Consider the following 56,648-nt stretch of genomic DNA (forward strand, 5'->3'; position numbering starts at 1 on the left):
GATCCTCTCGTCGGTAGTGCTGATCTCAATGGATTCACGTCGCCGCGCCAGAGCGGTTTAACGCCAACCGGCGCGGCAACGGGTTAATTACCAGCCCGGAACCGCGCCGCCGTTAAAGATAGTTTCCGCCGCCTTTGCCACTTCAGGTGACTGATAGGATTGCAGGAATTCTTTTACGTTCTCAGCATCTTTGTTGTCTTCCCGCGCCACCAGAATATTCACATACGGCGAGTTTTTATCTTCGATAAATACGCTGTCATGTACCGGAGAAAGCCCTGTCTGTTGAATATAGGTGGTACTGATGATCGCCACGTCCACTTTCTGATCGTCCAGTACGCGTGGTAGCTGCGCGCCTTCCAGTTCCATAATCGTCAGATGCCGTGGATTATCAGTGATATCCAGCGCCGTCGGCAGCAGACCTGTCCCCGCTTTCAGCGTGATTAACTTTTCTTTTTGCAGCAACAACAACGCCCGCCCAAGATTGGTTGGATCGTTAGGTATTGCAATCGTTGCGCCGTCTTTCAGTTCCGCTACGGTTTTGATTTTCTTCGAATAACCGGCCATCGGAAAAACAAAGGTATTGCCCACCGCCACCAGCTTATAGTTATGCGCTTTATTATCCTGTTCAAGGAACGGACGATGCTGGAAGACGTTGGCATCCAGCTCACCATGATTAGTTGCATCATTGGGCAGTAACGAACCACTAAACCCCACCAGCTCAACATCGAGTCCGTACTTCTCTTTGGCCACCTTCTTCGCAACCTCTGCCACATCCTGCTCTGCGCCGTTAATCACGCCGACTTTAATGTGTTTTGCGTCACCGCTTTGCTGGTCGCAACCTGCCAGCAATAATCCCGCCAGTAATACCACCGCCCCGGCCCCGAAATATGGTCTCTTCCGCTTCACGTTTTTATCCTTTTTAATTAACCACCCATAGAGTAATAAATTGACTATAGCGGGAAGGCCGCTGCGGTTTAAAAAACGAAAAAGCATCAGCAAGAAGAAAAAGGCATAACGGAAATAAAAGAGATTAGTCGAAGTGTTCCATAAGCTCATCAATGGATAGCCCGGTAATCAGTAGCACCAGGTCGCGATCAATACCCTTTTCAAGCATGGCATGTGCAATCCGCAACGCTTCGTCCAGCTTTCCTTCCATCTTTCCTTCTTTTCTCCCCGACTCACGTAAGCATTCAGCAATAGTCATTAATCTCTCCTTGTGTAGGGGAACGCGCCCGGCCAGCTTGCGAATAAACGCCTCAAATCGGGTCGCACTGCCAGACTGTAGCAAGTAATTAAACAGCGTTTCTATTTGGCTGTCATTAGCGTGTTCCTTAACAAGCAGGACCGCCAGTTTATCGACCAATAGCATCAAATCACGCTCGCGGATGTGCTTCTGAACAAGCTCTAGCAAAGCCATCCGCCGATGCTGCATAATCTCATCATCGGACACCACCGTGATGTCTACCAGCGGGAAAGTCGCGCCATAAAGCCGCCGCGCAGTTTCTGGATCGTCAAACTCATCCAGCCAACACAGTGAAAAAGGGTACGGGCTGGCAACGCCATGGTAAAAAAGTATCGGCACCACCAGGGGTAACGTTTTATGCCCGGCGTCGAGATGACGCTGCATTGCGGCAATGGCATAGCGCATCAGCCGAAATGCCATATGGGCATCCGGCGAACTTTGATGTTCAATCAGCGCATAGATATAGCCCCTACCCTTCGTTGTTTGCAGTGACCACAGTACATCGGAATAACTGGCCCGCAGGTCTTCCTCCACAAAACTACCGGATTCAAGCTTCAGTGTGTTCAGGTTGCAAAGGGCGCGTAGGGATTCCGGAAGCCAGATATCCAGGAAATCCCGCGCCGTTGCCGGATGGCCTAAAAACCGTTTAAACACCGCATCATGCGGCGTAGAGGTCGTGTTTTTTTTCATGGCGCTCCATCACCTGCAGTACAAGATGACGGGACCTTACTCACCTATCGCATTATCCGCATCAGGCAACTTTTAAGCCTGCGAGGCGCTTTGTAGGATAAAAACTCTCAACTGCAATGCATACATTTTCAGGGAAAAATGTTCGCAAAAATGCCCGGTGGCGATAACGCTTACCGGGCCTGTATGTCGGGGGTTACATGAAGGTGGAACGATCACACCAGACCTTTTACGATCTCCATTAATCTGCGGACATCTTCCGGTCGGGTATTGCCGGTTTGCGGGTCGATTATTGAGCTGTAAACATGAGGCATCACGCGCGGTACGCCTGCTTCCAGGCAGGTTTGCAATATGATGCCGAAATTATCAAGATCGATTCCGCCGGTGGGTTCAATCAGCGTCATCCCGTTGCGCGCGGCGGTCGTCGCCAGCACGTACAGCTCCGGTAACGACGTCTCGCCGCCCATCGGGAAAAACTTCGCCGCATGCGCCCCTGAATCCTGCATCATGCGAACTGCCGCATCACAGGAAACCCGAGCAGGTGTCCCTTTGCTGCTGCTAACCCCGGTGGAAATAAGCACCTCACCCGGCGTACCTGTCGGGCTAACCAACGCGTTAATGTGCGTCTGCTCTCCCCCCGTAGCCGCCAACGCACCCGCCGCAAAACCACAGCCAGTAAAGGTCTGGTTGACGTGCGCCGGATGAACCGCTGACGCAATCATCGCCGCTTTGTAATACTGCGCCGGATCTCCGGCTCCCAACCCTACGGAGATAGATGGCACCTCCGCCATCCAGCGTTTCACTTCCTGAACGCCTTCTTCCACTGAGGCAAACTGCGAAGAAAGCACGCCGATCGCCGCATGACCCTCGGCGGCGTCGTAGATTTCCCGCGCATTGGCGATATCCTTCGCCAGCACGTTAATCGCCACACGTTGACGATAAAAATTAATCTGCTGCATGGTCTGCAATCTCCTTCAGTCGTGCCACGATCAGCGCCATTTCCCCTTCCGCGACCGTACGCGGGTCAAGGCTAAAGACGCCCTGATGAAGATTGTAACGGCGAGCGTAAATAGCGATATCACCACCACGTAGTTGGGATTCGACTTCACGGGCGTCAATGCCTAAAGCCTGCGCGTTCACCTGCACGCGAATACGCCAGATGGCGCGTCCGGCTTCATCCTGCTCAATATCCGCGCTCAACCCACGAATCGTTGAAATCGCATCCGCTACTGGCTGCAGTTGTTCGGCAGTGACCACAGCCTGTTCCTGATGATAATTTTCCAGCGCGTACACCAGCCCGACCATGTTCTCCTTGCCGATTTTCATCGCCCTGGCAATACCGTGGTGCTGCGCTTTACAGGCGGCGATCCACGATTTCTTGCCGGTGATAAACCCGGAGGTTGGCGCGTTGAACGCTTTTGCCCCGCTGTAAATCACCATGTCGGCGCTGCTCGCAACCCAAGCGTGCAAATCCTCCTCGGCGGCGGCATCAACAATCAGCGGCAGGTTGTGAACCTGCGCAACCTGCACAAAATCCGCAATGCTCAGCATGCCTTTCTGCACGCAGTGGTGTGATTTCACATACAGTAGCGCGGCGGTGTTGTCGGTAATCGCGCTCTCCAGTTGCCAGCGGGCCGACAGATTACTTGAGCCGACTTCCACCACGCACCCGCCGCCTAAGCGAATGGCGCTGGTGATTGGCGCACCGTAATCTACGTTATGCCCGCGCAGCATGACCACTTCGTTGGCCATACCGGCGCTGTCCGGCATCAGCGTAACCCTGGCCTGGTCGCCGCGGGTAATGGCAGCTGCCACGGCAATGGCGATGCCCGCCGAGGCGCAGGAAGTGACATAGCTGTCCTCAGCGCCGGTAAAGCGGGAAACCAGTTCGCCGGTACGATCCACCAGTCGGTCAATTTCAACAAAGGCTGAGGCCGCTCGCGCCGTAGCCTGCATCACTTCCGGCGCCACGCTGGAGACACCCAGAATCGTCATTTTGCCACAGGCGTTAATGACCTGTTTTAGCCCCAGTTGTTGATAGATATTTTGCGTCATGGCTTACAGTACTCCCAACAGCGAACAGACCACGCTCAGCGCCACAATCGACAGCAGAATGGTGGTGTAACGCGGCCCTTTCTTCACCAGATAGAAGTAAATGGCGAACACCGCCGCCAGCGGCAACAGGCCGGGGGCAATAGAGTCGAGGATTTGCTGCACCACCACTTCCGAGCCTTTCAGCGCGCTAAGCTTTAACGGGGTGGTGATCTTGACGTAGCTTGCGGACAGCGCCCCCATCATGATCAGGCCCAACACGTTAGCACCGTAGATAAGCTCCTTTATTCGCCCTCCCTGCAGCAGACCAATTATCGAGTCACGCCCCAGCGTGTAGCCTTTGTGAACCATGCCGTAGCTTATCGCCAGCGTAATAGCGGGATAGAGAATTAAGGGGACAATGCCGCCCATCGCGCTGCCATTGGCGGCGAATGGGATGAAGATAGCGATTAACAGCGGCATTACGGCGGCCCAGATGATGGAATCCCCCATCCCGGCCAGCGGCCCCATCAAACCTGTTTTAATCCCGGTAATGGAGGCGTCGCTGATCGGCTCACCGCGCGTTTTTTGCTCCTCCATCGCAATGGAGATCCCCTGAATCACCGCCCCAAACGTCTGTTCCGAGTTGAAGAAGTTCAGATGGCGTTTTAGCGCTTCCACCTGTTCCTCTTTTTGCGGGTAGAGCTTTTTGATGATCGGCGTCATTGAGGCGCAGTAAATCAGACTTTGCAAACGTTCATAGGAGCTGGATACTTCCGCACCCAGCCAGTAAATAAACCAGGCTTTAGTGATGTCGGCTTTGGTCAGCGTGCCGCTTTCACGCGCGCGCTCCACCAGTTCATGCTGCATTACGTCGCTGCTCATTATGCTGCTCCTTCATTTTTCGCCAGACCTTTAATCAGGAAGGCCACGCAGGTACCAAAGATTGCCATCGCCATGATGTCCACCTTCAGGTACAGCACCGCAAAGAATCCACCGATAAACCACGGCAGCAGGCTCTTTTTACCGATCACCATAATGGTGATGGCGAAGCCCAGCGCCGGCAAAATGCCACCCATAATTTCAAAAGAGTGGGTCAGCCAGTGAGGCATCAGCTTGAGGAAGCTTTCCACCACGTCCTGACCAAAATAGTTGGCGGCGAAGACAACCGGGAAGCGCAGTACCAGGCCGAGTAACGCCGGATAAAGAAACGCGCAGCGCATAATGCCTGCCATATTCGCCGTTTCCGCATGCTTATCCGCCATATGCACCCACGCCGCGTTCAGCGTACGGCGCAACTGGTCGAGGAACACGCCGATCACGCCAAACGGGATCGCCAGCGCGATAGCCAGATTTGGGTCCATTCCCGCCTTCACGGCGATAGGAATCGAGATACAGGCGGCCAGCGCGGGGTCTGACGGTACGTTACCGCCCGGCGTGGAGGTGACACCGAGATAAACCAACTGCATGCCGGCGCCAATGATCATCGCCGTTTCCATGTTGCCTAACAGCAGGCCAACAAATACGGCAATAACAACGGGCTGAAGCAGCATGGCGGAGAAGGTGTAGCCTAAACGTAAACGGGCAAACCAGTAATACAACCCCATCAGGCTTGCAAAGACTAAAGTGTCCATAGTGTTATTATCCTATTATCAAAGAGTTAGAATTTTTTCAGGATATCGTCCAGCGACTGCGGCTTATCTTCCGGGATAGTCTGGAAGAACACCTGAATCCCGCGATTTTTCAGGTCGCTCAGAATGCCAACGTCTTTTTCGTCCAGCGTAATGTTCTGGAATACTGCTTTGCGGTTTGGCCCGCCGCCCAACCCGCCCACCTGAATGGTAGTCACGTCAAAGCCCAACTGGACCGCCTCCTGAATCGCCGTCAGGGAAGGAAACAGCACCAGGACTTTGCCGTCACCAAGCTGGTTTTCTTTCCATGCGGCCGCAAAACTTTGGTTACCGTAGCAATCCACTTTGATGTTCGGCGGAGCTGCCATCAGGTAGATATTTTTCATAAACGGATCGGCGTCCAGTTCATCACTGACTACCGCAATACGGTTTGCCTGCGATTGTCCAACCCACTTGGTGACGACCTGCCCATGGATTAGACGGCTATCGATACGACATAACACGATGTTTGCCATGATGTTTTCTTCCCTATTTTGATTGTTGTAATTGACGAACGTGGGCAACAACGTCCAGACAACTGCTGCGCCCGGCATCAACCAGTTCAGCCACGCAGGTGGTCAGCAGACCATGCTCACGCCTGTCCAGCGCCTCCAGTAGCAAAGAGGCATTCAGCCCGGAAATGACTGCCACCGGGTAATCGGCGCTCAGCCGCGCCGCCACGTTAGAAGTGGTGCCGCCAATAAAATCCGTCAGGATAAGTGAGCCTTCCGGCATGGTTTTCACCACGGCTTCGACGCGCTGATAAAACTCACCGAGCGTATCGACAGGCATCAGCGCGATTTCGGTCACGCCTTTGATTTCACCCGTCACCATGCGCAGGCTGTTGCAAAGCTGTTGCCCCCAGCCGCCATGGGTCAGCAGCAGGATTTGGGGTAAGGATTCAGTGGTAGTCAAAATGGCCTCCTGGCTCGATTACATAGACACAGGTAACCAGAGCAAGGGATGTGCCAGAATTTGTGTCACGCGGAGGCGAAGAAAGGACTGGCGGGACGTAAAGCCCCGCCAGGTAAGGGATCAGCTATATAACAGTTCGTAGATATAAAAATATTCCGCGTCCGATAAGCGAATGGCATAGGCCTCTTCGATCGGCAGGAAAGCGGATTTAATGACACTAAACGCGTGGGCGTCCAGCTCCGGCTTGTTTTCAAGCGCCATCTGTAACGGTTTGCGGTTAATCACGATACGCTCGACCATACAACAGCAGTGGATCAGGAAGCGCAGTGTCACCTGACGGCTCGGTTTTAGCGAAAGTGCGGAGGTCAGATGATTCAGCACACCTTCCATTTCTTTCAGAATACGCTGAGGATTGAGCACCGAAATATGGTTGATGATGCTCTCCATAGTCAGCGCACTGATAAAGCGCATGGCGCTGCGTTCCATCTCCAGACGACGTTCGCTGCTGGAGAGATCGGGCGTCAGCAGGCTCAGCACCAGTTCTGGCCCCTGCTCGGAGAACAATTCTTCCAGCGAGATAAACGGAATGTCCGGCAGTCCCGGCTGGAAAGTACCGACGATCCCCGCCAGACGTTCACTGGCGTTAATCGCCTGCTGAACGCGCTCCAGGCTGCGGACTTCGTTGTAATCGAGGATCACCATCCGCGTATCCTGCGACATTAGTTCGCCGAAGCTCTCCTCCAGCACCTTTTTAATTTTTTCCGCCGTGCCCATCCCAGTGATGCAGGAGATGACCAGCACTTTGCCGTTATTTTCCTGCTGTGGCGTACAGAGCTGACAGGGGATATCTTTACTCTGCATTAACGCCGCCAGCTGCGTTAAGTCACTGGTTTCATAGCTTAAGTCCAGACCCAATTCCAGCAAACTGGTCAGGGTGATATTCGGCATCAGTAGGACATCTATCTGGAATAACTTGCTGATCGTACTACCAAAATGAATCAGTGAGCCGATATCCACCATCAATATCAGCCGCTGCCAGCGTCGGGCCTGGATCATCTGGATTAACGTTTCTAGGGTGTCATGCACCGATTGCTCAAACGGCATATCGATAGCGCTGAACAATTCGCGCTCCAGAACACGGTTCACGTACTGCGCCTGACTCGTGGCGGTGGTGGCTCCGTGGGCAATTAAAACCACGCCACAGTCCGGGCTGGCATCAATGCGCTGTCGGTAATGGCGACACTCTTTCAGGAACAAACACAGCCAGACAACTTCCGTCGCCGGGCACTGAATATGCAGCAGTTCATTGATTTTTCGACACAACAGCGTGGCGTTTTCGTATTCATCTTTGCAACGGTCTAGGATCAGGCTGGAAGAGTAAAGCTGTGGGATCAGTCCGCGCTGCACATAGCCAATCAGCGCCAGAAGGTGCTTGCGCAGTGGGTTCACTAAATTTTCCGGCAGCGTAAAACCCAGCACCTGTTCCACACAGCCGATGAGTAACGTCACCCGTTCTTCAATCTGGTCACCATAGCGCGGGGGATGCGCCACGTTGTCGCGACTGTAAAGACCGTAATCAAATATCGAGCTGAGCTTATTCTTGAGTATTGCCAGCGTTTCGGCGGGCGGCACGTTGCTGTTACGCAGATTGACGTATTCACGGGTCAGGAAGCTGTAAAAGAGATCGCTGTCTTCAATTTCCGTCCCGGTTGCCAGCGAGTTTTTTAATGCCGGGAGCGTGCGCGCATCCACGCTCAGCCGTGCGTTGCCGCCAAACAGTGCATCAACCAACTGACGCTGTTCCGCCGTGGCGTTAAACGGCATCTCTGCGAGCCGTTTGTCCAGCTGTAGCATGTCGCTTTGCTCCGCCATCCCTGATGCCCACGCCTGGGCGCACAGAAACTGAATATCGCTCTTGAGCTGGCCAATATTGCCTTCCAGCGGTTTGTTCAGCAGCCAGAGCAGCAGCGTTTTGTCGATGCTTACCGTGCGTTCAATTTTACGGCTCTCACGCTGTAAGAAACCAACAATTAATTCAACCTGCTCTTCGATTGAACGCTGGCGAATACCGGGCAAATCGATACAGACCTGAATACGCCGCTGGAAGGTGCGTAGCAGCGCCGAACTGACGGGTTCAGTCGTCGCACAGATCAGGCGAACCGAAATTGAGCGCGCCGCAGCGCTCGAACCCAGAGGCCGGTATTCACCCTTATCGAGAATGGAGAACAGCTTTTCCTGCCCCTCATACGGCAGTCGATGGACCTCGTCGAGTAACAGATAACCACCGTCAGCCTGTTCAACCAGACCGGGTTTATTCTCGTTTGCTCCGGTAAATGCCCCCTGGCGATGACCAAACAGATGTGAGGAAAGCAGTTCCGGGTTATGCGCGTATTCTGCACAGTTAAAATAAACCAGCGGTGGCGGCGCTCCCGTCGCACGTTCGCAGGCGAAACGGTGCATCAGTTCGGCAAAAAAGGTTTTACCAACGCCGGAGGGACCGGTCAGCAGAACATGCAGCCCGTGGGGATACAGCACCGCCGCGCGGCCTTTTTCCACCGCATCATGCAGGCTGCGATCGTAGCCGATAAGTCCGATAAAGGGATCGTCAGAGACCAGGCTCTCCTGATGGGCAATGAGATCGGCAACCGAACGCACTTCGCGTTCGGACGCATCCAGCGTGCGATCCAGCAACATTTCAATTGCCTGACGATGCAGGAAGAACACCGGACGGCCACGGCTTTTAATCGCCAGACCATCATTCCATAACTGATTGAGGTCTTTACTGACAGAATTACGCGCCAGTCCAAGGTTAAAGCCTATAGCCTCCGCGGTGAATGCCGTTTCCTGCGCCAAACTGGCAAGATTTAGCCCACGCGTCAGCCGTTCCAGCTCCCCCAGTATTACCTCAATCCGCCTCATCTCTTTACCGCTTAAGAAATTAATGATTGTTCAGAACATACACTATTCTGCTGCGCAAGAAAGTGAGGGATGGGAAGAATCGGTCTACAACTTACAGCTGAAACCGGTTTTCTGACTCATGCAGAACGCTTAGAGAGCCATATGCTGTCTATACTTATCTTTAAATCTGGCATACCTGATGGCGCTATGCTTATCAGGTATGGAAGAGGATATAAGCCGGATCGGGCAACAATTCACTCTGGAGAATGATAAATGAAACGAACAGCGTTGCTGCTCTTTGCCGTCCTTTTCACGCTGCCGGGTCTGGCGCAGGCCGACTCGGCTTACGGTTCTCTACAGGCAGTTCACGAAAAAAATACCGTATTGAAGGACTTACGCAAAATTTGTACCCCGCAGGGGTCGCCATCAGATGAAGTATGGGAAAAAACAATTATGTCTGATACGCGTAATCAGCAGCATATTCGCGAGGCTATTTTGGCAATTCAAAGGAGTAATCAAAATAACTATTGGGATGCGCTGGGCAAAGTCGAATGCCCGGATATCTAGGCGCGAAACGTATTGTTCGCGCCTGATTAATACGGTTAACGCTGAGGAATAATAAGGTCGCCGCGCAGCACGTATGAGCCCAGCACGTTCTGGGTTTTCTCGTTCAGCCAACTGACGATACGCGCCGCCATGGCGTCCATTGAATACTCAATGGCCGGGATAGTGGGAATGCCCGGCAGATGCAGCGACCCGGCCAGGCTAAACACCATAATGTCTCCCGGCACCGATTTATTAAACGCCTGCAGCTGCGGGATCACCCGCTGGGCCTGCTGTTCGTCCGCCACCAGCAGCGCGTTAAAATTGAGCGTTGACGCGTTATTGAGCAGCTCCTGCAATGCCACGGAGGACGACGTTGCCTCCATAAACACCAGATTGCGGTTAAACGGCAGGAAGTTTTTTTCCAGCGCATGCTTGTAGCCCAACAGCACCTGATCCGAGAACCCCATACCGTCCGGGTGGATCAACGCAATCTGGCGTCGATTCTGGCTTATCAGGTAGTTACAGGCCGTTTCGGTAGCAAACGCGTGATCAAACTGAATGCTGTTGACGTCATCGCCGGAATCCAGGCAATCCACCAGAATGACATTCTCCTGGCTAATGCTCAGCGGGAACCGCGCGCCAATAATCAATACGTCATCACACAACCCACAGCTTAATTCATCCAGGGCGTTCATCACTTCCGCTTTGCTATTGGCAAAACGCAGCAACAGATGCTTTTGATGCTGGCTAAGGTGTTTTTCCAACGCATAGAGATAGCCGGTAGTCTGGTTAATGTTATCCTGCGCGCAAATGACCCCAATACAGCCGGTAGACTGACTCAGCAGCGACTGTGCAATCACGTTCGGGCGATAGTTCAGTTCATCCACCGCTTTCAGCACGGCAAGACGGCTGGCCTCTTTGACACCACGTGAACCGCTCAACACGCGTGACACCGTGGCCTTTGACACCCCGGCCAGACGCGATACATCGTTGATAGTAGACATCATTCTCCCCTGACAGGACCCGCCTGGCCCTTCCTTCCTGTATTTAACATTGGCTTAAATAATCGCCACTCGCAGTATATCTGTTTCCGTTTTTCATGGAAACCGATTTTCCATTTGGACTCAAAAAGAGATCAAACCGCCAAATTTCGTGAGCCAGATTCAAATAATTAGCCTTATAACAATAAGATCTTGATGGCGGTCACAGTTCTGTTTGCGACGAATGGAAACCGGTTTCCGTATGATATCAAATCAGACTCGCAATATGTTTTTACATTTAAAGGATGGTTCACCATGTTCAGGATTATGTTGTGTTGCTCTGCAGGGATGTCCACCAGCATGCTGGTTCGCAAAATGGTTGAAGAAGCGGAATCACGCGGGCTGCCCGTGAAGATTGATGCGTACGGTGTTGCCGAATTTGACACACAGTTTCCAAATTACCAGGTGGTGCTGCTCGGCCCCCAGGTAAAGTACATGCTTACTACGCTCTCAGAAAAGGCTGCCACCCAGGGTGTACCCGTAAAAGCCATAGATATGATGGATTACGGTATGCAACGCGGTGACAAAGTGCTGGATTATGCCCTGTCGCTGATTGAAGCGGCACACTAGAAAGGTATCAATATGAGTTCGTTATATCAGTCAATGGTTGCCGTCATTGAACAATCCATTACCCCGCTCGCCGGAAAGCTGGGGCAGCAAAAGTATGTGATTGCGATTCGTGACGGTTTTACGGCGGCGCTGCCGTTTATGATCATCGGCTCGTTCATGCTGGTGTTTATTTTCCCTCCATTCTCTGCCGAAACCACCAATAGCTTTGCCCGTGGCTGGCTCGATTTTTCTGCCACCTACCGTGAACAGTTGATGCTGCCGTTTAACCTCAGCATGGGTGTTATGACGTTCTTCATCTCCGTTGGTATTGGCGCCAGCCTTGGCCGCCAGTTTAATCTCGACCCGATCATGTCCGGGCTGCTGGCTTTTATGGCGTTTTTGCTGGTTGCAGCGCCTTATGCCGACGGAAAAATCTCGACCCAGTATCTTTCCGGTCAGGGGATCTTTACCGCCCTGATTACCGCTATTTACTCCACCCGCGTGTATGCCTGGCTGAAGCAGAATAACGTGACAATCCGCCTGCCGAAAGAAGTGCCGACCGGCGTCGCACGTTCATTTGAGATCCTGATTCCGGTGCTGGTCGTGATTGCCACTCTGCATCCACTGAACCTGTTTATCGAAGCACAAACCGGGATGATCATTCCGCAGGCGATTATGCACCTGCTGGAACCGCTGGTTTCTGCCTCTGATTCGCTGCCGGCGATTCTGCTTTCCGTCCTGCTGTGCCAGATTTTCTGGTTTGCGGGGATCCACGGTGCGCTGATTGTCACCGGCATCATGAACCCATTCTGGATGGCAAACCTGTCCGCTAACCAGGCCGCACTGGCGGCAGGCGCGGCGCTGCCGCACGTTTATCTGCAAGGTTTTTGGGATCACTATCTGCTGATCGGCGGCGTGGGATCAACCTTACCGCTGGCGTTCCTGCTGTTGCGCAGCCGCGTCGCCCACCTGCGCACCATCGGCAAAATGGGAATTGTGCCTAGTTTCTTTAATATTAATGAGCCTATTCTGTTTGGTGCGCCGATCATCATGAACCCAATGCTGTTCATCCCATTTGTTTGCGTTCCGATGATCAACGCCGTGCTGGCCTATAGCGCCACCAAGCTTGGCTGGATAGCCCAGGTGGTGTCGTTAACTCCGTGGACCACACCAGCGCCAATTGGAGCGTCCTGGGCCGCGAACTGGGCATTAAGTCCGGTGGTGATGTGCTTTATCTGCATGGCAATGTCGGCGCTGATGTACCTGCCTTTCCTGCGTGCCTACGAACGTTCTTTGATGAAATCTGAAGAGCAAAAAGCCCAGGATGCCGTCTCCGTGGCGAACGCTGCCCGTAGCAACTCATAATGAATCAAGGAGTCAGAACAATGAGATACCGTTTTCCTGAAAACTTCTGGTGGGGCAGTGCCTGCTCAGCGCTGCAAACCGAAGGGGATAGCCTGAACGGCGGTAAAAGCCAGACCACATGGGACGTGTGGTTCGACCGTCAGCCAGGTCGTTTCCATCAGGGGGTTGGCCCGGCAGACACCTCCGGTTTTTATCAACACTGGAAACAGGACATCGCACTGCTGAAACAGCTGCAGCACAACAGCTTTCGTACGTCTCTAAGCTGGTCGCGCCTGATCCCGGACGGCACCGGCGAGGTCAATCCCGAAGCGGTCGATTTCTATAACAACGTCATCGACGAGCTGCTGGCGCAGGGCATCACGCCCTTTATCACCCTGTTCCACTTCGATATGCCGATGGTGATGCAGGAGAAAGGCGGCTGGGAAAATCGTGACGTCGTGGAAGCCTTTGGTCACTACGCCCGGACGTGTTTTACCTTGTTCGGCAATCGGGTGAAGCACTGGTTCACCTTCAACGAGCCGATTGTCCCGGTAGAAGGCGGCTATCTGTATGACTTCCACTACCCGAACGTGGTGGATTTCAAACGGGCGGCAACCGTGGCCTACCACACCGTACTGGCGCATTCGACGGCGGTTCGTGCGTATCGCGCTGGCAACTATGACGGTGAAATCGGCGTGGTGCTGAACTTAACGCCGTCTTATCCGCGATCGCAAAATCCGGCGGATGTGAAAGCCGCGCACCATGCGGATCTGCTGTTTAACCGCAGCTTCCTCGATCCGGTATTAAAAGGCGAATATCCGGCGGACCTGGTGGAACTGTTAAAACAGTACGATCAGCTACCGGCCTGCCAGCCTGGCGACAGCCAGCTCATCGCCGAGGGTAAAATCGACCTGTTGGGCATTAACTACTACCAACCGCGCCGGGTGAAATGCCGCGATAGCGCCGTCAATCCTGACGCGCCGTTTATGCCAGAATCGCTGTTTGAATATTACGAAATGCCGGGACGTAAAATGAACCCGTACCGTGGCTGGGAAATCTATGAGCCGGGCATTTACGATATTATTACGAATCTGCGAGATAATTATGGCAACCCGCGCTGTTTTATTTCTGAAAACGGCATGGGTGTAGAAAACGAACAGCGTTTTATTCAGGACGATCAGATTAACGACAATTACCGTATTGAGTTTGTCTCAGAACATCTTAAATGGCTGCATAAAGGCATTAGCGAGGGTTGTCATTGTCTTGGTTACCATATGTGGACCTTTATTGATAACTGGTCATGGCTCAACGGATATAAAAACCGCTACGGTTTTGTCCAGTTAGATTTAGCCACGCAAAAACGTACTGTGAAAAAGAGCGGCGAGTGGTTTGCGAAAACTGCCGCCAATAATGGATTCGATTAAAAAGAGAGCATCATGATTGCATTAGAAGAAGCAGTAATGGAAATCATCGTCAATGCCGGGCAGTCACGCAGCCTGTGCTTCGAAGCGCTGCACGCCGCGCGCGCCGGGAACATTGACGAAGCGAAAAGCCTGCTTCGTGAGGCTGACGGCTATGCCCGTCAGGCTCACCACATGCAAACCAAATTGATCGAACAGGACGCCGGGGAAGCCCGGCAACCAATGACATTAATTATGGTGCATGCGCAGGACCACTTAATGACGTCGCTATTAGCCCGCGAACTGTCAGAAGAAATTATTCATTTGTATCAACGCTAGTTTCTCAATAACACTTTCTGAACGGAGTATTTATTACGATTAAATAAATTAATTCTGTACCTGTTAATAAAATAAATAAATCAACTTGTTTTGGTGATAGCAAATTCAACCGAGACGGGATGGTTATTATCTTAAAATAAATGAATACACACGCTTATTCAGAATGCCAATGGCAACCTGAAGGGTTAAGTGTCAAATGAGATAACCATGAACATAAAAAAACTTCCATTAGCCATGGCGGTCGTGGCCGCGCTGTGCCCAATTTCCGTGCTCGCACAGGAATTTACGCAGGAACAAATCGACGCCATCGTCGCCAAAGCCGTCGATAAAGCGCTGGCGGAACGCCAGGCGAAAATGGACGCTGCCGTGGCGAAGAAAACCGATGTGATTAACGAACCGCAAAGCGCGGCGCAGTCGCCGGATATGGCGATACCGTTCGGCGTGAAGTTCAGCGGCTACGCCCGTTACGGCGCGCACTTCCAGAGTGGCGATCAGAAATACGTTGGCGTTGACGGGTCCTATAACGGTGCATCCGCGATTGGTCGTCTGGGTAACGAAGGCAACGGTGGCGAATTCCAGCTCTCCAAAGCGTTCAAAAGCGACAACGGCGCAATCTGGGATATCAACGTGATGATTGACCACTGGGGCGACGAAGTTAACCTCAAAAAAGCCTACGCGGGCGTGACCAACGTGCTGGAGTCCAATCCGAACGCCTACATCTGGGCCGGCCGCGACTTCCATCAGCGCCCACAACAGGGCATTAACGACTACTTCTGGATGAACCACGACGGCCAGGGCGCCGGGGTGAAGAACTTCGACATTGGCGGCGTACAGTTTGATGTTGCCACCGTCGCCGCCGTCGAATCGTGTAGTCCGGAAGTCATGGAAGACGAAGCCAACCCTTCACGCATTACCTGTACCGGCGGCTCCGGCACTGGCGATAAAGGTAACTATGCGGTGACATCAAAAATCCACAATATGAAGGTCGGCCCGCTGGACCTGGAGATCTACGCCAACTATGGCTTTGACTCCAAGGCCGTCGAGAGCGATGACCGCCTGAAAGCCTGGCAGGGCGCCTTTGTGCTGAGCCACACCAACGACAGCGGCGTGAACAAGGTGATCGCCCGTTATTCGGATAACTCAGACAACAGCGTCTACAACAAAACCGACGACCTGACCACGGTTTACGCCAGCTTCGAGGGGAGCCATAAGTTTACCCGCCAGGCGCAGGTGGAATACCTGCTGGCGTTCCATGACTACGACAACAGCGCAGACAAAAGCGACAACCGTAAGAACTACGGCGCGATTGTGCGCCCGATGTACTTCTGGAACGACGTTCACTCCACCTGGCTGGAAGCGGGCTATCAGCGCGTAGACTACGACAACGGAGGCGATAACAGCGGCTGGAAGCTGACGCTGTCGCAGAACATGTCGATCGCCATGGGACCCGAATTCCGCCCGATGCTGCGTTTCTATATGACAGGCGGCAAGGTGGACAACGACCGTACCGCGCGCGTCAACGGCACGAAAGACGAAACCCTGGACGACTTCAACCTCGGCGCGATGTGGGAAGCGTGGTTCTGATAAAAAATCATCGGGGGTGTACCCGCCCCCGAGATTGTCACGCAAAAAACAGCTCAACGTCGCGTAAGTTGGCATCCTGCAATGCCGATCACACTTTATAACGCACAACAGATTTGTTCAGGAAAGACAGCCGGATCATTAAGCTTTTTTCTCCCCGCCCGGAATATATTAATCCTATTCCAGTCACCAGGATTGGCGAATAGCGAAACTACGGAGAAAGCTTATATGGCAGGTCTTTATTATGGTGTGGCCTATTACGATGAGTACATTCGTGAGGAGCGCCTGGAAAAAGATATTGAGATGATGGTCGCCGCTGGCATTAATGTTGTCAGAATTGCGGAATCGACCTGGAGCACGCTGGAGCCTGCAGAGAATACGTTCAATTTCTACCATATTGATCGCGTGCTCGACGCCATGCACCGCGCGGGCATCTCCGTTATTATCGGCACGCCAACCTACGCCATCCCCGGCTGGCTGGCGCGTAAGCACCCGGATGCGCTGGTCACCACGCCAGCTGGCCATGAAAAATATGGCCGTCGGCAGATTATGGATATCGTTAATCCACATTTCCTTCAGCATGCCGAAAAGGTTATTCGCGCCCTGCTTAATCATGTTCGCCATCGTCCGGCCATTATTGGCTATCAGGTTGATAATGAAACCAAGCATTATGACAATACCGGCGAATATATAGAGACGGCGTTTAAAGCATCATTGAAAAAACAGTTCCCGGATATCCGTCAGTTGAATGATGCCTTTGGGCTTGAGTACTGGAGCAATTGCATTGATTGCTGGGAAGATTTTCCCCCTGTCGCCAGCACCATCAACGCCAGCCTCGGCTGCGCTTTTGCTCGCTTTCGTCGGGAGAAGGTCGCGGAATATCTGGCCTGGCAGGCCGATATCGTGCGGGAATACGCGCGTCCAGAGCAGTTTGTCACGCAAAACTTCGATTTTGAATGGCGCGGTTATTCTTTTGGGCTTCAGCCGCAGGTCAATCACTTTTCTGCCGCACAGGCAATGAGCATTGTCAGCGTTGACGTTTATCACCCCGGTCAGGATCATCTTAGCGGGCGGGAAATAGCCTTCAGCGGCGATGTGGCGAGAAACCTGAAAAACGGGCGTAATTATTATGTTATGGAGACACAGGCTCAGGGCTTTGCCAAATGGACGCCGTGGCCTGGTCAATTACGCTTGCAGGCCTTCAGCCATATCGCCAGCGGCGCCAGCATGGTTTCTTACTGGCACTGGCATTCGATCCACAACTCCTATGAAACCTACTGGAAAGGGGTGATCAGCCATGATTTCGCCCCAGGCCCTACTTACCAGGAGGCGATGACTATCGGTCAGGAGATGGCTCAGCTGTCCGGTGTTCTCGACGAACTGCGCGTGGAAAACGATGTCGCGATTCTGGTCAGCAATGATGCGATGGAAGCCATGAACTGGTTTAAACCCGATACCCCGCAGCCCGGGCTGAACAACCACGGTCATTACGTTTACAACGATATCCTGCGACGGTTCTGGGATGCGCTTTATGACAATAATGTCGCGGTGGATATCATCAACACCCTTGACCCACTGAGCAGTCAATACAAGGTCGTGGTTATCCCGGCGCTCTACTGTGCAACCGACGAGCAGCTTGAGCGTATCAATCAGTTTGTTGAAAACGGCGGCAAAGTGCTGATTGGCTTTAAGTCCGGATTTTGTGATGAGAATGTCAGAGTGCGCGCTGAAACCCAGCCAGCGATCCTGAATACATGCTGCGGCGTCAGCTACAGCCAGTTCGTCATTCCGGAAAACGTGGGGCTGCGATCTGAAACTAAAGCATTGGTTTGCGCCCCGGATGAGCACCCGGAAATGTGGATGGAGCTGCTGACGCCGAATACCGATAAGACCGAGGTTCTGCTGCGTTATGACCACCCGGTCTGGGGAAAATATGCCGCCGCCACGCTGTCGGGTTATGGTAAAGGGCAGGCGCTCTATGTTGGTTTCCTGCCCTCCGGCAAGGTGATATTTGATCTGTTTAGCGCGCTCTCATCAGATACGGCGCTGCCCTCCTCTACGTCAGCGTATCAGTGGCCTCTGGTTGTTCGCCGCGCCGTAAACAGCCGGGGCGAGGCGGTGCAATTTATTTTCAATTATTGCGCCACGCCTGCAACAATCCGTACTGAGGCCGAAGTGACGGAACCGCTGGGCGGGAAACGGTATCATCAGGGAGAACGCGTTGAGATTGATGCCTGGGGCATGCGGCTGTTTGTGAAATCACGGTAATTTTCGCGAGGTGGTGTATGTGTTTTACCTTTGATGCGTATCTGGTGGCCGGATTCACGCCGGTTATCCGCAGCGGTCCTCTCGATACCCCAATAGACCGTCCGGACGGAATGGAAGGGTATATTATTAATATTACCGTGAGGGGAAAAGCATGGGTAAAAACCAAAGAAGGCACATACATTACCTGCGAAAAAAATGACTTGCTCATTTTTCCACCCGGCGTGCCGCATCATTATGGACGAGATGAAAACAGCGATTGCTGGGATCACTTTTGGATTTACTTTATTCCCCGTCCTTACTGGCATAATTGGCTCACCTGGCAAGGTAACGAAGGTGAACCAGGCAAACTGACGCTAAAGAGTGAGCACGACGGTGAATTAATGAAGACGCTGTTTAGCGAGGCAATTACCTTCTTTTCTGAAGGCGACGCGCTGTCAGAAGCGATATCGATGAACGTCCTTGAACGTATCATCCTGAATTGTTATCGACTGCAGGAAGATACCCGCAATAATACGCGCGATGCCAGAGTAGAAGAGGTATGTCGCTATCTGAACCGACATATCACTGAGGATTTGAGCATCGCCGACCTCGCCGCGCAGGTCTGTTTGTCGCCATCTCGTCTGTCTCATCTGTTCCGCGAAGAGACTGGGCAAACTATTAATGAATGGAAAGAAGAACAGCGGATATATCACGCCAAAAACATGTTACAAAATACCGCACTGTCTATCTCTGATATTGCACAATTAAGCGGATATAACGATGCATTTTATTTCTCAAGAATTTTTCGCCGCCACTGCGGAGTCTCTCCGCGTAGATACAGAAATAATTATATGAAACTTACTCCTGATAAGAACAGTTATTCCAGTGACGCTTAAACTATTCATTACGAGTGGTCAAATTAATTCCAAATAAAAAGGTTTACTACAATGGACAAGAGTATCATCGATAAAACCATTAATTTGGCTGGGTGGTCTGCGTCAGTGAGTAATGAAACTCAGCCGAAACCGCCGGTACTTTTAGGTCTCGCCGTCGGAATCGGCGCACTGCTGTGGCTGGCCCCGTTTATGGGACTCAATTCCGTTCTGAATCCGGCCAAGCTCAGTCGAATTATCGGCGGAGGAGCAGAGGTTAATAACTTTCTTGCGCTGCTGGGCACCCTTGGCGCGGTCACCTCAACGATTACCACCATTATTATCGGGGCGCTGTCTGACCTCACGCGCTCCCGCTGGGGTCGCCGGACGCCGTGGATTTTATCCGGCTCGGTTCTGACCGCCCTGGTGATGGTGGGGCTGGGAATGATTGAAACCAAAGAGCAGCTGTGGATTTTTATCCTTCTCTGGTGCTTATTACAGACCTTTATTAACTTTGTCGTTGCACCGCTGATTGCCGTCATTGCCGATCGCATCGCGCCAAAACATCGGGGGTTAATTTCCTCCATTTATGCCGCAGGTTTTATCATCGGCCAGTACGGTGGCCCGGTGGTTGGCGGGTTCTTTCTTAGCGATAGCAACCCGGAACTGGTCAATACCGGTTATTACGTCCTGGCGGTGGCGATGCTGCTCTCCGGCCCGATTGCAGCGATCATTATTAAAGAGCCATCCAGCCTTGGCATGCCACGGCAAAAAATCGATCGCAGCAATTTCGCCCAGTACTTTATTTTTCCGGTACGCAACGCGCGCGACTTTTACCTGGCGCTGTTTGGCAAGATGCTGATTGCCATCACCATCACCGCTTTTAGCGTTTATCAGCTCTTTTTCCTGACCAGCGGAATGGGGCTTAATAGCGCCGACGCCGGGAAATATATCTCCCTGGCCGGGATCGCCACGATGATAACCGCATTAATCTTTGCCCCTATTTCCGGCCCGATTTCCGACAAATTGCGCACCCGCAAAAAACCGGTGTTTCTCGCCGCCATATTGATTGCCACCGGTACCGTGATCCCGTTTATTTACGGGCAGCCCGCCGCGATGATCTGGTATGGAATCATCGCAGGCATTGGCTCAGGGATTTTCTTTTCGGTCGATCAGGCATTGAATCTGGAGGTGCTGCCTAATCCCGAAAACTCGGCAAAAGACCTCGGCATCCTGAACTTTGCCAATACTGGTGCGCAAATTCTGGGCCCCGTATTAGGCGCGATTCTGTTTAGCGTGGTGGGTAATCAGTATCTGCCCATCCTGCCTATTCTGGCCGTGATCGCACTGGCGGGCGGGGGACTGATTATGATGATAAAGCAGGTAGATTGAACATTATCCCCCGGCGAGCACGGCGCCGTCGGGGGATAATATTATGATGAAATCCGTACTTTCGTCGCCACCAGCAAGCCGGTCAGCAGCATCAAAGCCCCTGAAATCACCAGCGGTGACACCAGTCCGAGGTTATCGAGCGCATAGCCTCCCACCGCAGCCCCGCAGGTATTGGCAAGCTGGATCACGGCGACCTGGACGGATCCGGCTTTTTCTGCCTGATCGGCAAGCGAGCGGGTGATCCACGTCGACCACCCCACCGGCACCAGTGCAAACGCCAGCCCCCAGATAATCGCAATACCCGCTGCGACCACTTTGTCACTGCCCCACAAAATCAGGACCAGCGCGCTGAGCGCCAGCACCAGCGGTGCACCGGCTAACGCCAGTTTGACCGAGCGCTTCAAAATCATCGACGAGAACGACGTACCGACAAAGCTGGCGATACCAAAGCTCAGCAGCACCAGCGTCAGACCATCCACATCAAATCCCGCCAGGTTCATATACACCGGGCGAATATAGGTAAAAAAGGCAAACTGCCCGGCAAAAGACATAAAGATGGCGATCATGCCGGCCATCACGCCCGGACGCTGTAGCAGGCTGAACATATTTTGTTTCTGATGCGACGGTTCGCCGGGCAGCGAAGGCAGAGATCTCACCACCCAAATGGTGCACAGCACTCCCATTACCGCCGCCGCATTAAACACGTTACGCCAGCCGATAATTCCACCTAAAAAACTCCCCAACGGCGCGGCAATCACCAGCGCAATAGAGACCGCGCCGAAGATAACCGACAGCGCTTTTGGTACCGTACGTGCGGGAACCAGACGCATGGTCAGCGACGCCGACATCGCCCAGAAGCCGCCAAGCGCCAGACCGAGGCAGGCGCGGCCAACGAGCAACAGCGAAAAAGAGTTGGCAAAGGAAACCAGCAGGCAGGAGAGCGTCAGCAGTACCGAGAACAGGATCACCACATAGCGACGATCGGTTGCCTGAATGATTTGCGTGATAAACAGGCTGGCAAACATAGCGACAAAGGCCGTCACCGTCACCGATTGCCCGGCGACGCCTTCCGAAATCCCCAAATCCTGCGCCATTGGCGTCAGCAAACTGACCGGCAGGAACTCAACGGTTATCAGGCAGGCAACACAGAACGCCACGGCGAAGACCGCCGACCAGTTCGGTCGGGCATTCACCTCAGCGCGGGATTTTTGTTCAATAGCTTCACTCATTTTGTTACCTGCGTGGGGTTATTGTAGAAAAGTTACGCAGTGTAACATTAAATTTGTGACGTATTTAACGTTTCAGCAACTGTTTTTCATTTGCCGCAAACGTCAGCTTCCCCAGATTCTTAAAGATGGAACGCGACTCTTTTACCTGTTGGCAGCTTAACATCAATGCTCAGCTCACCACCCAGCGCAGCAACATAACGCTTTAAAGTCGACAGGCGAGGATCGTTATCAGCCTGTTCCATTTTTGCAATTGTTGGCTGCTTAACGCCCATTACCGAGGCAAGTTCAGCCTGAGAAAGATTCAGTTCTTCCCTTAACATACTTAACGCAACCGCCTGACGTAGCACTTCTACTTTTTCAGCAATGCGCTCCTGGCTTTTCGGGCTTTGTTTAGCCATCAATTCTTTAAGGGTAGCCATAATTTATCCTTACTTATTAAGGTGCTTTCGGTACTCAACATCCGCAAACTTGATCATATCTTTATAGAATTTCTTCTCGTTGATCCCTGTTTTACCCCCGGCACATAACACGATACCATGACGGGAAGGATCAAACGCAAAGAACGCTCGAATGGGATTGCCTTGATGTTGTACCCGTAACTCTTTCATATTTGAAAACGCAGAATCATTCACCGTATCTGCAAACGGCCTGCCTAACTGGGGCCCATATTCAGACAAAATCATCATTGCTGCGAGCATATCCTCCTTGAGCGCTTCGGTCTGTACATCAAACCACTTGTCGAAAGCATCCGTTGTTTCCACATCCCACATCAGCGATCCCTCATAGCTAATAAGCTATAGGTAAATTATAGCTTATTAGCTATTAAATCAATTCTTATCGCGCACTAATTAACCGCTAGTCGCAGCCCTTGCCAGCCCGGTAATCCATTCCTGGTGACCGTTAATCATCGGATTGGGCAGCGTACGCGCCAGTTCTTGTGCCGGAACGCCAATCTGCGATTCCTGAGTCAGAATACGAACGCGGTCTCCGGGTAAATCCTCAAACAGCCAGGCGTGGATCACATCCAGACGTGTAGTGGCATCACCTTCCGCCCAGCCGTGCCAGGCAATACGCGCGGCCTGGCCGTCAACCGGTGGCATATACTCGGTGATTTGCGCTTCGATGGGGAAACCAAAAGTCGTAAAACGGAAACGGGCATCCATGCTTAATAATGGACCTGAGTCGTCGTGAAAACGGATATCCGCCACGTTGCTGTAATAGGTCGGCCAGCGCGTTGTGTCATTAAGCTGTGCCCAGACGGCGCGGACGCTCAGTCCGGCAACGATAATTTCATTTGAGGCAAAGTTATCCGTTGTCCCTGGCAGATACGCTGCAGGCCAGATAATTGCACGTTGTTGAGTGGCTTGATTCATGATGTACCTCGTCGTGTAAGTTAACGAGGTACATCATGCTTTCGCGTAAGATATAAAGATAATGACGATTCCAAATAGTTGTCATCATAAATACTGATATCAGTGCAGCCAGTGCACACCCTCTTCGGGCTGGAAAAAGGCGTTATAGCGCATCTGGAACGCATTAAGCTCCTGCATATCCGGCTCCATCTCGCGCAGAAATCCGAGCGCCAGACGCACCTGCGCGTCGGTAATCGGTGCGGCCAGCCGGGCTTTTTGCAGCCAACGGTGCCACTGCAGCAGATTCTGCTCGCTGCCGTCGACAATAACGATTTGCCAGATCAGCAGCACCTGAGCGGCATTTTGCAGATGCGATTCATCCGGGCGGTGCAGGTACTGTAAAAAAGCCTCCCCCTGTACTTTTCCCATCTGATCGATCATCGATTCTACCGGCACGACATCAATGTTCAGTCGCTCGCTCAGACGGTGAATTGCCCGTCGCGACCCGGACGTTAGCACCCGAAATCCCACCACAAAAACAACCACCAACGTGGCCAGCATTATCCAAATCATGCGCACATCCATTACCAGACAGGACGCCCATCATAGCGGCAAATTCACCTCTGTCGACGGCTGAACGTGTCATAATGTGACTTATCGAACTCGCAGGCAGACATCATGAAATCTGATATCAGAACACTCGATCTTAATCTGTTAAAAACGCTGGATGCCCTGCTGGATGAACGCAGCGTAACCCATGCGGCGCAGCGGCTGTCGCTCACTCAGCCTGCGGTAAGCGGCATGCTCAACCGCCTGCGCGACTATTTTGACGATCCGCTGTTTAGTCGCACGCCGCACGGCATTGTCCCGACGCTGCGCGCCCAACAGTTGGCCGCCCCGGTCAAACAGATCCTCAGCGACATCGATATCCTACTTAAACCGACACAGTTTGACCCACTCACCGCATCGCTCACCCTTACCATCGCCGCTACGGATTACGCGCTCAAAGCGGTGATCGTGTCGTTTATTGCCGCGCTTCGCGTACGCGCCCCGGGTATCCGTGTGCGGGTGGTACCGGTTGAGCCAGTGCTGCTCAGCACGCAGTTTGAGCAGGGGAAAATCGACCTGGCGTTGCTGACGCCGGACTCCACGCCCAACAACCTGCACAGCCGGGCGTTATATGATGAAGAGTACGTTTGCCTCATGCGTCACGGGCATCCTGATGCGGGGAAAACGCTGACGCTCGATCGCTTCTGCGCTTTTGAGCATGTGCTGGTTTCTTATGAGGGCGAAAGTTTCTGGGGCGTCACCGATGAGGCCCTGGCAGGTATCGGACGCCAACGGCAAATTGGTTTGTCGGTTAGCAGCTTTCTGGTATTGCCGGACATCCTCGCCACCAGCGATATGATTGCCGTGGTTCCTGCCCGTCTGGCGTATGACGATGCCCGAATTCACGTTTTGCCGTCCCCGCTGCCCATTACCGGTTTTACAAAAAGTATGGCCTGGCATGAACGCACGCACCGCGATGCCGCTCATCAGTGGCTGCGCAATCTGGTACATGAAACCAGCCAGTTTAAGGCATAAAAAAGCCCGCCATAAAGGCGGGCAAAACGTTACCACTACACACTTAAGCTATTTTTAACTGCTGAATCTTTTTCTCGCGGCGAATTTTACGTTCTTCAAAGACAGCCACAATCGCCATCAGGCAGATACAGGCGATAGCGGCGGTGTCCAGCGCGGCAAAGGTGCCCGCCCAGCCGGTCAGACCGAAGACCGGCGTCCCGTCGGCAATCATCCCCAGTCCCAGCTTGGCGAAGCTGTCACCGATCAGATACGCGAATGTGCCTTTAATCCCATCGGCAGCGCCGATCGCTTTTTTCGGCACAAAACCGACTGCCGCCACGCCGATCAACAGCTGCGGACCAAATACCAGGAAACCAAGCGCGAACAGAGACGCCAGGTAGACGTACTGATTGCTGGCGTGCTGATAAACGCCGAGCGTAGCGATAATCAACGCCAGCGCGACGCAGGCTACCAGTGCGCGACGACCGTTCGCCAGATCCGACAGCCAGCCCCACAGCAGCGTGCCAACCAGCGCGCCCACTTCAAACAGGGTGAACCCCTGAATTGCCACCTCTTTGGAGAGTTTCAGCTCCTGGAAGGCATACACGGTTGACCACTGGTCAATACCGATGCGCACCACGTACAGGAAGATGTTGGAGAAACACAGCAGCCAGATAACTTTGTTTTTCAGCACGTACTCAACAAAGATCTGCCATTTGGTCATCTCATTTTCTTCGGTCTCTTTGTCCTCTTCGCTGATCTCCTCACCAAACAGCTCTTCCGCTTTACCGAGGCCATAAGATTCCGGAGAGTCGCTACCAAAACGCAGGCCGATAAAGCCGACGATCAGCGCGATAATCGACGGGAAGATAAACATACCGATGACGTGACCGTCGAACAGCACGTTAGCGCCAAACAGCGCCACGCCTGCCGCGCCCGCACCACCGAGGTTGTGGGAGATGTTCCACATGCCAAGATAAGAGCCACGTTTACGGCGCGGCGTCCATTTGGTGATGGTCGAATAGCTGCACGAACCGCCGGTACTCTGGAAGAAACCGCTCAGCGCGTAGAAGGCAATCATCAGGTACAAGCTGGTTGTGCCCGGCCCCATGCTGGCGCTAAAGCCGAGCATACAAATCGCTGAGAGGATCAGCATCAGCGGCAGGAACTGCTTGGTGTTTTTGCCATCAGCGTAGTAAGAAACCAGCGTTTTACCCACGCCGTAGGTGATGGAGAAGCCCAGACCAATCATCCCCAGTTGCGTCATGCTCAACCCGTAGGTGGTGATCATGTCGTTCTGCGCGATGTTGAAGTTTTTGCGGATCAGGTACATGGTCAGGTAGCCGATGAAAACCACCAGATAGGACTGCATGAACGGCTTGAACCACATTTTGCGCCGCACATCGAGCGGCAGATCCAGGGTCGGCTTGCGCACCTGGTTTAGAAAGGCCAGCATAGGACACTCCCGAGCTAATTTTTATACCTGCGAATAGCAGGCATTGTAAAAATCAGTCAGGAGAGACGCCTGAGACAGCGTCCAGGCGGAACCGGGAAAATTTCTTAGTTTTGCCCCACTCAGAGCAAAAAGGTGAGGTGCATCACGCTTCGCTGACGTCGCGCGGTGCCTGAGCGTTTAAAAACGGCAGCAGCAGCAGGGCGGAAATGCCCGCCGCAATGGCGATCACCACGAAGAACCCGGTCCAGTGCCAGACTTCCATCACCTTTGCCAGCGGCCAGCCGGAGAGCGATGCCCCCAGATAAGCGAACAGCCCGACAAACCCGGTTGCCGCGCCCGCCGCCTCTTTGTGCGAACACTCCGCCGCCGCCATGCCGATCAGCATCTGCGGGCCAAAGACAAAGAAACCGGTGGTAAAGAAGCACGCCGCCTGCATCACGTAGCTGGCAAACGGCATCAGCCACAGCGAGCCGACGGAGAGCAAAATCCCGGCGGCAAAAATCAGGTTCATCGGTCCACGGTTGCCGTTAAACAGTTTGTCCGAGCCCCAGCCCGCCACCAGCGCACCGATAAACCCGCCGAGTTCAAACATGGTGACCGCCGTATTAGCGGTGACCAAATCAACGCCCAGCGTCTCCGACATGTACAGATTGCCCCAGTCGTTGATCGCCGCGCGCACCACGTACACCAGCACGTAGCACAGCGAGAGTAACCAGATATACGGGTTCAGCAGCACGTATTTGGTGAGGATCTCTTTGCGGGTCAGCCCCGCGCCTTCCTGCTGTTGGGCGATTTCCAGCTCGTCGTGCCGCCAGTCGCCAACCGGCGGCAAGCCGATGGCCTGCGGGCGGTCACGCAGTCGCCAGCAGAGGAAAACCCCCACCACAATCGCCACCAGCCCGGCAATCATCATCCCGGTACGCCAGCCATAGTGCAGCGCAGCGGCGGCCATCACCATCGGAATTAACGCCCCACCAACATTATGCGCGGTGTTCCACAGCGCCCACCAACCGCCACGTTCGGTGCGCGAATACCAGGCCGTCAGCAGACGGGCGCACACTGGCGATCCCCAGCCCTGGAAGAAGGCATTCAGCGCCCACAGTACGGCAAATGCCCACAGCGAGGTGGAGAAACCAAACAGGATGTTTACCACCCCGGTGGCAATCAGCCCGATGCCCATAAAATAGCGGGCGTTGGAGCGGTCGCTGACGATACCGGAGACAAACTTCGACAAGCCATAGGTGATGTAAAACAGCGTCGCCAACAGGCCGATATCATTGCGGGTGAGTACGCCGCTGGCAAGGATGTCCGGGACTGCAGCGTTAAAGCTTTTACGGGTGAAATAGAACAGCGCGTAGCCAAGCCAGATGGTCAGCAAAATATGCCGCCGCCAGTAGCGGTAGCGGGCATCAATCTCGTGTTTGTCAGTGATAAGCGGCGCATTGGCCGGGGCTTTAAAAAACGTCAGCATCAATGCTCCTTACACGTAGCGCTGAGGCAACGACACGCTGACGCGCGTGCCATGCGTGCAGGAAATCGAGAGCGAACCGCCAAGGGCCGTAATACGCTCACGCATGCCAGTCAGGCCAAATCCTTGTTGATTCGAGCCCGGTGGCAGACCGCAGCCGTCATCTTCAATCACCAGCATTAACCGCTCGTCCTGTTGCCAGGCCTGAAGCGTTACCGCGCTGGCGTTGGCGTGTTTCACAATGTTGTTCAGCCCTTCCTGACAGACGCGAAACAGCGTCACCCGCTGGCTTTCACTGAGTGCCGACTCGTCGATATGCCAGTCGAGATGGCTGACGATGCCGCGACTTTCCAGCTCCATTTCGCGCAGCAGCGAGCGAATAGCCTGTTCCAGCGTCAGATCGTCGAGCTGGCGCGGGCGTAATCGTCCAAGCAGGCGACGCACCGAATCATAGACCCCCAGCGAGAGCTGCTCGATATGCGCCCCGCTTTGCTTCACGCTCGCATTCTCCGGGGCCAGCCGCTGGACAATGCCCGCCTGGGTACGGATGGCGGTGATGGTCTGGCCGATATCGTCATGCAGCTCGCGCGCCACGTCGCGACGCACGCTTTCTTCGGTTTCCAGCAGTCGCTCCGCCAGACGATGGTTACGCGCTAACTCATTTTGCAGCGACTGGTTGAGTTCACGCAGACGCTGAATCCCCGCGCCGAGCAGCAGCCCGGTGAGGCTTTGCGCCAGCAGCGAGAGCAGTAAATCAACGGGGTGATCGTGCCAGGTCTGGCTGGCAATCAGCGCGATGGCGTTCATCAGCGTGGCAATCAGCGCCCCCTGCCAGCCGTAGTGCCAGGCCAGTGCGATGATCGGCAGCGCCAGGCAAAACGGTGTAAAGCGCGACAGCTCGTCCGGCAAACCCAACTGCAGCCACAGACTGACGCTGAACAGCAGCAGGTACCACACCAGATGCCGACCGCGCCAGTTCACCGGCTGGGAGACCACCGCCGGGCCGAGCGGCAGCCAGGTCGTGCTGGTCAGGTAGTGCCAGAACACCAGGCAGATGGGGGCCAGCGTTAGTCCACCGGTCAGGGTCAGCAGCAGCGCAGTCCACGCGACGTCTCCCTGCCCCAGCCACGGTAGCGACTGTAACAGCGCCGCGGCAACCAGCGCCGCCCCCTGCAACAGCAAGGCACGCCAGTCGCGCTGATGGCGATAGCGCCAGATCAACGTCACAGGCAGCAGCGTCAGCAGGCTACCGGTCATCAACAGGGGGAAGTGCGCCAGCGCCACTTCCTGCGCCAGCCAGAAAATCAGCAGCCATTCCGCGCCCAGCAGCACCGGCCAGTAGCCACGCGGACATTGCAGCATCAGCCCCAGTCGCAGGCCGAACGGGAACAGCAACACCGCCAGCTCCGGGCGTTCCACCAGGTGCAGGCTAATGCTCCACAGGCAGAACCAGGCAGCGGAGAAGATAAAGAAACAGGCAACAACGGTGATTAAGCGAGAGAAAAAGGTGTTCATTGCCAGCCGTCAAACATTCGGCGCGCCAGCTCAACGTCGTTACTGACGTTCAGTTTTTCCATCAGATTGGCGCGGTGCACGTGCACCGTTTTCGGCGACAAGCCCAGCTCGGCGGCAATCTCTTTCACCGCCATGCCTTGTGCGAGTTTTTCCGCCACCTGGCGCTCGCGTTTGGTCAACGGATCCTGACGCCCCGCCGCCAGTTTAACGGCGATATCCGGCGTGAGATAGCAGCCGCCGGTCGCCACGGTGTGTACCGCCGCAATCAGTTCGTCCGGGCTACAGCGCTTGGAGAGGAAGCCGCGCGCCCCGGCGTTTAGCGCCTGTTCCACCAGCGCCGGGCTGTCGTGCACGGAGAGCATAATCGTTGCCATCCCTTTGGGGAGCAGACTTAGTAGCTCCAGCCCGGAGATATCCGGCATCGAGATATCGCAGATGCAGACCTGCACGCCACGGCCAGGTAATCCCGCCAACGCCTCAGCGCCTGAACCAAACTCCGCCACAACCTGCAAATCGGGTTCAAGGCCCAGCAGTTGGGCAAAGCCAGAGCGAACGATAGTGTGGTCGTCGATAAGGGCTACGGTGATCATGGGGTTGTCCTGGGGCTGCGAAACGCCTGATGGCGCTGCGCTTATCAGGCCTACAAGAAAGTAGGCCGGATAAGGCGTTTACGCCGCCATCCGGCAAAGGCGCTTACCTTAACGATATACACTTCATCGTTCAAGCCTTGAACGAATTACTCGAAGAACACGCTTATCTTGTTAAACATCGACGGGTCGGACTGGTTGCGCGCGACTTTCACCACATCTTCCAGTTTATCTATCTGACTTACCATCTGTTCCAGACGCTGGTCATCGTTGACCAGTAGCCAGATTCGGCTCTGGTCGCTGCCCTGAATCGGTAGACAGAGAATGCCCTCCACGTTAAACGCGCGACGGGCGAACAGGCCACAAACGTGCGTCATTACGCCAGGGTGGTTACGCACGGTGAGTTCAAGAATTACGTTGTCATGTGTCTGCTGTTGCATGGCTTATTCCCCCACCATCTCTGTATTTGCCGCACCCGGCGGCACCATCGGGTACACTTTTTCTTCCGCATCAATGCGCACGTGGATCAGCGCCGGTCCCGGACGATCGATAATCGCCTGCAGCGCAGCCTGCGGATCCGCTTCGTTATTCAAATCGCAGGTATCGAGACCGAAACCGGCGGCAATCTGCATAAAGTTAATCATCCCCGGATAGGTGGCAGCAAACACGCCCTGTTTGTAGAACAGGCTCTGTTGCTGATACACCAGCCCCAGCGCTTCGTTATTCATCAGGATGATTTTAATATCCAGCTGATTCTCACTGGCCGTCGCCATTTCCTGAATATTCATCATCAGGCTACCGTCGCCGGAGAAGCACAGCACTTTTCTGTCCGGATTCGCCAGCGCCGCACCAATCGCCGCAGGCAGGCCAAACCCCATGGTGCCGAGCCCGCCGGAGGTCAGCCACTGGCGCGGACGGTTCAGCGGGTAAGCCTGCGCCGCCCACATCTGATGCTGACCGACGTCGGTGGTGATGATCGCGCTGTCGTCCACACAGGCAGCAACCGCATTAATCAGCCCATAATGACTAAGCGGATTTTTTTCCTGCGGGATGGTGCACGGAAATTCTTGCTGCAGGTCGGATACCTGCTGATGCCAGGCTTCACGCGGTTGCGCTTCAATCAGCGGGATCAACTGTGCCAGCACCTCATCTACATCCGCCTGAATCGCCACGTGCGGCTGTTTGATTTTACCCAGCTCCGCACGGTCGATATCTACGTGGATAATTTTGGCATTTGGACAGAACTCCTCGGTTTTACCAATCGCCCGGTCATCAAAACGAGCCCCCAGCACAATCAATAAATCCGCTTCTTGCAGAATGAAGTTGGTGCTGCGCGCGCCGTGCATCCCCAGCATGCCTAACGACAGTGGATGCGCTTTGGGCAGCATACCGAGCGCCATTAAGGTCATGGTTGTGGGCAGCGTGGCTTTTTCTGCCAGTTCACGCACCCGCTCCGGGGCGTTAATAACCCCACCTCCGAGATACAGCACCGGGCGTTGAGCTGCGTTGATCATCGCAGCGGCATCACGGATGCTATCCGCGCTAAAGGCAGGTGCGGGCGCTTTTTCAGCCGGTACGGGCAGCTCTTCAATTTCAAACACGGCAGTTTGAATATCCTTAGGAATGTCTATCCACACCGGGCCCGGACGGCCTGACTGCGCAATGCGGAAGGCATCGCTCATAACCTGGGGCAATTCATTGATATGGCGGACCAGATAGTTGTGCTTGGTGATGGGAATCGCAATGCCGTAGGTGTCGACTTCCTGGAAGGCGTCGGTGCCGATCATCGAGGCCGGAACCTGACCGGTGATACACACCAGCGGGATGGAATCCAGTCGTGCATCGGCAATGGCGGTCACCAGGTTGGTTGCGCCCGGTCCGCTACATGCCATACATACGGCGGGCTTGCCGTCGGTTCGCGCCATCCCCTGGGCGATAAACCCCGCGCCCTGCTCGTGGCGCGCCAGGATATGACGGATTTGCGTGCTTTGGCTTAAGGCGTCGTAGACGGGGAGAATCGAGCCACCCGGAATACCGGTGACCACCGTAATGCCCTGGCGCTCCAGGAAATGAACGATGAATTCTGCGCCCGTAAAGCGCGTACGCTTGGATGTTATGCCCGAACTTGCCATGCTCCAGTCCTTTTATTCTGGGCCTTTGCTCCGGGCAGGTCTCTTAAACGAAAAACCCCGCCCGGTTTGCGCCGGCGGGGTTTTGGAATCGTGTGTTCCGGACCCTACGGCGCATTGCCGACGACCACCACCACACGCACGACGACCACTGCGCGAGATGGCGCAGTTTTTAGTAGGGTCGCAGTCAGCATGGAAGGGTTCATTAGGGACCTTGTCTGTTTGTTGGTTAACAGGATTTATACAAACACAGGTTTTTCAGCGTGACAATGGAAAAATTTTCATCTGCGCAAAAATGCGTCAACGATCACGTTTCATTGTATGTTGTGCAAAAACAAAAAACCCCGCCGGAGCGAGGTTTTCATCAGCGTTGTGCGGTTGGTTTCCGCCAGACACACTGTGTTATGTCAACGCAAAAAGTATACGCGTTCTGCGAAATACACGCAATTTCGGCACGAATTTTGATGTTTTAGAGTATGGATGAATAATGGCGTCGCACTCAAAAATTACTGTTTATTTATACAGTAATTCTCTGTAATGTCACCGTACGCAATGTGTTATGCGGGGGCCGCAGAGTAAACCGGCGCAACAAAGTCCTGGCTGAAACGGGTGGTGCCGTCAGCGCCTTAACCCCCGTGTGAGCACGCTGTGTTATGTCAACAAAGGTGCTGGCAACAGGCAGCGGCGAGGTACGCCAGCATCGTGCTCCTTGTACCAAAAGGAGAGCGTATGAGCCTCGTGGATATCACCCTTCTTATCCTGAAACTCATTGTTGCTGCACTGCAACTACTTGATGCTGTTCTGAAGTACATAAAATAATTCAGATTCAAGTCGCACCTAAGGGGAGTGGGCAACCACTCCCCTTTCACCGTTACCCAGGTGCGCGTAGCTCGACAATATGTTACGTTTTTATGACGCTATCAGGGACGAAGACCGCTATGACGCTTTCTGTTTTCTGCATTTTGCTGTTCGCCGCGCTGCTCCATGCCAGCTGGAATGCCATCGTAAAAGCAGGAAACGACAAGTTGTATTCCGCCATCAGCGTCAGCGGATCGGCTGCCGTCATGGCGTTGATTTTTCTGCCTTTTGCACCTCATCCTTCTGCCGCCAGCCTGCCATACTTAGCGGTCTCAACCGCATTACAGGTGGTGTATACCGTGCTGGTCGCTAAGACCTATCAGGTCTCGGATATGAGCCAGACCTATCCCTTAATGCGCGGTACAGCCCCACTGCTGGTCGCGATCATCAGCGTTCTGTTCCTCGGCGATAGCCTGTCGATGCTCGCCTGGGTGGGTATCGCCACCATCTGTCTGGCGATCCTCGGCATGGCGTTTAACGGGCGCAGCAGCTCACAGCGGGGCATTGTTTTGGCGTTAATTAACGCCTGCTTTATCGCTGGCTATACGCTGGTGGATGGTACCGGCGTACGACTCTCAGAGACCGCGCTGGGCTATACGCTGTGGACCTTCTTTCTCAACGGCTCCTGTCTGCTCACCTGGGCGATGCTTGCCCGACGCCGGGAGGCATCACGCTATCTGGCGCAGCAATGGAAGAAAGGCATTTTGGGCGGCATCGGCACCATGGGCTCTTACGGTCTGGCGTTGTGGGCAATGACGCAGGCCCCGCTTGCGGTGGTCGCTGCGCTGCGGGAAACCTCCATCTTATTTGGTGCCCTGCTCGCCTGGCTGCTGCTTAAAGAAAAGGTCGCCGGAATACGCCTTATCGCCGCGGCGGGGATTGCCGTCGGAGCCATATTATTACGTTTATCCTGATCGTAGGATGTGCATTCCGGCAACATTTATTGCCGCTATTTGTTTACATTTCCTGCCGCTTACCGCCCCACCTTTGTAGTGATCAATATGGTCTTCTTTTTTTAATGTGGTAGATTCCACGCGCATTTAGCGGAATGTTCAGCACCTTATTCTTCTTTTTTCTCTTTTTTAAAAGTAATCAGCGAAATGAAAAGGCATAGAAGCGTCAATTTGTTGTTGATGTTGGTACTCCTGGTGGCGGTAGGCCAGATGGCACAAACCATTTATATCCCCGCCATTGCCGATATGGCGCGTGAACTCAACGTTCGTGAAGGGGCGGTACAAAGCGTAATGGCGGCTTACCTGCTGACCTACGGCTTGTCGCAGCTGGTTTACGGTCCCCTTTCCGACCGTGTAGGGCGCCGTCCGGTGATCCTCACCGGAATGTCTATTTTTATGCTGGCTACGCTGGTCGCCATTACAACCCATAGCCTGACGGTACTGATTATCGCCAGCGCCATTCAGGGGATGGGAACGGGTGTCGGCGGTGTGATGGCGCGAACCTTACCGCGCGATCTGTATGAGGGCACTCAACTTCGTCACGCTAACAGCCTGTTAAACATGGGTATTCTTGTCAGCCCTCTGTTAGCACCGCTGATTGGCGGTATGCTGGACACGATGTGGAACTGGCGCGCCTGCTATATTTTCCTGTTAATTCTGTGCGCGGGCGTAACGTTTAGCATGGCGCGCTGGATGCCGGAAACGCGCCCGGCGGGCGCGCCGCGACCACGGCTTATCGCCAGCTACAAAACCCTGTTTGGCAACGGCGCATTCACCTGTTACGTACTGATGCTCATCGGCGGACTGGCGGGCGTTGCCGTCTTCGAAGCCTGCTCCGGGGTATTGCTGGGCGCTGGATTAGGCTTAAGCAGCATGGCGGTCAGTATCCTGTTTATTCTGCCGATCCCGGCGGCGTTTTTCGGTGCGTGGTTCGCTGGTCGCCCGAACAAGCGCTTCTCAACGCTGATGTGGCAGTCGGTTATCTGCTGCCTGGTGGCCGGTTTGATGATGTGGATCCCGGGCCTGCTTGACGTGATGAACGTCTGGACGTTACTGATCCCCGCCGCGCTGTTCTTCTTTGGTGCCGGGATGCTGTTCCCGCTCGCCACCAGCGGCGCGATGGAACCCTTCCCGTTCCTGGCAGGTACCGCCGGGGCGCTGGTAGGTGGTTTACAAAATATTGGTTCCGGCGTGCTGGCATGGCTTTCCGCGATGATGCCTCAAACCGGACAGGCCAGCCTGGGTCTGCTGATGACCCTTATGGGTGTGTTGATTCTGGTGTGCTGGTTGCCGCTGGCGTCACGCGTGTCTCATCAGGAGCAGGCGGTTTAAGTGAGTGATGGCCCGGTTTATCGCCGGGCTTTTCACAGTCAGGCGCAATCATTGTATTCAGTAGCAGCTCCAGCGCCGGACGCCAGGCTCCTTCCTCGCCATCATAAAACTGCGTATCTGCATTGATAGCATAGGGAATTTTTACTTTCTTCAGCTCACAGGCCATAAAGCGGGCAAACGCCATCTGCGAGGCCGAAGGCACATTTTTGATCGTCTCTCCCGGCGCCCATCCTCCCACCCAACTGACATGACCGGTCTTCTGCTGCCAGTGAACCGCGCTGTTAATGCGGGCGCGAATTGCCGCCTTTTCTGCCGCCGTACCCGACGTCCACGGATACTTACCGTTATTTTTTAGCGGTCCCCACGGGAAGATATGCCATTCGGCCAGTACATTATTCTGACTTTGCGGCGGCAGTTTCAGGTTCGACAGCTCTTCCGGCGCGGCGCGCAGGCGAGGCGCGACAAAAATCATGCGTTGGGGATCGATAGCGTGAATCATACGAATCGTTTTGTCATACACCCGATTGAGCGAGGCCTGATTATGATTAAGCTTATCAGCAGGTTCGTAGATCAGGTCAAACCCCAGTAACGGCGAGCTTTGACCAAAGTAATGCGCGACGGCCACCCACCAGTTAATCACCTCTTTTTCGTTGCTGATGCTGGGGTCTTTTTTATACTCGTCTGCCTGATAAGCAATAATCGGGATCACGCCATAGCGCTCACAGGCTTCCACCAGCTTACGCAGATGGATAAGCCGGGCCTCCGTTGGCTCTCCGGACACGCGAATACGCACATGGGCGAGTCCCTTAGCCTGAAAGTCCCGCACCACCAGCGGGTCAAACTCGCGAATGCCCCGTTCGGTGCGCGCCCAGTCCACATCCATCCCTACGCCCAGTTGCTGTGCATAGTGCGTCGCCGTCAGCGGAGGTTGTGCCGCATAGACAGTGGCGCTGGCGAGCAGCAACAGAGAAGCAAGCGGCTTTAACACGGTGATCCTCAGGTAAATCATCAGGTGTGATTCACGTATTTAGCATGATTTCTGACGCCGGGTGTAGAGAGAAAGCGTAAAAATATTCGTGGCTCACCTCGATTATTTTACCTGCTCCTGTAACCAGCCAATAAACGCCTCGATTTTCGGCCACTGCCGGCCAGGTAGCGTGGTGATGTAATAGTGCTGATGGCATTTCAGCGCCATATCGCCAAAGGGGGCGACCAGTTCTCCGCTATCGAGGCGTTTTTGCACCAGCCGTTTGCGTCCCATCGCCACGCCGATGTGGTTCATGGCGGCAATCACCGCTAAATCTGAACGATCGAAGCCAATGCCCGACGATGTCGGCAAATTCACTTCATAATGTTGCGCCCAGCTGTGCCATTCATCGGTGCCCGAGTCATTACTCCACGCCTGCCGGTCATGCAATAAGGTGCAGTGCGACAGATTCACCAGGGAATCCGTCAGATCATAGCGGCGGGCGTAATCCGGGCTGCACACCGGCAAGATCGCTTCATCCATCAGAAAATGATGCGTGAGCTGCGCAGACGGCGCATCATCAAAATAGATGGCCAGGTCAATTCCGGCACGCTGCATATTGACGTTGTCATTCCCGGTCAGCATGGTCAGCGAAATCGACGGGTAACGGCGGGTAAAGTCACCAAGCGCCGGAACCAGCCAGCACTGGGCAATAGAGGGGCGTGAGTACACAGTGAGCGTCCCAGACAGCTCCTGGTTTTTGATGTCGAGAATTTCCTGGTTGAGCGTATCCAGCGACGATTTCAGCGCCCAGAACACCCGCTTGCCTTCATGCGTGAGTTCGACTTTGCGATGTGAACGGACAAACAGCTGGATGCCCAGTTCCTCTTCCAGTTGATTAATACGGTGACTGACGGCGCTGGGACTTAACGACAGTTCGTCTGCTGCCAGCGCAAACGACTGATGCCTGGCCGCCACTTCAAAGGTATAAAGTTTTGACAGCTGCCAGCCATTGAGTAGCCGATTTCTGACCTCACGTACGGGATCCATACTCACCTCTTTCATCCTGATTCTTTCGCCGAAGTGTAAAAAAATCCGCTGTAAAAATCAGCGTAAAGATGAATCATAGTGAACCATATCGCATTATCAGGCCGTTATTAGAGGTAAATCACCAGTTTGATTCAATATGGCTCATGTGAAAGAGGATTTTTATCGTTTGTCAGCGAGTGCCTTATTTTTGTCCAATAGACCCAGGCTATAACGTCAGGTTAATCACAGGGCAAGGTGAGTTATGCACTCTCAAATCTGGGTTGTGAGCACGCTGCTGATAAGTATCGTGTTAATCGTTTTGACCATCGTGAAGTTTAAATTTCACCCGTTTCTGGCGCTGCTGTTAGCCAGTTTCTTTGTGGGTACCATGATGGGCATGGGGCCGCTGGATATGGTCAATGCCATTGAGAGTGGCATCGGCGGCACGCTGGGCTTCCTCGCCGCGGTTATCGGCCTGGGGACTATTCTGGGCAAAATGATGGAGGTGTCCGGCGCGGCAGAACGCATTGGCCTGACACTACAGCGCTGCCGCTGGCTTTCTGCCGACGTCATTATGGTGCTGGTCGGCCTGATTTGCGGGATCACGCTGTTCGTTGAAGTGGGCGTGGTGTTATTGATTCCGCTGGCATTCTCTATCGCTAAAAAAACCAATACCTCACTACTGAAGCTGGCGATCCCGCTGTGTACAGCGCTGATGGCGGTGCACTGCGTCGTCCCGCCGCATCCGGCGGCCCTGTTCGTGGCCAACAAGCTGGGTGCCGATATTGGTACGGTGATCGTTTACGGTTTACTGGTTGGCTTGATGGCATCGCTAATCGGCGGACCGCTGTACCTGAAATTCCTCGGCAACCGTCTACCGTTTAAACCGGTTCCGGCTGAGTTTTCCGACCTGAAGGTTCGCGACGAAAGTACACTGCCATCGCTCGGTGCCACGCTGTTTACCGTGCTGCTGCCGATTGGCCTGATGCTGATGAAGACCGTCGCTGAGCTGAATATGGCGAAAGGCAGCACGGTTTATACGCTGCTGGAGTTTATTGGTAACCCGATCACCGCCATGTTTATCGCCGTGTTTGTGGCCTATTACATTCTCGGTCTGCGCCAGCATATCGGCATGAGTGCGCTGTTAACCCATACTGAAAATGGCTTTGGCTCCATTGCCAACATCCTGCTGATTATCGGTGCGGGCGGCGCGTTCAACGCTATCCTCAAGAGCAGCGGACTGGCGGATACGCTGGCACTGATCCTCTCGAACATGCATATGCACCCGATTCTGCTGGCTTGGCTGGTGGCGTTAATCCTGCATGCCGCTGTCGGTTCCGCCACGGTGGCGATGATGGGCGCCACGGCAATTGTGGCACCGATGCTGCCGCTCTATCCCAACGTTAGTCCGGAGATTATCGCTATTGCCATCGGTTCCGGTGCAATTGGCTGCACGATCGTCACGGACTCCCTCTTCTGGCTGGTGAAGCAGTACTGCGGCGCTACCCTGAATGAGACGTTTAAATACTATACGACAGCGACATTTATCGCGTCGGTGATTGCACTGGCGTGCACATTCCTGCTTTCCTTTATCATCTAAGCGCAAAGAGACGTCCTATGGAAAACATGCAAAAACTTATCGCCCAGTATCCGTTAGTGGAGGATCTGGTCGCACTGAAAGAAACGACCTGGTTTAACCCGGGCACCACCTCTCTTGCGGAAGGTTTACCTTATGTTGGCCTGACGGAAGATGACGTTAAGGATGCTCACGCCCGTCTGGCGCGCTTTGCGCCGTATCTGGCAAAAGCTTTCCCGGAAACCGCGGCCACCGGCGGTATTATCGAATCTGAGTTGGCCGCCATTCCCGCCATGCAGAAGCGGCTGGAAAAAGAGTACGGACAGCCAATCAACGGCGAAATTCTGCTGAAAAAAGACAGCCACCTGCCGATTTCCGGCTCGATTAAAGCCCGTGGCGGCATTTATGAAGTGCTGACCCACGCCGAAAAACTGGCGCTGGAAGCGGGTCTGCTGACCACGGAAGATGATTACAGCGTACTGCTTTCACCTGAATTCAAACAGTTCTTTAGCCAGTACAGCATCGCCGTCGGCTCAACCGGTAACCTCGGGATGTCGATCGGCATCATGAGCGCCCGCATTGGCTTTAAGGTGACGGTGCATATGTCCGCTGACGCACGTGCATGGAAAAAAGCCAAACTGCGCAGCCACGGCGTGACGGTGGTGGAGTACGAAGAAGATTACGGCGTGGCGGTTGAACAGGGCCGCAAGGCGGCGGAGTCTGACCCGAACTGCTTCTTTATCGACGACGAAAACTCCCGCACGCTGTTCTTAGGCTATGCGGTTGCCGGGCAGCGTTTGAAGGCGCAGTTCACGCAGCAGGGCCGCGTGGTAGATGCCGACCATCCGTTGTTTGTTTATCTGCCATGCGGTGTCGGCGGCGGCCCTGGCGGCGTGGCATTTGGCCTGAAGTTGGCGTTCGGCGATAACGTACACTGCTTCTTTGCAGAGCCGACCCATTCACCGTGCATGCTGCTCGGGGTTTACACCGGGCTGCACGATGAAATCTCTGTACAGGAGATTGGCATTGATAATCTGACTGCAGCCGATGGCCTGGCGGTGGGTCGGGCTTCTGGTTTTGTGGGGCGTGCGATGGAGCGTCTACTCGACGGCTTGTACACCCTTGATGACCAGACCATGTACGACATGCTGGGCTGGCTGGCGCAGGAGGAAGGGATTCGCCTTGAGCCTTCGGCACTGGCGGGGATGGCCGGTCCGCAGCGCGTTTGCGCGTCAACTGACTATCAACAAATGCACGGCTTCAGTGCTGAGCAGCTCAATAACGCCACGCACCTGGTGTGGGCCACCGGCGGCGGCATGGTACCGGAAGCCGAAATGGCGCAGTACCTGGCCAAAGGTCGTTAAACGCCGCTGAGCTTAACGCAGCATCGCCATCAGCTCCATCGGTGAGCGATGCTGCTTAAGCAGGTCACGCATGACGCGCATATGCGGCGCTGTGTGGTCAAAGAAAGCCTGGTAGCCTGCACACAGTCCGCCCTTGCCGCTATCATCACAATATGCAGGGCACTCACCACGATAGAATTGCAACAGGGAACATGACTGGCAGCGCGCGTTCATCTGTGAAAGCGTCTGTCGATTGGTTTGTCCCGTCCGACCACACCACCGATTCAACGTTTCATCAAAAAGCGGAATAGATATTCGTGATATATCCTCACGAACCCAGATATCAAATACCGTATTTAAAAACCGTCCCCAGTCTTCCGCTGTAACGGAGGCCGCGGTCAGACACCCTTTTTCATCGCGTTCAACCAGGGGAATAAACTGCGCCGCACGAACGCCTGCTTGTTGTAAATTACGATATAAATCAACAGAATGTTGACATTTCTGGTGATCTACCACCACCTTAATCATTCCCTCACTAACATCCATGTCCTCACATCCTGTCATGCAAAAGTCCCGATATATACGATAAGTTGGCGAACGTGTGTTACAGCAAACAGTATTGCGAGAGATAACACCGCGAGGGAGATCATAAATTTGTCACGCACCGCGCGAGATTCAGAAAAATCGCTATGCGTGACGTCCATCAGATTACGACTGCGGGTATAGCGCCAGAGAATCATTGCCACAATCGCCAACACAGCAATCGAAGCCCAGAATAACGCTCCAGCCTGATGCCAGTTATGCTTAATCGCCAGCGCCATCAGCGCGCCATAACCTAACAACGTGCGAAACCAGGCCAGCGATGTCCGTTCAGGTTGTAGCCCAGGATCGGACTGACGACGCGCTTTACGACTATCCGGCATACAGCACCAGCGCCATGACAATCACCGCCACAAGCGTCAGCATTACGCTGATAATCAGCAGGCTGTTGGTGTAGGGCATGTCCTCCTTCAGACGCATCGCTCTCTCGTTACGCAACCAGCGCAGGTAGCCATAAATCGCCAGACCACCGGCAAACAAGCACAGCAGCAGCGCCAGTAGTTCACGAATAACCGGCGTGGCGAAATCCGGTGCCAGTTGATCAAGACCCACACCGGCTGCCAGAAATCCCAGCGCAGTGCGGATCCACGCCAGAAAGGTACGCTCATTTGCCAGCGAGAAGCGGTAATCAGGCGCTTCTCCGAGGCGGGAAATCTTCATTATGGCTCCTTCAATGTTGTTGTCTGGTCGTTATACCGGAACAGTTAAGGAGTATGAACCTGATTCTCTAACGAACGGGGGCGTAATGTGATGGGACAAAGGAAAGACGCAACCTATGGTGCCGAATGGCGACTTACGTCTTACCCGGCCTACAGTGAACGATGTAGATGTAGGCCGGATAAGTCAGTGTTAACCCATCCCCCAGAAGATCACCGCCAGCAGTTGGGGGGTGATAATGCGCAGGAACATCACCAGAGGGTAGACGGTGGCATAGGAAAGCGCCGCCGCACCGCTGGTAGCGTGCAGGTTATTGGCAAACGCCAGCGCGGGGGGATCGGTCATCGAGCCCGCCAGCATTCCGCACAGCGTGAGGTAGTTCATTTTGGTGAGCAGCCGCGCCAGCAAACCAACGGTGATCAGCGGAACGGCGGTAATGAAAATACCGTAACCCACCCAGCTTAAGCCATCGCCCTGGGTTAATGTATCGACAAAATCACCACCCGATTTCAGGCCAACCACCGCGAGAAAGAGCACAATCCCCAGTTCGCGCAACGCCAGGTTAGCACTCGGCGGCATAAACCAGTACAGCTTGCCGATGCTGCCAATACGCCCAAGTATTAGCGCCATAATCAGCGGCCCACCGGCCAGACCCAGCTTTAACGCCACCGGGAAGCCGGGAATAAACAGCGGAATAGAACCCAGTAAAACCCCAAGTCCGATACCGATAAACACTGGCAGCATCTGTACCTGCTGCAGTTTTTGCTGCGCGTTGCCGACAACATTAGCGACGGCATCGATGGACGAGGGCCGCCCCACCAAATTGAGGATATCACCAAACTGCAGGCTGGCGTCGCTGCTGGCGACCAGCTCAACGCCTGCGCGGTTCAGGCGCGAGATAACAACGTCATAGCGCTCTTTGAAATGCAGATCGCGGATCCGTTTACCCAGCACCTGTTCGTTGGTCACCACTACACGCTCGACGCGCAAATCCGTGCCTCGCGTCGACAGCGAGGTATCAACTTCCTGACCGATCACTACCAGCGCGTTGTGCAGGTCATCGGGCTGCCCGACCAGGTGGAGCAGGTCACCCATCTGGATAATGGTTCCCGGCGACGGCACCATCAGTGTCTCATCCCGCTTCAGACGCGAGCAGATAATTTTATCGCTGTTCAGAATGGGGACATCCTGAATCGCCATATTATTCAGGTTCGGGTTTTCAACGCGGATGTTCATGGTCTGAATCAGCGCCTGACCGTTGGTCCGCGTTGATTCGTGCTGCTGTGCTTCTGCCTCGACGTTAACGCGGAAGATAAGGCGCATTAACCACATCGTGAGCAAGATACCGCAAATACCAAAAGGATAAGCCATGGCGTAGCTCATCCCCATCTGGTCCACGACATCCATGGGCGTACCCAGATCGCGCAGGATTTGCTGCCCGGCACCCAGCGCCGGAGTATTAGTGACGGCACCGGAGAATATGCCCAGCACCACGGGAAGAGGTATAGCAAAAATTTTATGCAGGAGAGCGGTAACCAGCCCCCCCATAATGACAATCAGCACGGCGAACAAATTTAGGCGCAGGCCCGAAACACGCAGCGAAGCAAAGAATCCCGGACCCACCTGGATACCGATGGTGTACACGAAGAGTATCAGGCCGAATTCCTGAATAAAATGCAGCATGTCGCCGCTCAGGGTCATCCCTGCCTGCTCGACAAAATGTCCGACGATAATACCGCCAAACAGCACGCCTCCGATGCCAAAACCCACACCCCTGACTTTAATGTTGCCGATCCATAACCCGACAACCGCCACCAATGCCAGCACGCTGACCGTCAATGCTATATCACTCATTATTCTGTTCCCTGTGAATAACATTTTATTTAAAGAGGATTATGACTGAACCGTTCAGGCATGAATGCAGAGTGGCGCACATTATAATGCTACAGAGCGGCTAGAGCGCTTATGACGGGCGTTCTTTACTGTTTTTCTTCACGTCGATTTGTAATTGCTGCATGCTTTTTTCTGGCAACGGTAGAGTTTCCGGCATCGAGCCTCCCAGATCATGGATAGTCTGACGAACTTTGCGTCCCACCTCATAATGAGTCTGGTTAGCGTGTTGTTTTGTTTTAACAGAATCTCTGCGCAATTTATCTTCCGTTTGCGTTGCCCTAAACAAATTCGCCGCCAGCTCGGTTGAGCCCATATGATCGAGAATTTTCTGGCTTTTCTTCAATCCCTTACGTTCATGAATCGCTCGCTGATCCAAACCGCCATATAGCCCCTTGTAACCATGGTTTTGAAAGATAGCAAAATCAAAAGCGGTCTCAACACCCGCTAGCTGCGCAGTTTCAACCAGATGCCTGTTGTGCTCTTTCAATTCATTGCGTAAGAACAAACGCTTTTCATCCTCACGCAGAGATTTAAAAGTAACATCATCGGCTAATTCCTGGCGCCGGGTTTGTATGGCAAAGTAGGTTTGCCCTGCCGCAATAACAGGTTTCGCTGGATCACCATTTTGCACGACCAGATAACAGGCGTAGCGGGAGAGTTTTACGTCTTTTAGTTCTCTACTGGCTCCTGACCCAATTAGTACCATTGCGAGGATCTCCTCGAAATGGTCACTCTCTAATTGACCACTGACTACACATGACTCCACAGCTTTCTTTATCACAGGTAGAAAATGTCGGTACTCTGAATATTCAAGAGCTTTAGCTAATGCCCGGGCAGACCAATATTCAATCCCAGCAGCATCAAACTGTTTCATGGCTTCAAATGGTTGATGTTCACTCATAAAAACATTCCTTCGTTAAGAGTATTAATACTGGATATTTTTACAGTGAAACATTCGTTACAACAAGACCGTTTCATGTGTGATGACGCACAAAAAAGCCCCGTCATTTCTGGCGGGGCAAAGGCAAGGAGCTAATTAGCTATTTTATGCGGGACGTTCGCTGATGGTGATCCGCTGCGGTGGGACCGTTTCAGGTTCGTTGCGAATTAAATCGATGTGCAGCAAACCATTGGTGAAGCTCGCGCCGGAGACTTCCATATTTTCAGCCAGGGTAAAGCTCAGGCTGAAGGATTGTGTCACCAGCCCCTGATGCAGCCACTTGGTCTCTTTTTCCGGCTGCTCAGGCGTACCTTTCACGGTCAGACGCGTGCCTTCCAGCTGAATATCCAGATCTTCCTGACGGAAACCGGCTAACGCAAGCGTAATGCGATAGTGGTTATCGTCGCTCTTTTCGATGTTATAGGGTGGGAAGCTCTGGCTTTCGCTAGTGTTTTGCAGTGCATTGGCCAGTTTGTCAAAACCGATCCATTGACGCAGCAGCGGGGATAAATCGTAGTTACGCATATTCATTTCTCCTTCTAAGAAGCGAGTAAATACCTTTCAGCTCCCTGACGGCAAGCTGATTGCTTAGCAGGGCCGCCTGACGCGGCCCACTGAATTAGTTGATTTCGATACGGCGCGGTTTGTTCGCTTCCGGAATCACGCGCTCAAGCTCGATATACAGCAGACCGTTCACCAGGTTTGCACCACGAACATGAATGTTCTCCGCCAACTGGAACTTGCGTTCAAAGTTGCGCTCGGCAATACCCTGATACAGGTAAGTACGCTCTTTTTGCTCGTCTGCATGAGCGCCTTTCACCACCAGCAAATTGTCCTGGGCGGTAATTTCCAGCTCGCTTTCAGCAAAGCCCGCAACGGCAATCGCAATACGGTAATGGTTTTCGTCTACCAGCTCGACGTTATACGGAGGGTAGCCGCCATTACTCTGGCTCTGATTGCTTTCCAGCAGGTTAAACAGACGATCAAAACCAATTGCAGAACGGTATAACGGGGATAAGTCAAAGTTACGCATAATCAATAGCTCCTGAAATCAGCGAGAATGTTAGACCTTCCATCATGGACAGGTCAGGTAGCCAGAACACCCATCAGGCGTGCCCTTCATTTGCCTACATCCTAAAAATGGGTCTTGATACAAACTTTTCAAGCGTATTCATCCGACTTTTTTTGCAGTTTGTTGTCTATTGCATACACTGGGGGAACAGTTGTTATCGTTAGAGTGCGATAGCCACCACAGTGCAACAGAATGGTGATGTTATTTTTCGCAACGGATCGCTATAACTCACCATGCAAACACCGATGTTTAACAGATGAAAAAATGATGATTAGAAAAATGTTGTTAACACTGATGATGTGCAGCGGAATGGTTGTTGTGAGCGGGTGCTCCAGCGTCATGTCGCACACCGGTGGCAAAGAGGGAACGTATCCTGGCACGCGTGCCAGCGCCACGATGATTAGCGAGAGCGATACCAACTGGGGAACCAAGTCACTGGCGATTCTTGATATGCCATTTACCGCCGTGCTGGATACGCTACTGCTCCCGTGGGATTTCTTCCGTACCGATAGCTCGGTAAGATCGCGCGTAGAAAGAAGCGAGGAGAGCACGCAAGCCATTAACGACGTGATCCCCCCGGCAACAATGCCAGCCCCTTAAGTTAACGCCCGGTTTCTGTCACCCATAGCTGGCGGAAACCCTCGACGTTCTCCATCCACGCAACCTGCTGCCCATCAGGCGAGAAAACGTACGCATCAGCAGACGGTGGGGCTTCGTGACTTTTCGTTAAAAAATCAATCTCTCCCGTCTGTGCATCACAGCAGGCAATTCTATTTTCCAGCACGAATCCCAACCATTGCCCCGACGGATGCCAGTTAAAGGCGGACTGAATATCACTCGAACAGTGAGTTAACTGGCGCGGTGCACCGCCCTGAGGTGAAATCAACCAGAGCTGCACCACGCCATGATCATCACGCATCAAAAACGCAATCTCTGATGCCAGGGGATGACTGCGCACCCAGTGACGCGGCTGATTCACCAGTCCAGGGAAAGCGCGGTCGTGAGTAAACGTCAGGCGGCGCTGAACCACGCCAGCCGGCGGGGCTGGCATTGTTGATTCGCTGCCTTCAAGCGGTGCATCGCCCGATTGCTTCCAGCCACTTTCATCCTGCGGTAAATCGACAATAAACAGTTCAGGTACTTTCTCACCATTGACTGACAACGTATCACCGATAAACGCCAGCGCGTGGTTCCCCACCCAGCCCTCTTCATAGGCACGGTTAATCTGATCGCTACCCGGCTGTGGCGCAGGCGTAGTCTGGCTTACCAGTACGCACCAGTGACTTCCGCTGTACTCACGCGGATGCTGAACGGATACCGTCACCGGACCGTACGGCGAAGCCACGCCAACGTTACGTAAATCCAGCGCCGGGGAACGCTCACGCAACACATGGTCGTTATAGGTGAAGCTGACAAACTCGCCGTTCGGGCTAAAAACATGTACATGGCTGCCGCCGCGCAGTGCGCCAGGGGTATACGGGACAGTAATATCCATCGCGTCCAGATTCGTCACATCACCCTGCCAGGCAATGACTCCGCGACGGTGATGAAAGTCGTAATGCCATGTTTCATCAGGATTTTCAGGCCCGTGAATGAACACGTATTTTTCAGACTTCGGATGAACGGTCACCACGCCGACGTGTGCCTGCTGCGTCGCGCGATAAATCACCTCCACCTCGCCAGTGTGAATATTGACGCGTTCAATGGTCTCGCCGGTAAACGATGCGCCGGAGGGTCGCACATCAAAAACCAGCCACTGGCTGTCCGGGGTCCAGGTATTGATATTGGTCAGTTGGTGATGACGCGGCGTATAGGTGACTTGCTTCATGGGATGCCCTGATACGAGACAATTTCAGCAATCATACTTCACAAGGACTTCACTTTCAGGCTTTAGCGTATGCCCATCTCACTTACTATGGGCAGAAAGATGGAACATTTTGACGTGGCGATTATCGGTTTAGGCCCGGCAGGTGCGGCGCTGGCGCGGCAGTTGAGCGGAAAAATGCGCGTGATTGCTCTGGATAAAAAGCGCCAGTGCGGAACTGAAGGGTTCACCAAACCCTGCGGAGGCCTACTGGCTCCTGATGCCCAACGTTCATTTATCCGCGACGGGATCACGCTCCCCGTTGATGTTATTGCCAATCCGCAGATATTCAGCGTTAAAACGGTCGATGTGGACGCCTCTCTGACCCGAAATTATCAGCGTAGCTATATTAATATCGATCGCCATGCTTTTGATTTATGGATGAAATCACTCATCCCAGACGATGTGCAGGTTTACCACGACAGCCTGTGCCGGAAAATCTGGCGCGAGGGTGATAAATGGCATGTGATATTTCGTGCAGACGGTTGGGAACAGCAGATTACGGCTCGCTATCTGATCGGTGCCGACGGGGCGAATTCGCTGGTGCGCCGTCATCTCTATCCACAACACCAGATCCGTAAATATGTTGCTATCCAACAGTGGTTTACGGAACAACACCCTGTCCCATTCTACTCGTGTATTTTTGATAACGATGCTACGGACTGTTATTCCTGGAGTATCAGCAAAGACGGCTTTTTTATCTTCGGTGGCGCTTACCCAATGAAGGACGGTCAGGCACGTTTTGACGCGCTAAAAAACAAGATGGAAGCGTTCAATTTCCAGTTTGGCCAACCGGTGAAAAGCGAAAAATGTACGGTGCTGTTCCCGTCACGCTGGAAGGACTTCGTTTGTGGTGAGGAGAACGCCTTTCTGATTGGCGAAGCCGCCGGATTTATTAGCGCCAGTTCACTGGAAGGTATTAGCTATGCGCTGGACAGCGCGGAAATCCTTAAATCCGTACTGTTGCAGGACGTGGTAGACAAAAATAAAGCCTATCGCAAAACAACCCGTAAGCTGCGTATCAAGCTGTATGGAAAAATCCTCAAGAGCCGGGCGCTAACGTCCGCATTTTCCCGTAAATGGATAATGCGCAGCGGCGTGGCGCATATTCCGCAGGCCGAATACCCTGAATCAAAAACGACAACGGATGAAAAAGACGTTGGGCAAATGCGGCAAGGCATTTGCCCATAGCGGACTTAATTCAGCGCAAATTTCTCAATGGCATACGCAACGCCGTCTTCAAGATTAGATTTGGTGACGAAGTTGGCGATTTCTTTTACCGAGGGAATTGCGTTATCCATGGCTACGCCCATACCGGCATATTCGATCATCGCGATGTCGTTTTCCTGATCGCCAATCGCCATAACCTCTTCGGCTTTAATGCCCAGCGCATCGGCCAGCGATTTCACACCGGTGCCTTTATTGACGCGTTTATCCAGGATTTCGAGGAAGTACGGCGCACTTTTCAGCACTGTATATTTCTCTTTCACCTCTGCCGGAATGCGTGAGATGGCTTTATCGAGGATTTCTGGTTCATCAATCATCATCACTTTCAGGAACTGAGTCGCCGGATCCATCTTCTCGGCTTCGCAGAACACCAGCGGAATGGTCGCGATAAACGATTCATGCACCGTGTAGTAGCTGATATCTCGGTTAGCGGTATACAGCGTGTTGCGATCCAGAGCGTGGAAGTGTGAACCGACTTCCCGGGAGAGCTGTTCCAGGTAACGATAATCGTCATAGCTCAACGCCGTTTGGGCAACGGTGCTGCCATCCCCTGCTTTCTGCACCAGCGCCCCGTTGTAGGTAATGCAGTAGTCGCCGGGTTGTTCCATATGAAGTTCTTTCAAGTAGCTGTGGACGCCGGCATACGGACGGCCAGTGGTCAGCACCACGTTTATCCCGCGCGCGCGCGCCGCAGTAATTGCATTTTTGACCGCAGGTGAAATGGTGTGATCGGGCAGCAGAAGTGTGCCATCCATGTCGATAGCAATAAGTTTGATAGCCATGAGTTCCCCGGATTAAATGAGTCTGTCCTCATGCTAACGCGATTCCGCTCAAAAAACAGCTACGAAAAGGGGGATAGGAAGGGGAACCGGGATCCCCCTTTTGACAATCGATGGTAGGCCGGATAAGGCCTAAGCCGCCATCCGGCAAAAACTGACGAACTGCCTGATGGCGCTGCGCTTATCAGGCCTACAGGAGCAGGCCTGAGTTACACATTAGATATCGATATTTGCCGCTTTCAGGGCGTTCTCTTCGATAAACGCACGACGCGGTTCAACGGCGTCGCCCATCAGCGTAGTGAACAACTGGTCGGCAGCAATCGCGTCTTTCACCGTCACACGCAGCATACGACGGCTTTCCGGATCCATGGTGGTTTCCCACAGCTGATCCGGGTTCATTTCGCCCAGACCTTTATAACGCTGAATAGACAGACCACGGCGGGACTCTTTCACCAGCCAGTCCAGCGCCTGCTCGAAGCTGGTAACCGGCTGACGACGCTCACCACGTTCGATAAACGCATCGTCTTCGATCAGGCCACGCAGTTTCTCACCAAGCTGGCAGAGACGACGGTATTCACCTCCGGTCACAAACTCATGCTCCAGAGGGTAGTCGGTATCGACCCCGTGGGTACGCACGCGGATAACCGGTTCAAACAGGTTCAGCTCAGCGTCTTTACGTACAAAGCTATTCCAGGTGCTACCGTGCATTTCGTTTTCATTCAGCACGTTCACCAGCTGGGAAACCCAGGCCGTGACTTTCTCTTCATCAGCCAAATCGGCTTCGGCCAGCGTCGGTTGATAAACCAGTTCTTTCAGCAGTGAGCGCGGGAAGCGGCGCTCCATACGACCAATCATTTTCTGCGTGGCATTGTATTCAGACACCAGTTTTTCCAGCGCTTCACCCGCCAGCGCCGGAGCGTGAGCATTGGTGTGCAGCGTGGCGCCATCAAGGGCGATAGAGATCTGGTACTGATCCATCGCTTCATCGTCTTTGATGTACTGTTCCTGCTTGCCTTTCTTCACTTTGTACAGCGGTGGCTGTGCAATGTAGACGTGGCCGCGTTCAACGATTTCCGGCATCTGACGATAGAAGAAGGTCAACAGCAACGTACGAATGTGCGAGCCGTCGACGTCCGCATCGGTCATGATGATGATGCTGTGATAGCGCAGTTTATCCGGGTTGTATTCGTCGCGACCGATGCCGCAGCCGAGCGCGGTAATCAGCGTTGCCACTTCCTGAGAAGAGAGCATCTTGTCGAAGCGCGCCTTCTCAACGTTAAGGATTTTACCCTTCAGCGGCAGAATCGCCTGGTTCTTACGGTTACGCCCCTGCTTCGCAGAGCCGCCCGCGGAGTCCCCTTCCACCAGGTACAGTTCAGAGTGGGCCGGGTCGCGTTCCTGACAATCCGCCAGTTTGCCCGGCAGGCCCGCTAAGTCCAGCGCACCTTTACGACGGGTCATTTCACGCGCACGACGCGCTGCTTCACGGGCACGTGCCGCATCAATAATTTTACCGACGACGATTTTCGCGTCAGACGGGTTTTCCAGCAGGTATTCGCTCAGCAGTTCGTTCATCTGCTGTTCTACTGCGGTTTTCACCTCGGAGGAGACCAGCTTGTCTTTGGTCTGGGAGGAGAATTTCGGATCCGGTACTTTCACGGAAACGACAGCAATCAGGCCTTCACGGGCATCGTCACCGGTGGCGCTGACTTTCGCTTTTTTGCTGTAGCCTTCTTTGTCCATGTAGGCGTTCAGGGTACGGGTCATCGCCGCACGGAAGCCTGCAAGGTGCGTACCGCCATCACGCTGCGGAATGTTGTTGGTGAAGCAGTAGATGTTTTCCTGGAAACCATCGTTCCACTGCAGTGCAACTTCGACGCCAATACCGTCTTTTTCGGTGGAGAAGTAGAAGATATTCGGGTGGATCGGCGTTTTGTTTTTGTTGAGGTATTCAACAAACGCCTTGATGCCACCTTCGTAGTGGAAATGATCTTCTTTGCCGTCGCGCTTGTCGCGCAGGCGGATGGATACGCCGGAGTTCAGGAATGACAGCTCGCGCAGGCGTTTCGCCAGAATCTCATATTCAAACTCAACGACATTGGTAAAGGTTTCATGGCTTGGCCAGAAACGCACCTGGGTACCGGTCGCTTCAGTCTCGCCAGTCACGGCCAGTGGTGCCTGCGGTACGCCGTGCACGTAAGTTTGCTGATGCACTTTGCCTTCGCGGCGAATCACCAGCTCCAGTTTCTGCGACAGGGCGTTAACCACGGAAACACCTACGCCGTGCAGACCGCCGGAGACTTTATAAGAGTTATCATCGAATTTACCGCCTGCGTGCAGGACGGTCATGATCACTTCGGCCGCCGAAACGCCCTCTTCCGGGTGGATACCGGTTGGGATACCACGACCATCATCGGTAACGGACACGGAGTTGTCAGCGTGGATTGTCACCACGATATCTTTACAGTGACCCGCGAGCGCTTCGTCGATAGCGTTATCTACCACCTCGAATACCATGTGGTGTAGACCGGTGCCGTCATCCGTGTCGCCGATATACATACCCGGGCGCTTACGCACCGCATCCAGTCCTTTCAGGACTTTGATACTGGAGGAGTCATAAGAATTCGACATCAACGTTTCTCGCTCATTTTATCTTGGGTTAATCCGTTATTTTACCCTTTTCCACGGTGAACATCTTCGAATTTTTGTCCGACATGTCCATAACGTGTTCAGCGCTAATTGCGCTGACAAAGACTTGAGATTGCGTGGCTTTTAAGCGGCTGGCTAGCAGTCCGCGACGCGCATCATCCAGTTCAGAGGCAAAATCATCTATCAGGTACAGGCAGCGCCGTCCGCTTTCGCGAGTCAGGAACTCCCCTTGCGCCAGACGTAAGGCGCACATCAGCAGTTTTAACTGCCCACGCGACAACGTATCTTCCACCGGTGCACCGTCGGCACGTATGCGGAAATCCGCTTTGTGCGGGCCGTGCGCGGTGTAGGTCAACATGCGATCGCGTTCAAAACTGCGTTCCAGCACCTCAGCGTAGTCGGTCTCTTTCTCCCAGCCACGCTGGAAAGAGAAAGAGAGTGAAAACTCGGGAAGAAACTGCTGGCAGGTATCCGCCATATCCTGCGCGATACCGGCGCTGTACTCCGCGCGCCAGGTGCTGATTTGTTCCGCCAGCGGGATCAACTCTCGATCCCACGGGCGCAGTTGCTCATAACGACTCACCTGGCGCAGCGCCGCATTGCGCTGCTTTAGCAATCGCTTAAGGTTGCTCCAGGCGGTAAAGAATCCGGCTTCATTGTGAAAGCATCCCCAGTCAAGGAATGCTCTTCTGTATTTGGGGCCGCCATTGAGTAAAGTAAACCCCTCAGGCGTTATCAGCTGCATCGGCATCAGGTGCGCCAGTTCGGCAACCTTATGACCGTCAGTACCGTCAATGCGCACTTTGCTGTCACCCAGCTTGTCTTTGGTCAGGCCAATCGAGGTTTCACGCTCGGCGCCCTGCAAACGCCCGTGGAGTACAAACGACTCCTGCTCGTGGCGAATGACACGGCCAATCTGTAAACTGCGAAACGCCCGACCGTGACCGAGCGTATAAATAGCTTCCAGCACGCTGGTTTTGCCGCTGCCGTTAGCGCCTACCAGGAAGTTAAAGCCGGGAGATAAAGCGAGATCCGCGCTTTCGATATTGCGAAAATCGCGGATCAACAGGCGGGTGAGCGACATTACAATCTCATTGGCATAACAACATAAGCAGCCGACTGTGATGCAGCATCTTCAATCTGTACGCTCGATACGGAATCCGTCAGCATAATACGTACGTTTTCGCACTTCAGCGCGTTCAATACGTCCAGCACATAGCTAACATTGAAGCCGATTTCCATTTCAGTCCCAGGATAGGTGACATCGAGGATCTCTTCCGCTTCTTCCTGCTCCGGGTTGTTTGCCGTAATTTTGAGCTGGTTTTCGCTGACGTACAGACGCACACCGCGGAATTTCTCATTGGAGAGAATAGCCGCACGGGCAAACGCCTGCTTGAGGATATCGCAGCCCGCCTCCAGATGTTTGTCCGGGTTCTTCGGCAGTACGCGACGGTAATCCGGGAAACGTCCATCTACCAGCTTGGAGGTAAAGATGAAATCGCCAACATGCGCACGGATGTTATTGCTGCCAATCTGCACGCGCAGCGGGTTGTCGCCGCCGTCGAGCATACGCATCAGTTCAATCACGCCTTTACGCGGCACGATCACCGAATGACTGGGCAGCGATTGACCCACCGGCATAGAGCACACCGCCAGGCGGTGACCGTCGGTCGCCACGGTACGCAGTTCTTCACCTTCGGTTTCAAACAGCATGCCGTTTAAGTAATAGCGCACATCCTGATGAGCCATCGAAAACTGCGTGGCTTCAATCAGACGCTTCATCGTCGCCTGCGGCAGCGTGAATTCAACTTCACTCTGCCAGTCATCCAGATTCGGGAAGTCGGCGGCAGGCAGCGTGGACAGCGAGAAACGACTGCGGCCAGAACGCACCAGCATGCGATCGCCTTCCAACTGGACAGCAATTTCCGCGCCTTCCGGCAGACCGCGACAAATGTCGAAGAATTTACGCGCCGGGACGGTAGTAGCACCAGGTTCATGCGGCTGGATCAGCGCCACGCGCGCCACCATCTCCATCTCGAGATCGGTACCGGTCAGAGAAAGCGTTCCATCCGCAACCTGTAGCAACAGGTTTCCGAGGATCGGCAGCGTAGGACGACCACCCAGCGGGCCGCTGACCTGCTGAAGCGGTTTTAATAAATGTTCACGTTCAACGGTAAATTTCATAGCGTCACGAAGATAATGTTCTGATTAAATTGGAGAAATCTTCTTTAATATCATGGCTTTCTTCACGCAACTGCTCAATCTTACGACAGGCATGAAGCACGGTAGTATGGTCACGTCCACCAAACGCGTCGCCAATTTCCGGCAAACTGTGGTTGGTAAGCTCTTTTGCCAGCGCCATCGCCATCTGACGCGGACGCGCTACCGAGCGAGATCGACGCTTCGAAAGCAGATCCGCAATTTTGATTTTGTAATACTCTGCCACCGTCTTTTGAATATTGTCGATGGTGACCAGTTTTTCCTGTAATGCCAGCAGGTCGCGCAGCGCCTCACGCACAAAATCGATAGTAATCGCCCGGCCAGTAAAGTTGGCGTTAGCAATCACGCGGTTCAGTGCGCCTTCCAGTTCACGCACGTTAGAGCGTAAACGCTTGGCAATAAAGAACGCCACCTCGCCTGGCAGACGAATATCGTTTTCGTCAGCTTTTTTCATCAGGATCGCAACGCGCGTTTCCAGTTCAGGTGGTTCGATCGCGACGGTCAGTCCCCAGCCAAAGCGGGATTTCAGACGATCTTCAACGCCATTGATCTCCTTCGGATAGCGATCCGACGTCAGGATGATCTGCTGATTACCTTCCAGCAGGGCATTGAAGGTGTGGAAAAACTCTTCCTGGGATCGTTCTTTATTAGCAAAGAATTGAATATCGTCAATCAGCAACGCATCAACCGAACGGTAGTAGCGTTTAAACTCTTCGATCGCATTGTTTTGTAGGGCTTTAACCATGTCCTGTACAAAACGCTCGGAGTGCATATACACCACTTTTGCATTCGGCTTGCGCGCCATAATCCCGTTACCCACAGCATGCAACAGGTGGGTTTTACCCAGACCGGTACCGCCATAAAGGAATAGAGGATTGTAGGCGCCGCCAGGATTGTCCGCCACCTGACGAGCCGCCGCGCGCGCCAGTTGGTTAGATTTACCTTCAACGAAGTTATCAAACGTGTGTTTGACGTTAACGTTAGAACGATAGGTTGGTTCTGCCGGGGCCGGAACGTTATCCCAACCCGGACGTGCTGCAGGTGCAGCTCGTTGCGGCTGAACTTGTTGCGCTACATACGCAGGTGCGACTACGTGATTAACCGGCGTCTTCAGCGTTTGCGTGACGGGTTTGGTACCGACTTCAAAGCGTAGCTGTGGGGCATCTGCTCCGCAGAAGTTATTCAGCAATCCATTAATATTATTAAGGTATTTGTCCCTTACCCAATCGAGCACAAAACGGTTTGGCGCATACAAAGCCAGCGTGTTATCGCTCAGTTCCGCCTGCAACGGGCGTATCCACATACTGAATTCTGTGGCTGGTAACTCATCCTGCAATCGGGCAAGACACTGCTGCCAAAGCGAAAGTGACACGGCGGACTCCACTCGAACAAAAGTCGATAAATGACAAAGGCTGAAACATTCATGATTGTTGGCGCACGTCGAAAAGACCCTGCATGAGGGTGACGTGCGAACCGCTGTCTGCGGTTATATGCCCGATCAGGATCCATTGAAACGATCAGGACCGCGGATCATAGCCTAAACTGAGCGAGAGATCTTCTGTTTCTCACAGATTCTTCCCGATTTATCCACAGGATGATCCAGAATCGGCTAAGTGTAAACGATCCTGGAGAAGTGCTGCAGGTTTTCGCGCGCATATTGAAAAAATTAATGAGTAAAGATGCTTTACTGCGAAAACGATCTAATAAAGATCCCGTGCGATCCTTGCGCTTTATCCACCAGTCCGTATAATTCTTACCCCCAGCGAGTAAAGGTCGCCTCACGGCGTCAACGCTGCCTGTTTTTTACGCGAAACCATGCGGAAAAAAGCGGGAATTAAGGAAAGAGAATTGACTCCGGAGTGTACAATTATTACAATCCGGCCTCTTTAATCACCCACACTGTGGCGTAAGTCGTTCGAAGTTCGTTCGGGTATACGCAAAAGTCAGTGAATTTATTCAAGTTTAGGTAGAAATCGCCATGAAACGCACTTTTCAACCGTCTGTACTGAAGCGCAACCGTTCTCACGGCTTCCGTGCTCGTATGGCTAATAAAAATGGTCGTCAGGTTTTGGCACGTCGTCGTGCTAAAGGCCGTTCTCGTCTGACCGTTTCTAAGTAATAAAAGCTAGCCCCTGAGTGGTTAAGCTCGCATTTCCCAGGGAGTTACGTTTGTTAACTCCCACTCATTTCACATTCGTCTTCCAGCAGCCACAACGGGCTGGCACGCCGCAAATCACCATTCTCGGCCGCCAAAATTCGCTGGGGCATCCCCGCATCGGTCTAACGGTCGCCAAGAAAAATGTTAAACGTGCGCATGAACGCAACAGGATTAAACGCCTGACGCGTGAAAGCTTCCGTTTACGTCAGCACGAACTTCCCGCAATGGATTTCGTGGTGGTGGCTAAAAAAGGGGTTGCCGACCTCGATAACCGTGCTCTCTCGGAAGCGTTGGAAAAATTATGGCGTCGCCATTGTCGCCTGGCTCGCGGGTCCTGATAGCCCTCATTCGGGTCTATCAACGCCTGATCAGTCCGCTGCTTGGGCCGCATTGCCGTTTCACTCCAACCTGTTCGAGCTACGGAATTGAGGCATTGCGCAGGTTTGGAGTGATAAAAGGCAGTTGGTTGACGGTGAAA

58 protein-coding genes and 1 other annotated feature (2 of these 59 only partly in view) are annotated in these 56,648 nt (G+C 53.6%); of the genes, 21 read left to right on the plus strand and 37 right to left on the minus strand.

The annotated features are described in order from the left end of the window. Positions 1-61, plus strand: partial view of a carboxylate/amino acid/amine transporter gene (locus QNN86_RS10655; protein WP_181618259.1) — the 3' end only. The gene continues 842 nt to the left of window position 1, outside the view; 61 of the gene's 903 nt are visible here — the last part of the coding sequence; its start codon lies off the left edge, out of view; the stop codon is at positions 59-61. A gap of 26 nt (positions 62-87) precedes the next feature. On the opposite strand, the gene nlpA is transcribed toward QNN86_RS10655, so the two are convergent. The 9 genes from nlpA to dagR all read right to left on the minus strand — a co-directional run bounded on the left by nlpA (position 88) and on the right by dagR (position 9,465). Continuing rightward, on the minus strand, positions 88-906 hold the full coding sequence (gene nlpA / locus QNN86_RS10660) for a lipoprotein NlpA (RefSeq protein WP_414211061.1): 819 nt from the start codon (positions 904-906) through the stop codon (positions 88-90). Between the two features lie 124 nt (positions 907-1,030). Then, positions 1,031-1,933, minus strand: coding sequence for an Rpn family recombination-promoting nuclease/putative transposase (locus QNN86_RS10665; protein ID WP_414211062.1), 903 nt, complete (start codon positions 1,931-1,933; stop codon positions 1,031-1,033). 212 nt (positions 1,934-2,145) lie between these two features. Next, on the minus strand, positions 2,146-2,889 hold the full coding sequence (gene dagF / locus QNN86_RS10670; RefSeq protein ID WP_182270710.1) for a 2-dehydro-3-deoxy-phosphogluconate aldolase: 744 nt from the start codon (positions 2,887-2,889) through the stop codon (positions 2,146-2,148). Then, positions 2,876-3,985 carry a D-glucosaminate-6-phosphate ammonia lyase gene (gene dgaE, locus QNN86_RS10675; RefSeq protein ID WP_414211064.1) on the minus strand — a complete coding sequence of 370 codons (1,110 nt, stop codon included), beginning with the start codon at positions 3,983-3,985 and terminating at the stop codon, positions 2,876-2,878. Before dgaE ends, dagF begins: the two co-directional genes overlap by 14 nt. 3 nt (positions 3,986-3,988) lie before the next feature. Further along, on the minus strand, positions 3,989-4,849 hold the full coding sequence (locus QNN86_RS10680; RefSeq protein WP_414211093.1) for a PTS system mannose/fructose/sorbose family transporter subunit IID: 861 nt from the start codon (positions 4,847-4,849) through the stop codon (positions 3,989-3,991). After that, entirely contained in the window at positions 4,846-5,595 is a 750-nt protein-coding gene (locus tag QNN86_RS10685; RefSeq protein WP_003023960.1) for a PTS mannose/fructose/sorbose/N-acetylgalactosamine transporter subunit IIC, read from the minus strand. Before QNN86_RS10685 ends, QNN86_RS10680 begins: the two co-directional genes overlap by 4 nt. A 26-nt stretch (positions 5,596-5,621) precedes the next feature. Next, the gene (locus QNN86_RS10690; protein ID WP_181618254.1) at positions 5,622-6,107 is read right to left on the minus strand and encodes a PTS system mannose/fructose/N-acetylgalactosamine-transporter subunit IIB; all 486 of its coding nucleotides are present in this window, start codon (positions 6,105-6,107) and stop codon (positions 5,622-5,624) included. A 13-nt stretch (positions 6,108-6,120) separates the two neighbouring features. Continuing rightward, the gene (locus QNN86_RS10695) at positions 6,121-6,546 is read right to left on the minus strand and encodes a PTS sugar transporter subunit IIA (protein WP_181618253.1); all 426 of its coding nucleotides are present in this window, start codon (positions 6,544-6,546) and stop codon (positions 6,121-6,123) included. A gap of 120 nt (positions 6,547-6,666) precedes the next feature. Then, positions 6,667-9,465, minus strand: a complete 2,799-nt coding sequence (dagR, locus tag QNN86_RS10700; protein ID WP_414211065.1) for a transcriptional regulator DagR — start codon at positions 9,463-9,465, stop codon at positions 6,667-6,669. Positions 9,466-9,717: 252 nt separating this feature from the next. Here dagR and QNN86_RS10705 point away from each other — a divergent pair, with 252 nt between their 5' ends. After that, on the plus strand, positions 9,718-10,011 hold the full coding sequence (locus QNN86_RS10705; protein ID WP_096759030.1) for a YicS family protein: 294 nt from the start codon (positions 9,718-9,720) through the stop codon (positions 10,009-10,011). 35 nt (positions 10,012-10,046) lie between these two features. Here the strand turns inward: QNN86_RS10705 and QNN86_RS10710 are convergent, their stop codons facing one another. Continuing rightward, positions 10,047-10,994, minus strand: coding sequence for a LacI family DNA-binding transcriptional regulator (locus tag QNN86_RS10710; protein ID WP_137362526.1), 948 nt, complete (start codon positions 10,992-10,994; stop codon positions 10,047-10,049). A 291-nt stretch (positions 10,995-11,285) separates the two neighbouring features. Between QNN86_RS10710 and QNN86_RS10715 the strand changes: the two genes are divergently transcribed. The 8 genes from QNN86_RS10715 to QNN86_RS10750 all read left to right on the plus strand — a co-directional run bounded on the left by QNN86_RS10715 (position 11,286) and on the right by QNN86_RS10750 (position 20,754). Continuing rightward, positions 11,286-11,600, plus strand: coding sequence for a PTS sugar transporter subunit IIB (locus tag QNN86_RS10715; RefSeq protein WP_414211066.1), 315 nt, complete (start codon positions 11,286-11,288; stop codon positions 11,598-11,600). Between the two features lie 12 nt (positions 11,601-11,612). Continuing rightward, entirely contained in the window at positions 11,613-12,944 is a 1,332-nt protein-coding gene (locus QNN86_RS10720) for a PTS sugar transporter subunit IIC (RefSeq protein WP_096759028.1), read from the plus strand. A gap of 20 nt (positions 12,945-12,964) precedes the next feature. Further along, positions 12,965-14,347, plus strand: a complete 1,383-nt coding sequence (locus QNN86_RS10725; RefSeq protein WP_414211067.1) for a glycoside hydrolase family 1 protein — start codon at positions 12,965-12,967, stop codon at positions 14,345-14,347. Positions 14,348-14,359: 12 nt separating this feature from the next. Next, a complete protein-coding gene (locus QNN86_RS10730) occupies positions 14,360-14,662 on the plus strand; it encodes a PTS lactose/cellobiose transporter subunit IIA (protein WP_008786514.1) in 303 nt (100 codons plus the stop codon). Positions 14,663-14,869: 207 nt separating this feature from the next. Continuing rightward, the gene (locus tag QNN86_RS10735) at positions 14,870-16,246 is read left to right on the plus strand and encodes a carbohydrate porin (RefSeq protein WP_181618250.1); all 1,377 of its coding nucleotides are present in this window, start codon (positions 14,870-14,872) and stop codon (positions 16,244-16,246) included. A gap of 225 nt (positions 16,247-16,471) precedes the next feature. Continuing rightward, positions 16,472-18,511 (plus strand): beta-galactosidase, encoded by a 2,040-nt coding sequence (locus QNN86_RS10740; protein ID WP_414211068.1) that lies wholly within the window; start codon positions 16,472-16,474, stop codon positions 18,509-18,511. Between the two features lie 17 nt (positions 18,512-18,528). Continuing rightward, entirely contained in the window at positions 18,529-19,386 is an 858-nt protein-coding gene (gene araC, locus QNN86_RS10745) for an arabinose operon transcriptional regulator AraC (protein ID WP_414211069.1), read from the plus strand. 51 nt (positions 19,387-19,437) lie between these two features. Continuing rightward, complete coding sequence (locus tag QNN86_RS10750) at positions 19,438-20,754, plus strand: MFS transporter (protein WP_414211070.1); 1,317 nt, start codon at positions 19,438-19,440, stop codon at positions 20,752-20,754. A 41-nt stretch (positions 20,755-20,795) separates the two neighbouring features. Here QNN86_RS10750 and nepI read toward each other — a convergent pair whose 3' ends face one another. The 5 genes from nepI to QNN86_RS10775 all read right to left on the minus strand — a co-directional run bounded on the left by nepI (position 20,796) and on the right by QNN86_RS10775 (position 23,908). Beyond that, positions 20,796-21,983 carry a purine ribonucleoside efflux pump NepI gene (gene nepI / locus QNN86_RS10755; RefSeq protein ID WP_414211071.1) on the minus strand — a complete coding sequence of 396 codons (1,188 nt, stop codon included), beginning with the start codon at positions 21,981-21,983 and terminating at the stop codon, positions 20,796-20,798. Between the two features lie 119 nt (positions 21,984-22,102). After that, the gene (locus tag QNN86_RS10760; RefSeq protein ID WP_181618248.1) at positions 22,103-22,402 is read right to left on the minus strand and encodes a helix-turn-helix domain-containing protein; all 300 of its coding nucleotides are present in this window, start codon (positions 22,400-22,402) and stop codon (positions 22,103-22,105) included. A gap of 9 nt (positions 22,403-22,411) precedes the next feature. Beyond that, positions 22,412-22,753, minus strand: a complete 342-nt coding sequence (locus QNN86_RS10765) for a type II toxin-antitoxin system RelE/ParE family toxin (RefSeq protein ID WP_181618247.1) — start codon at positions 22,751-22,753, stop codon at positions 22,412-22,414. A 78-nt stretch (positions 22,754-22,831) separates the two neighbouring features. Next, the gene (locus tag QNN86_RS10770) at positions 22,832-23,356 is read right to left on the minus strand and encodes an SRPBCC domain-containing protein (protein ID WP_181618246.1); all 525 of its coding nucleotides are present in this window, start codon (positions 23,354-23,356) and stop codon (positions 22,832-22,834) included. Between the two features lie 99 nt (positions 23,357-23,455). Beyond that, positions 23,456-23,908 carry a DUF1198 family protein gene (locus QNN86_RS10775; RefSeq protein WP_181618245.1) on the minus strand — a complete coding sequence of 151 codons (453 nt, stop codon included), beginning with the start codon at positions 23,906-23,908 and terminating at the stop codon, positions 23,456-23,458. 105 nt (positions 23,909-24,013) lie between these two features. On the opposite strand from QNN86_RS10775, the gene QNN86_RS10780 reads away from it, so the two are divergent. Then, positions 24,014-24,919, plus strand: a complete 906-nt coding sequence (locus tag QNN86_RS10780; RefSeq protein ID WP_181618244.1) for a LysR family transcriptional regulator — start codon at positions 24,014-24,016, stop codon at positions 24,917-24,919. Between the two features lie 43 nt (positions 24,920-24,962). Here the strand turns inward: QNN86_RS10780 and uhpT are convergent, their stop codons facing one another. The 7 genes from uhpT to ivbL form a co-directional block, all read right to left on the minus strand. After that, positions 24,963-26,354 (minus strand): hexose-6-phosphate:phosphate antiporter, encoded by a 1,392-nt coding sequence (gene uhpT / locus QNN86_RS10785; protein WP_181618243.1) that lies wholly within the window; start codon positions 26,352-26,354, stop codon positions 24,963-24,965. Between the two features lie 142 nt (positions 26,355-26,496). Continuing rightward, on the minus strand, positions 26,497-27,825 hold the full coding sequence (locus QNN86_RS10790) for an MFS transporter (protein ID WP_181618242.1): 1,329 nt from the start codon (positions 27,823-27,825) through the stop codon (positions 26,497-26,499). A 9-nt stretch (positions 27,826-27,834) separates the two neighbouring features. Then, positions 27,835-29,337, minus strand: coding sequence for a signal transduction histidine-protein kinase/phosphatase UhpB (gene uhpB, locus QNN86_RS10795; RefSeq protein ID WP_181618241.1), 1,503 nt, complete (start codon positions 29,335-29,337; stop codon positions 27,835-27,837). After that, positions 29,334-29,927, minus strand: coding sequence for a transcriptional regulator UhpA (gene uhpA / locus QNN86_RS10800; protein WP_181618240.1), 594 nt, complete (start codon positions 29,925-29,927; stop codon positions 29,334-29,336). The genes uhpB and uhpA overlap by 4 nt, the downstream gene beginning before the upstream one ends. 146 nt (positions 29,928-30,073) lie before the next feature. Continuing rightward, a complete protein-coding gene (gene ilvN, locus QNN86_RS10805; protein WP_181618239.1) occupies positions 30,074-30,364 on the minus strand; it encodes an acetolactate synthase small subunit in 291 nt (96 codons plus the stop codon). A 3-nt stretch (positions 30,365-30,367) separates the two neighbouring features. Continuing rightward, a complete protein-coding gene (gene ilvB, locus QNN86_RS10810; protein WP_181618238.1) occupies positions 30,368-32,056 on the minus strand; it encodes an acetolactate synthase large subunit in 1,689 nt (562 codons plus the stop codon). 104 nt (positions 32,057-32,160) lie between these two features. Continuing rightward, the gene (ivbL, locus tag QNN86_RS10815; protein WP_096759014.1) at positions 32,161-32,259 is read right to left on the minus strand and encodes an ilvB operon leader peptide IvbL; all 99 of its coding nucleotides are present in this window, start codon (positions 32,257-32,259) and stop codon (positions 32,161-32,163) included. Positions 32,260-32,782: 523 nt separating this feature from the next. Between ivbL and tisB the strand changes: the two genes are divergently transcribed. The 3 genes from tisB to emrD all read left to right on the plus strand — a co-directional run bounded on the left by tisB (position 32,783) and on the right by emrD (position 35,196). Beyond that, positions 32,783-32,872, plus strand: a complete 90-nt coding sequence (tisB, locus tag QNN86_RS10820; RefSeq protein WP_181618237.1) for a type I toxin-antitoxin system toxin TisB — start codon at positions 32,783-32,785, stop codon at positions 32,870-32,872. 92 nt (positions 32,873-32,964) lie between these two features. Further along, positions 32,965-33,825, plus strand: coding sequence for a DMT family transporter (locus QNN86_RS10825; protein WP_181618236.1), 861 nt, complete (start codon positions 32,965-32,967; stop codon positions 33,823-33,825). 186 nt (positions 33,826-34,011) lie between these two features. Next, positions 34,012-35,196 (plus strand): multidrug efflux MFS transporter EmrD, encoded by a 1,185-nt coding sequence (gene emrD / locus QNN86_RS10830; protein ID WP_181618235.1) that lies wholly within the window; start codon positions 34,012-34,014, stop codon positions 35,194-35,196. Here the strand turns inward: emrD and QNN86_RS10835 are convergent. Then, positions 35,123-36,205 (minus strand): cellulase family glycosylhydrolase, encoded by a 1,083-nt coding sequence (locus QNN86_RS10835; RefSeq protein ID WP_181618234.1) that lies wholly within the window; start codon positions 36,203-36,205, stop codon positions 35,123-35,125. The two genes, emrD and QNN86_RS10835, sit on opposite strands and share 74 nt — an antisense overlap. 81 nt (positions 36,206-36,286) lie before the next feature. Beyond that, positions 36,287-37,213 carry a DNA-binding transcriptional regulator DsdC gene (dsdC, locus tag QNN86_RS10840; RefSeq protein WP_414211094.1) on the minus strand — a complete coding sequence of 309 codons (927 nt, stop codon included), beginning with the start codon at positions 37,211-37,213 and terminating at the stop codon, positions 36,287-36,289. Positions 37,214-37,454: 241 nt separating this feature from the next. Between dsdC and dsdX the strand changes: the two genes are divergently transcribed. After that, a complete protein-coding gene (dsdX, locus tag QNN86_RS10845) occupies positions 37,455-38,792 on the plus strand; it encodes a D-serine transporter DsdX (RefSeq protein ID WP_414211072.1) in 1,338 nt (445 codons plus the stop codon). A gap of 17 nt (positions 38,793-38,809) precedes the next feature. Continuing rightward, a complete protein-coding gene (gene dsdA, locus QNN86_RS10850) occupies positions 38,810-40,132 on the plus strand; it encodes a D-serine ammonia-lyase (RefSeq protein WP_414211073.1) in 1,323 nt (440 codons plus the stop codon). 12 nt (positions 40,133-40,144) lie between these two features. Here the strand turns inward: dsdA and QNN86_RS10855 are convergent, their stop codons facing one another. The 7 genes from QNN86_RS10855 to ibpA form a co-directional block, all read right to left on the minus strand. After that, on the minus strand, positions 40,145-40,675 hold the full coding sequence (locus QNN86_RS10855) for a radical SAM protein (RefSeq protein WP_414211074.1): 531 nt from the start codon (positions 40,673-40,675) through the stop codon (positions 40,145-40,147). Then, positions 40,672-41,034 carry a DUF202 domain-containing protein gene (locus QNN86_RS10860; RefSeq protein ID WP_414211075.1) on the minus strand — a complete coding sequence of 121 codons (363 nt, stop codon included), beginning with the start codon at positions 41,032-41,034 and terminating at the stop codon, positions 40,672-40,674. Before QNN86_RS10860 ends, QNN86_RS10855 begins: the two co-directional genes overlap by 4 nt. Next, positions 41,024-41,371 (minus strand): YidH family protein, encoded by a 348-nt coding sequence (locus QNN86_RS10865; RefSeq protein ID WP_181618231.1) that lies wholly within the window; start codon positions 41,369-41,371, stop codon positions 41,024-41,026. The genes QNN86_RS10860 and QNN86_RS10865 overlap by 11 nt, the downstream gene beginning before the upstream one ends. Before the next feature lie 189 nt (positions 41,372-41,560). Continuing rightward, positions 41,561-43,222, minus strand: a complete 1,662-nt coding sequence (locus QNN86_RS10870) for a putative transporter (protein ID WP_414211076.1) — start codon at positions 43,220-43,222, stop codon at positions 41,561-41,563. 109 nt (positions 43,223-43,331) lie between these two features. After that, positions 43,332-44,162 (minus strand): DNA damage-inducible protein D, encoded by an 831-nt coding sequence (gene dinD, locus QNN86_RS10875; RefSeq protein WP_181618229.1) that lies wholly within the window; start codon positions 44,160-44,162, stop codon positions 43,332-43,334. A gap of 144 nt (positions 44,163-44,306) precedes the next feature. Next, complete coding sequence (ibpB, locus tag QNN86_RS10880; RefSeq protein ID WP_414211077.1) at positions 44,307-44,726, minus strand: small heat shock chaperone IbpB; 420 nt, start codon at positions 44,724-44,726, stop codon at positions 44,307-44,309. Between the two features lie 94 nt (positions 44,727-44,820). After that, entirely contained in the window at positions 44,821-45,234 is a 414-nt protein-coding gene (ibpA, locus tag QNN86_RS10885; protein ID WP_045448945.1) for a small heat shock chaperone IbpA, read from the minus strand. Beyond that, positions 45,228-45,300 (minus strand) — a sequence feature (ROSE (Repression Of Heat Shock gene Expression) occurs in the 5'-region of heat shock genes and acts as an RNA thermometer to modulate expression.). It overlaps the preceding gene by 7 nt. 240 nt (positions 45,301-45,540) lie before the next feature. Between ibpA and QNN86_RS10890 the strand changes: the two genes are divergently transcribed. After that, entirely contained in the window at positions 45,541-45,873 is a 333-nt protein-coding gene (locus QNN86_RS10890; protein ID WP_096759493.1) for a YceK/YidQ family lipoprotein, read from the plus strand. A 1-nt stretch (position 45,874) separates the two neighbouring features. Here QNN86_RS10890 and QNN86_RS10895 read toward each other — a convergent pair whose 3' ends face one another. Beyond that, a complete protein-coding gene (locus tag QNN86_RS10895; RefSeq protein ID WP_414211078.1) occupies positions 45,875-47,101 on the minus strand; it encodes a DUF3748 domain-containing protein in 1,227 nt (408 codons plus the stop codon). Positions 47,102-47,200: 99 nt separating this feature from the next. Between QNN86_RS10895 and cbrA the strand changes: the two genes are divergently transcribed. After that, positions 47,201-48,328: a colicin M resistance lipid reductase CbrA gene (gene cbrA, locus QNN86_RS10900; protein ID WP_414211079.1), complete on the plus strand. Its 1,128-nt coding sequence runs from the start codon at positions 47,201-47,203 to the stop codon at positions 48,326-48,328. A 5-nt stretch (positions 48,329-48,333) separates the two neighbouring features. Here cbrA and yidA read toward each other — a convergent pair whose 3' ends face one another. From yidA to dnaA, 5 genes are all read right to left on the minus strand, one after another. After that, positions 48,334-49,146, minus strand: a complete 813-nt coding sequence (gene yidA / locus QNN86_RS10905; protein ID WP_414211080.1) for a sugar-phosphatase — start codon at positions 49,144-49,146, stop codon at positions 48,334-48,336. Positions 49,147-49,359: 213 nt separating this feature from the next. Beyond that, a complete protein-coding gene (gene gyrB / locus QNN86_RS10910) occupies positions 49,360-51,774 on the minus strand; it encodes a DNA topoisomerase (ATP-hydrolyzing) subunit B (protein ID WP_181618225.1) in 2,415 nt (804 codons plus the stop codon). 28 nt (positions 51,775-51,802) lie between these two features. Further along, positions 51,803-52,876, minus strand: a complete 1,074-nt coding sequence (recF, locus tag QNN86_RS10915; protein WP_279277474.1) for a DNA replication/repair protein RecF — start codon at positions 52,874-52,876, stop codon at positions 51,803-51,805. Beyond that, positions 52,876-53,976: a DNA polymerase III subunit beta gene (gene dnaN / locus QNN86_RS10920; RefSeq protein ID WP_096758997.1), complete on the minus strand. Its 1,101-nt coding sequence runs from the start codon at positions 53,974-53,976 to the stop codon at positions 52,876-52,878. The genes recF and dnaN overlap by 1 nt, the downstream gene beginning before the upstream one ends. A 4-nt stretch (positions 53,977-53,980) precedes the next feature. Continuing rightward, positions 53,981-55,384 (minus strand): chromosomal replication initiator protein DnaA, encoded by a 1,404-nt coding sequence (gene dnaA / locus QNN86_RS10925; protein ID WP_117342601.1) that lies wholly within the window; start codon positions 55,382-55,384, stop codon positions 53,981-53,983. 606 nt (positions 55,385-55,990) lie between these two features. On the opposite strand from dnaA, the gene rpmH reads away from it, so the two are divergent. The 3 genes in view from rpmH to yidD are tightly spaced (at most 17 nt apart) and all read left to right on the plus strand, a layout consistent with a single transcriptional unit that may run on beyond the window. Continuing rightward, positions 55,991-56,131 (plus strand): 50S ribosomal protein L34, encoded by a 141-nt coding sequence (gene rpmH / locus QNN86_RS10930; protein WP_003023858.1) that lies wholly within the window; start codon positions 55,991-55,993, stop codon positions 56,129-56,131. A gap of 17 nt (positions 56,132-56,148) precedes the next feature. After that, complete coding sequence (gene rnpA, locus QNN86_RS10935) at positions 56,149-56,508, plus strand: ribonuclease P protein component (protein WP_096758995.1); 360 nt, start codon at positions 56,149-56,151, stop codon at positions 56,506-56,508. Next, positions 56,472-56,648, plus strand: the 5' portion of a protein-coding gene (yidD, locus tag QNN86_RS10940) for a membrane protein insertion efficiency factor YidD (protein WP_003023846.1). 81 nt of this gene lie beyond the right edge of the window; only the first 177 of its 258 coding nucleotides appear in the window; it begins with the start codon at positions 56,472-56,474; the stop codon falls past the right edge of the window. The genes rnpA and yidD overlap by 37 nt, the downstream gene beginning before the upstream one ends.

The organism is Citrobacter sp. C348, assembly GCF_047467975.1.
GTDB classification, from domain to species: Bacteria; Pseudomonadota; Gammaproteobacteria; order Enterobacterales; family Enterobacteriaceae; genus Citrobacter; species Citrobacter gillenii.

Excerpts from the sequence above, each read along its gene's own strand:
- QNN86_RS10665 (WP_414211062.1), bottom strand. The coding sequence starts at position 1,933 with ATGAAAAAAAACACGACCTCTACGCCGCATGATGCGGTGTTTAAACGG.
- dagF (WP_182270710.1), bottom strand. The coding sequence starts at position 2,889 with ATGCAGCAGATTAATTTTTATCGTCAACGTGTGGCGATTAACGTGCTG.
- dgaE (WP_414211064.1), bottom strand. The coding sequence starts at position 3,985 with ATGACGCAAAATATCTATCAACAACTGGGGCTAAAACAGGTCATTAAC.
- QNN86_RS10685 (WP_003023960.1), bottom strand. The coding sequence starts at position 5,595 with ATGGACACTTTAGTCTTTGCAAGCCTGATGGGGTTGTATTACTGGTTT.
- QNN86_RS10690 (WP_181618254.1), bottom strand. The coding sequence starts at position 6,107 with ATGGCAAACATCGTGTTATGTCGTATCGATAGCCGTCTAATCCATGGG.
- dagR (WP_414211065.1), bottom strand. The coding sequence starts at position 9,465 with ATGAGGCGGATTGAGGTAATACTGGGGGAGCTGGAACGGCTGACGCGT.
- QNN86_RS10705 (WP_096759030.1), top strand. The coding sequence starts at position 9,718 with ATGAAACGAACAGCGTTGCTGCTCTTTGCCGTCCTTTTCACGCTGCCG.
- QNN86_RS10710 (WP_137362526.1), bottom strand. The coding sequence starts at position 10,994 with ATGTCTACTATCAACGATGTATCGCGTCTGGCCGGGGTGTCAAAGGCC.
- QNN86_RS10715 (WP_414211066.1), top strand. The coding sequence starts at position 11,286 with ATGTTCAGGATTATGTTGTGTTGCTCTGCAGGGATGTCCACCAGCATG.
- QNN86_RS10720 (WP_096759028.1), top strand. The coding sequence starts at position 11,613 with ATGAGTTCGTTATATCAGTCAATGGTTGCCGTCATTGAACAATCCATT.
- QNN86_RS10725 (WP_414211067.1), top strand. The coding sequence starts at position 12,965 with ATGAGATACCGTTTTCCTGAAAACTTCTGGTGGGGCAGTGCCTGCTCA.
- QNN86_RS10730 (WP_008786514.1), top strand. The coding sequence starts at position 14,360 with ATGATTGCATTAGAAGAAGCAGTAATGGAAATCATCGTCAATGCCGGG.
- QNN86_RS10735 (WP_181618250.1), top strand. The coding sequence starts at position 14,870 with ATGAACATAAAAAAACTTCCATTAGCCATGGCGGTCGTGGCCGCGCTG.
- QNN86_RS10740 (WP_414211068.1), top strand. The coding sequence starts at position 16,472 with ATGGCAGGTCTTTATTATGGTGTGGCCTATTACGATGAGTACATTCGT.
- araC (WP_414211069.1), top strand. The coding sequence starts at position 18,529 with ATGTGTTTTACCTTTGATGCGTATCTGGTGGCCGGATTCACGCCGGTT.
- QNN86_RS10750 (WP_414211070.1), top strand. The coding sequence starts at position 19,438 with ATGGACAAGAGTATCATCGATAAAACCATTAATTTGGCTGGGTGGTCT.
- nepI (WP_414211071.1), bottom strand. The coding sequence starts at position 21,983 with ATGAGTGAAGCTATTGAACAAAAATCCCGCGCTGAGGTGAATGCCCGA.
- QNN86_RS10760 (WP_181618248.1), bottom strand. The coding sequence starts at position 22,402 with ATGGCTACCCTTAAAGAATTGATGGCTAAACAAAGCCCGAAAAGCCAG.
- QNN86_RS10765 (WP_181618247.1), bottom strand. The coding sequence starts at position 22,753 with ATGTGGGATGTGGAAACAACGGATGCTTTCGACAAGTGGTTTGATGTA.
- QNN86_RS10770 (WP_181618246.1), bottom strand. The coding sequence starts at position 23,356 with ATGAATCAAGCCACTCAACAACGTGCAATTATCTGGCCTGCAGCGTAT.
- QNN86_RS10775 (WP_181618245.1), bottom strand. The coding sequence starts at position 23,908 with ATGATTTGGATAATGCTGGCCACGTTGGTGGTTGTTTTTGTGGTGGGA.
- QNN86_RS10780 (WP_181618244.1), top strand. The coding sequence starts at position 24,014 with ATGAAATCTGATATCAGAACACTCGATCTTAATCTGTTAAAAACGCTG.
- uhpT (WP_181618243.1), bottom strand. The coding sequence starts at position 26,354 with ATGCTGGCCTTTCTAAACCAGGTGCGCAAGCCGACCCTGGATCTGCCG.
- QNN86_RS10790 (WP_181618242.1), bottom strand. The coding sequence starts at position 27,825 with ATGCTGACGTTTTTTAAAGCCCCGGCCAATGCGCCGCTTATCACTGAC.
- uhpB (WP_181618241.1), bottom strand. The coding sequence starts at position 29,337 with ATGAACACCTTTTTCTCTCGCTTAATCACCGTTGTTGCCTGTTTCTTT.
- uhpA (WP_181618240.1), bottom strand. The coding sequence starts at position 29,927 with ATGATCACCGTAGCCCTTATCGACGACCACACTATCGTTCGCTCTGGC.
- ilvN (WP_181618239.1), bottom strand. The coding sequence starts at position 30,364 with ATGCAACAGCAGACACATGACAACGTAATTCTTGAACTCACCGTGCGT.
- ilvB (WP_181618238.1), bottom strand. The coding sequence starts at position 32,056 with ATGGCAAGTTCGGGCATAACATCCAAGCGTACGCGCTTTACGGGCGCA.
- ivbL (WP_096759014.1), bottom strand. The coding sequence starts at position 32,259 with ATGAACCCTTCCATGCTGACTGCGACCCTACTAAAAACTGCGCCATCT.
- tisB (WP_181618237.1), top strand. The coding sequence starts at position 32,783 with ATGAGCCTCGTGGATATCACCCTTCTTATCCTGAAACTCATTGTTGCT.
- QNN86_RS10825 (WP_181618236.1), top strand. The coding sequence starts at position 32,965 with ATGACGCTATCAGGGACGAAGACCGCTATGACGCTTTCTGTTTTCTGC.
- emrD (WP_181618235.1), top strand. The coding sequence starts at position 34,012 with ATGAAAAGGCATAGAAGCGTCAATTTGTTGTTGATGTTGGTACTCCTG.
- QNN86_RS10835 (WP_181618234.1), bottom strand. The coding sequence starts at position 36,205 with ATGATTTACCTGAGGATCACCGTGTTAAAGCCGCTTGCTTCTCTGTTG.
- dsdC (WP_414211094.1), bottom strand. The coding sequence starts at position 37,213 with ATGGATCCCGTACGTGAGGTCAGAAATCGGCTACTCAATGGCTGGCAG.
- dsdX (WP_414211072.1), top strand. The coding sequence starts at position 37,455 with ATGCACTCTCAAATCTGGGTTGTGAGCACGCTGCTGATAAGTATCGTG.
- dsdA (WP_414211073.1), top strand. The coding sequence starts at position 38,810 with ATGGAAAACATGCAAAAACTTATCGCCCAGTATCCGTTAGTGGAGGAT.
- QNN86_RS10855 (WP_414211074.1), bottom strand. The coding sequence starts at position 40,675 with ATGACAGGATGTGAGGACATGGATGTTAGTGAGGGAATGATTAAGGTG.
- QNN86_RS10860 (WP_414211075.1), bottom strand. The coding sequence starts at position 41,034 with ATGCCGGATAGTCGTAAAGCGCGTCGTCAGTCCGATCCTGGGCTACAA.
- QNN86_RS10865 (WP_181618231.1), bottom strand. The coding sequence starts at position 41,371 with ATGAAGATTTCCCGCCTCGGAGAAGCGCCTGATTACCGCTTCTCGCTG.
- QNN86_RS10870 (WP_414211076.1), bottom strand. The coding sequence starts at position 43,222 with ATGAGTGATATAGCATTGACGGTCAGCGTGCTGGCATTGGTGGCGGTT.
- dinD (WP_181618229.1), bottom strand. The coding sequence starts at position 44,162 with ATGAGTGAACATCAACCATTTGAAGCCATGAAACAGTTTGATGCTGCT.
- ibpB (WP_414211077.1), bottom strand. The coding sequence starts at position 44,726 with ATGCGTAACTACGATTTATCCCCGCTGCTGCGTCAATGGATCGGTTTT.
- ibpA (WP_045448945.1), bottom strand. The coding sequence starts at position 45,234 with ATGCGTAACTTTGACTTATCCCCGTTATACCGTTCTGCAATTGGTTTT.
- QNN86_RS10890 (WP_096759493.1), top strand. The coding sequence starts at position 45,541 with ATGATTAGAAAAATGTTGTTAACACTGATGATGTGCAGCGGAATGGTT.
- QNN86_RS10895 (WP_414211078.1), bottom strand. The coding sequence starts at position 47,101 with ATGAAGCAAGTCACCTATACGCCGCGTCATCACCAACTGACCAATATC.
- cbrA (WP_414211079.1), top strand. The coding sequence starts at position 47,201 with ATGGAACATTTTGACGTGGCGATTATCGGTTTAGGCCCGGCAGGTGCG.
- yidA (WP_414211080.1), bottom strand. The coding sequence starts at position 49,146 with ATGGCTATCAAACTTATTGCTATCGACATGGATGGCACACTTCTGCTG.
- gyrB (WP_181618225.1), bottom strand. The coding sequence starts at position 51,774 with ATGTCGAATTCTTATGACTCCTCCAGTATCAAAGTCCTGAAAGGACTG.
- recF (WP_279277474.1), bottom strand. The coding sequence starts at position 52,876 with ATGTCGCTCACCCGCCTGTTGATCCGCGATTTTCGCAATATCGAAAGC.
- dnaN (WP_096758997.1), bottom strand. The coding sequence starts at position 53,976 with ATGAAATTTACCGTTGAACGTGAACATTTATTAAAACCGCTTCAGCAG.
- rpmH (WP_003023858.1), top strand. The coding sequence starts at position 55,991 with ATGAAACGCACTTTTCAACCGTCTGTACTGAAGCGCAACCGTTCTCAC.